At 70.1% G+C, this 55,378-nt stretch carries 52 protein-coding genes, 3 tRNA genes and 4 pseudogenes (1 of these 59 cut by a window edge); 32 read left to right on the plus strand and 27 right to left on the minus strand.

The genetic code is table 11. The annotated features are described in order from the left end of the window. The first annotated feature begins 1,827 nt into the window (after positions 1-1,827). Positions 1,828-2,966, plus strand: a pseudogene (locus tag ACGWYJ_RS14860) (IS30 family transposase). A gap of 61 nt (positions 2,967-3,027) precedes the next feature. On the opposite strand, the gene ACGWYJ_RS14865 reads toward ACGWYJ_RS14860, so the two are convergent. The 3 genes from ACGWYJ_RS14865 to rsmG all read right to left on the minus strand — a co-directional run bounded on the left by ACGWYJ_RS14865 (position 3,028) and on the right by rsmG (position 5,797). Next, positions 3,028-4,020 (minus strand): ParB/RepB/Spo0J family partition protein, encoded by a 993-nt coding sequence (locus ACGWYJ_RS14865; RefSeq protein ID WP_395106550.1) that lies wholly within the window; start codon positions 4,018-4,020, stop codon positions 3,028-3,030. After that, complete coding sequence (locus tag ACGWYJ_RS14870) at positions 4,017-4,841, minus strand: ParA family protein (RefSeq protein ID WP_395106552.1); 825 nt, start codon at positions 4,839-4,841, stop codon at positions 4,017-4,019. The genes ACGWYJ_RS14865 and ACGWYJ_RS14870 overlap by 4 nt, the downstream gene beginning before the upstream one ends. A gap of 302 nt (positions 4,842-5,143) precedes the next feature. After that, the gene (gene rsmG, locus ACGWYJ_RS14875; RefSeq protein WP_285701039.1) at positions 5,144-5,797 is read right to left on the minus strand and encodes a 16S rRNA (guanine(527)-N(7))-methyltransferase RsmG; all 654 of its coding nucleotides are present in this window, start codon (positions 5,795-5,797) and stop codon (positions 5,144-5,146) included. A gap of 183 nt (positions 5,798-5,980) precedes the next feature. On the opposite strand from rsmG, the gene ACGWYJ_RS14880 reads away from it, so the two are divergent. Further along, the gene (locus ACGWYJ_RS14880) at positions 5,981-6,451 is read left to right on the plus strand and encodes a DUF6458 family protein (protein WP_395106554.1); all 471 of its coding nucleotides are present in this window, start codon (positions 5,981-5,983) and stop codon (positions 6,449-6,451) included. Positions 6,452-7,766: 1,315 nt separating this feature from the next. Here the strand turns inward: ACGWYJ_RS14880 and ACGWYJ_RS14885 are convergent. The 5 genes from ACGWYJ_RS14885 to rpmH are packed head-to-tail and all read right to left on the minus strand — an operon-like array spanning position 7,767 to position 10,284. Beyond that, complete coding sequence (locus ACGWYJ_RS14885) at positions 7,767-8,252, minus strand: R3H domain-containing nucleic acid-binding protein (protein WP_285701037.1); 486 nt, start codon at positions 8,250-8,252, stop codon at positions 7,767-7,769. A gap of 36 nt (positions 8,253-8,288) precedes the next feature. After that, complete coding sequence (gene yidC, locus ACGWYJ_RS14890) at positions 8,289-9,275, minus strand: membrane protein insertase YidC (RefSeq protein ID WP_395106556.1); 987 nt, start codon at positions 9,273-9,275, stop codon at positions 8,289-8,291. Continuing rightward, a complete protein-coding gene (gene yidD, locus ACGWYJ_RS14895) occupies positions 9,268-9,708 on the minus strand; it encodes a membrane protein insertion efficiency factor YidD (protein WP_395106558.1) in 441 nt (146 codons plus the stop codon). The genes yidC and yidD overlap by 8 nt, the downstream gene beginning before the upstream one ends. Beyond that, positions 9,705-10,133 carry a ribonuclease P protein component gene (gene rnpA, locus ACGWYJ_RS14900; RefSeq protein ID WP_395106560.1) on the minus strand — a complete coding sequence of 143 codons (429 nt, stop codon included), beginning with the start codon at positions 10,131-10,133 and terminating at the stop codon, positions 9,705-9,707. The genes yidD and rnpA overlap by 4 nt, the downstream gene beginning before the upstream one ends. A gap of 13 nt (positions 10,134-10,146) precedes the next feature. After that, complete coding sequence (gene rpmH / locus ACGWYJ_RS14905; protein WP_285701033.1) at positions 10,147-10,284, minus strand: 50S ribosomal protein L34; 138 nt, start codon at positions 10,282-10,284, stop codon at positions 10,147-10,149. Positions 10,285-10,961: 677 nt separating this feature from the next. On the opposite strand from rpmH, the gene dnaA reads away from it, so the two are divergent. The 9 genes from dnaA to ACGWYJ_RS14950 all read left to right on the plus strand — a co-directional run bounded on the left by dnaA (position 10,962) and on the right by ACGWYJ_RS14950 (position 24,711). Continuing rightward, positions 10,962-13,226 (plus strand): chromosomal replication initiator protein DnaA, encoded by a 2,265-nt coding sequence (gene dnaA / locus ACGWYJ_RS14910; protein WP_395106562.1) that lies wholly within the window; start codon positions 10,962-10,964, stop codon positions 13,224-13,226. A gap of 699 nt (positions 13,227-13,925) precedes the next feature. Continuing rightward, a complete protein-coding gene (gene dnaN / locus ACGWYJ_RS14915) occupies positions 13,926-15,068 on the plus strand; it encodes a DNA polymerase III subunit beta (protein WP_395106564.1) in 1,143 nt (380 codons plus the stop codon). A 186-nt stretch (positions 15,069-15,254) separates the two neighbouring features. Continuing rightward, positions 15,255-16,262, plus strand: coding sequence for a phosphogluconate dehydrogenase (NAD(+)-dependent, decarboxylating) (gene gnd, locus ACGWYJ_RS14920; RefSeq protein WP_395106565.1), 1,008 nt, complete (start codon positions 15,255-15,257; stop codon positions 16,260-16,262). Positions 16,263-16,356: 94 nt separating this feature from the next. Next, positions 16,357-17,481 (plus strand): DNA replication/repair protein RecF, encoded by a 1,125-nt coding sequence (gene recF / locus ACGWYJ_RS14925; RefSeq protein WP_395106566.1) that lies wholly within the window; start codon positions 16,357-16,359, stop codon positions 17,479-17,481. Between the two features lie 289 nt (positions 17,482-17,770). Then, entirely contained in the window at positions 17,771-18,085 is a 315-nt protein-coding gene (locus ACGWYJ_RS14930) for a DUF721 domain-containing protein (protein WP_285701028.1), read from the plus strand. Between the two features lie 548 nt (positions 18,086-18,633). Next, positions 18,634-20,583 carry a DNA topoisomerase (ATP-hydrolyzing) subunit B gene (gene gyrB / locus ACGWYJ_RS14935; protein ID WP_395106567.1) on the plus strand — a complete coding sequence of 650 codons (1,950 nt, stop codon included), beginning with the start codon at positions 18,634-18,636 and terminating at the stop codon, positions 20,581-20,583. Positions 20,584-20,806: 223 nt separating this feature from the next. Next, on the plus strand, positions 20,807-23,320 hold the full coding sequence (gene gyrA, locus ACGWYJ_RS14940; RefSeq protein ID WP_395106568.1) for a DNA gyrase subunit A: 2,514 nt from the start codon (positions 20,807-20,809) through the stop codon (positions 23,318-23,320). Between the two features lie 57 nt (positions 23,321-23,377). Next, complete coding sequence (locus tag ACGWYJ_RS14945) at positions 23,378-24,547, plus strand: DUF3566 domain-containing protein (protein ID WP_395106569.1); 1,170 nt, start codon at positions 23,378-23,380, stop codon at positions 24,545-24,547. A 90-nt stretch (positions 24,548-24,637) separates the two neighbouring features. Next, positions 24,638-24,711, plus strand: a tRNA-Ile gene (locus tag ACGWYJ_RS14950). A 378-nt stretch (positions 24,712-25,089) separates the two neighbouring features. Here the strand turns inward: ACGWYJ_RS14950 and ACGWYJ_RS14955 are convergent. Both ACGWYJ_RS14955 and ACGWYJ_RS14960 read right to left on the minus strand, forming a co-directional pair. Next, positions 25,090-25,362 (minus strand): annotated as a pseudogene (locus tag ACGWYJ_RS14955) (SAM-dependent methyltransferase); the annotation flags it as partial. 185 nt (positions 25,363-25,547) lie between these two features. Continuing rightward, positions 25,548-25,649: pseudogene (locus tag ACGWYJ_RS14960) on the minus strand (excalibur calcium-binding domain-containing protein); the annotation flags it as partial. 112 nt (positions 25,650-25,761) lie between these two features. Between ACGWYJ_RS14960 and ACGWYJ_RS14965 the strand changes: the two are divergent. Both ACGWYJ_RS14965 and ACGWYJ_RS14970 read left to right on the plus strand, forming a co-directional pair. Beyond that, positions 25,762-25,998, plus strand: coding sequence for a hypothetical protein (locus ACGWYJ_RS14965; RefSeq protein WP_395106661.1), 237 nt, complete (start codon positions 25,762-25,764; stop codon positions 25,996-25,998). Positions 25,999-26,475: 477 nt separating this feature from the next. Then, positions 26,476-27,273 carry a DUF4253 domain-containing protein gene (locus tag ACGWYJ_RS14970; RefSeq protein WP_395106570.1) on the plus strand — a complete coding sequence of 266 codons (798 nt, stop codon included), beginning with the start codon at positions 26,476-26,478 and terminating at the stop codon, positions 27,271-27,273. A gap of 536 nt (positions 27,274-27,809) precedes the next feature. On the opposite strand, the gene ACGWYJ_RS14975 is transcribed toward ACGWYJ_RS14970, so the two are convergent. Next, positions 27,810-28,559: a methyltransferase domain-containing protein gene (locus ACGWYJ_RS14975; RefSeq protein WP_395106571.1), complete on the minus strand. Its 750-nt coding sequence runs from the start codon at positions 28,557-28,559 to the stop codon at positions 27,810-27,812. A gap of 211 nt (positions 28,560-28,770) precedes the next feature. On the opposite strand from ACGWYJ_RS14975, the gene ACGWYJ_RS14980 reads away from it, so the two are divergent. Genes ACGWYJ_RS14980 through ACGWYJ_RS14990 form a run of 3 tightly spaced genes read left to right on the plus strand, consistent with a single transcriptional unit; the run spans position 28,771 to position 30,909 of the window. Then, complete coding sequence (locus tag ACGWYJ_RS14980; RefSeq protein ID WP_395106572.1) at positions 28,771-29,004, plus strand: hypothetical protein; 234 nt, start codon at positions 28,771-28,773, stop codon at positions 29,002-29,004. Positions 29,005-29,056: 52 nt separating this feature from the next. Next, a complete protein-coding gene (locus ACGWYJ_RS14985) occupies positions 29,057-29,857 on the plus strand; it encodes an AraC family transcriptional regulator (protein ID WP_395106573.1) in 801 nt (266 codons plus the stop codon). Positions 29,858-29,901: 44 nt separating this feature from the next. Further along, complete coding sequence (locus tag ACGWYJ_RS14990; protein WP_395106574.1) at positions 29,902-30,909, plus strand: DMT family transporter; 1,008 nt, start codon at positions 29,902-29,904, stop codon at positions 30,907-30,909. Between the two features lie 439 nt (positions 30,910-31,348). Here the strand turns inward: ACGWYJ_RS14990 and ACGWYJ_RS14995 are convergent, their stop codons facing one another. The 3 genes from ACGWYJ_RS14995 to ACGWYJ_RS15005 all read right to left on the minus strand — a co-directional run bounded on the left by ACGWYJ_RS14995 (position 31,349) and on the right by ACGWYJ_RS15005 (position 33,417). Next, positions 31,349-32,221, minus strand: a complete 873-nt coding sequence (locus ACGWYJ_RS14995; protein WP_395106575.1) for an aldo/keto reductase — start codon at positions 32,219-32,221, stop codon at positions 31,349-31,351. Continuing rightward, a complete protein-coding gene (locus ACGWYJ_RS15000) occupies positions 32,218-33,108 on the minus strand; it encodes an SDR family NAD(P)-dependent oxidoreductase (RefSeq protein WP_395106576.1) in 891 nt (296 codons plus the stop codon). The genes ACGWYJ_RS14995 and ACGWYJ_RS15000 overlap by 4 nt, the downstream gene beginning before the upstream one ends. A gap of 96 nt (positions 33,109-33,204) precedes the next feature. Next, a complete protein-coding gene (locus tag ACGWYJ_RS15005; protein WP_395106577.1) occupies positions 33,205-33,417 on the minus strand; it encodes a hypothetical protein in 213 nt (70 codons plus the stop codon). Positions 33,418-33,652: 235 nt separating this feature from the next. Between ACGWYJ_RS15005 and ACGWYJ_RS15010 the strand changes: the two genes are divergently transcribed. From ACGWYJ_RS15010 to cutA, 3 genes and pseudogenes are all read left to right on the plus strand, one after another. Then, positions 33,653-33,772: a DLW-39 family protein gene (locus tag ACGWYJ_RS15010; protein ID WP_211245696.1), complete on the plus strand. Its 120-nt coding sequence runs from the start codon at positions 33,653-33,655 to the stop codon at positions 33,770-33,772. A 69-nt stretch (positions 33,773-33,841) separates the two neighbouring features. After that, positions 33,842-34,561 carry an HAD family hydrolase gene (locus ACGWYJ_RS15015; RefSeq protein ID WP_395106578.1) on the plus strand — a complete coding sequence of 240 codons (720 nt, stop codon included), beginning with the start codon at positions 33,842-33,844 and terminating at the stop codon, positions 34,559-34,561. Between the two features lie 21 nt (positions 34,562-34,582). Beyond that, a pseudogene (gene cutA / locus ACGWYJ_RS15020) lies at positions 34,583-34,735 on the plus strand (divalent cation tolerance protein CutA); the annotation flags it as partial. 244 nt (positions 34,736-34,979) lie between these two features. Here the strand turns inward: cutA and ACGWYJ_RS15025 are convergent. Further along, positions 34,980-36,092: a helix-turn-helix domain-containing protein gene (locus ACGWYJ_RS15025; RefSeq protein WP_395106579.1), complete on the minus strand. Its 1,113-nt coding sequence runs from the start codon at positions 36,090-36,092 to the stop codon at positions 34,980-34,982. Positions 36,093-36,288: 196 nt separating this feature from the next. Here ACGWYJ_RS15025 and ACGWYJ_RS15030 point away from each other — a divergent pair, with 196 nt between their 5' ends. The 4 genes from ACGWYJ_RS15030 to ACGWYJ_RS15045 all read left to right on the plus strand — a co-directional run bounded on the left by ACGWYJ_RS15030 (position 36,289) and on the right by ACGWYJ_RS15045 (position 38,295). Next, positions 36,289-36,591: a hypothetical protein gene (locus ACGWYJ_RS15030; protein ID WP_395106580.1), complete on the plus strand. Its 303-nt coding sequence runs from the start codon at positions 36,289-36,291 to the stop codon at positions 36,589-36,591. After that, positions 36,588-36,902, plus strand: coding sequence for a hypothetical protein (locus ACGWYJ_RS15035; RefSeq protein WP_395106581.1), 315 nt, complete (start codon positions 36,588-36,590; stop codon positions 36,900-36,902). The genes ACGWYJ_RS15030 and ACGWYJ_RS15035 overlap by 4 nt, the downstream gene beginning before the upstream one ends. 168 nt (positions 36,903-37,070) lie before the next feature. Continuing rightward, a complete protein-coding gene (hemC, locus tag ACGWYJ_RS15040) occupies positions 37,071-38,075 on the plus strand; it encodes a hydroxymethylbilane synthase (RefSeq protein ID WP_395106582.1) in 1,005 nt (334 codons plus the stop codon). A gap of 147 nt (positions 38,076-38,222) precedes the next feature. Beyond that, positions 38,223-38,295 (plus strand) — tRNA-Ala (locus ACGWYJ_RS15045). 152 nt (positions 38,296-38,447) lie between these two features. Here the strand turns inward: ACGWYJ_RS15045 and ACGWYJ_RS15050 are convergent. Beyond that, on the minus strand, positions 38,448-38,948 hold the full coding sequence (locus ACGWYJ_RS15050; RefSeq protein ID WP_395106583.1) for a hypothetical protein: 501 nt from the start codon (positions 38,946-38,948) through the stop codon (positions 38,448-38,450). On the opposite strand from ACGWYJ_RS15050, the gene ACGWYJ_RS15055 reads away from it, so the two are divergent. Then, positions 38,931-39,563, plus strand: a complete 633-nt coding sequence (locus ACGWYJ_RS15055; protein WP_395106584.1) for an NAD(P)-dependent alcohol dehydrogenase — start codon at positions 38,931-38,933, stop codon at positions 39,561-39,563. The two genes, ACGWYJ_RS15050 and ACGWYJ_RS15055, sit on opposite strands and share 18 nt — an antisense overlap. Here the strand turns inward: ACGWYJ_RS15055 and ACGWYJ_RS15060 are convergent. Continuing rightward, positions 39,556-40,776 carry an erythromycin esterase family protein gene (locus ACGWYJ_RS15060; protein WP_395106585.1) on the minus strand — a complete coding sequence of 407 codons (1,221 nt, stop codon included), beginning with the start codon at positions 40,774-40,776 and terminating at the stop codon, positions 39,556-39,558. The two genes, ACGWYJ_RS15055 and ACGWYJ_RS15060, sit on opposite strands and share 8 nt — an antisense overlap. A gap of 329 nt (positions 40,777-41,105) precedes the next feature. Beyond that, the gene (locus ACGWYJ_RS15065; protein ID WP_395106586.1) at positions 41,106-41,498 is read right to left on the minus strand and encodes a VOC family protein; all 393 of its coding nucleotides are present in this window, start codon (positions 41,496-41,498) and stop codon (positions 41,106-41,108) included. A gap of 73 nt (positions 41,499-41,571) precedes the next feature. Between ACGWYJ_RS15065 and ACGWYJ_RS15070 the strand changes: the two genes are divergently transcribed. The 4 genes from ACGWYJ_RS15070 to ACGWYJ_RS15085 are packed head-to-tail and all read left to right on the plus strand — an operon-like array spanning position 41,572 to position 45,631. Then, positions 41,572-42,363, plus strand: coding sequence for a carotenoid biosynthesis protein (locus ACGWYJ_RS15070; protein ID WP_395106587.1), 792 nt, complete (start codon positions 41,572-41,574; stop codon positions 42,361-42,363). Beyond that, entirely contained in the window at positions 42,351-43,802 is a 1,452-nt protein-coding gene (locus ACGWYJ_RS15075; protein ID WP_395106588.1) for a phytoene desaturase family protein, read from the plus strand. The genes ACGWYJ_RS15070 and ACGWYJ_RS15075 overlap by 13 nt, the downstream gene beginning before the upstream one ends. Next, positions 43,799-44,890 carry a glycosyltransferase gene (locus tag ACGWYJ_RS15080; RefSeq protein WP_395106589.1) on the plus strand — a complete coding sequence of 364 codons (1,092 nt, stop codon included), beginning with the start codon at positions 43,799-43,801 and terminating at the stop codon, positions 44,888-44,890. The genes ACGWYJ_RS15075 and ACGWYJ_RS15080 overlap by 4 nt, the downstream gene beginning before the upstream one ends. A 6-nt stretch (positions 44,891-44,896) precedes the next feature. Further along, positions 44,897-45,631 (plus strand): spheroidene monooxygenase, encoded by a 735-nt coding sequence (locus ACGWYJ_RS15085; RefSeq protein ID WP_395106590.1) that lies wholly within the window; start codon positions 44,897-44,899, stop codon positions 45,629-45,631. Between the two features lie 2 nt (positions 45,632-45,633). Here ACGWYJ_RS15085 and ACGWYJ_RS15090 read toward each other — a convergent pair whose 3' ends face one another. The 4 genes from ACGWYJ_RS15090 to ACGWYJ_RS15105 all read right to left on the minus strand — a co-directional run bounded on the left by ACGWYJ_RS15090 (position 45,634) and on the right by ACGWYJ_RS15105 (position 48,828). Then, complete coding sequence (locus ACGWYJ_RS15090; protein ID WP_395106591.1) at positions 45,634-46,548, minus strand: phytoene/squalene synthase family protein; 915 nt, start codon at positions 46,546-46,548, stop codon at positions 45,634-45,636. Then, entirely contained in the window at positions 46,545-48,014 is a 1,470-nt protein-coding gene (locus ACGWYJ_RS15095) for a phytoene desaturase family protein (protein ID WP_395106592.1), read from the minus strand. Before ACGWYJ_RS15095 ends, ACGWYJ_RS15090 begins: the two co-directional genes overlap by 4 nt. Before the next feature lie 49 nt (positions 48,015-48,063). Beyond that, on the minus strand, positions 48,064-48,357 hold the full coding sequence (locus ACGWYJ_RS15100; protein WP_395106593.1) for a hypothetical protein: 294 nt from the start codon (positions 48,355-48,357) through the stop codon (positions 48,064-48,066). Positions 48,358-48,465: 108 nt separating this feature from the next. Further along, complete coding sequence (locus tag ACGWYJ_RS15105; protein WP_395106594.1) at positions 48,466-48,828, minus strand: hypothetical protein; 363 nt, start codon at positions 48,826-48,828, stop codon at positions 48,466-48,468. A gap of 120 nt (positions 48,829-48,948) precedes the next feature. Here ACGWYJ_RS15105 and ACGWYJ_RS15110 point away from each other — a divergent pair, with 120 nt between their 5' ends. Then, a complete protein-coding gene (locus ACGWYJ_RS15110) occupies positions 48,949-49,179 on the plus strand; it encodes a DUF2945 domain-containing protein (RefSeq protein WP_395106595.1) in 231 nt (76 codons plus the stop codon). 12 nt (positions 49,180-49,191) lie between these two features. Here ACGWYJ_RS15110 and ACGWYJ_RS15115 read toward each other — a convergent pair whose 3' ends face one another. Continuing rightward, positions 49,192-50,487, minus strand: a complete 1,296-nt coding sequence (locus tag ACGWYJ_RS15115; RefSeq protein ID WP_395106596.1) for a cryptochrome/photolyase family protein — start codon at positions 50,485-50,487, stop codon at positions 49,192-49,194. A gap of 96 nt (positions 50,488-50,583) precedes the next feature. On the opposite strand from ACGWYJ_RS15115, the gene ACGWYJ_RS15120 reads away from it, so the two are divergent. Continuing rightward, a complete protein-coding gene (locus ACGWYJ_RS15120; RefSeq protein WP_395106597.1) occupies positions 50,584-51,081 on the plus strand; it encodes an RNA polymerase sigma factor in 498 nt (165 codons plus the stop codon). A 176-nt stretch (positions 51,082-51,257) separates the two neighbouring features. Here ACGWYJ_RS15120 and ACGWYJ_RS15125 read toward each other — a convergent pair whose 3' ends face one another. Continuing rightward, complete coding sequence (locus ACGWYJ_RS15125; protein ID WP_395106598.1) at positions 51,258-52,448, minus strand: helix-turn-helix domain-containing protein; 1,191 nt, start codon at positions 52,446-52,448, stop codon at positions 51,258-51,260. Positions 52,449-52,711: 263 nt separating this feature from the next. Here ACGWYJ_RS15125 and ACGWYJ_RS15130 point away from each other — a divergent pair, with 263 nt between their 5' ends. Continuing rightward, a complete protein-coding gene (locus tag ACGWYJ_RS15130; RefSeq protein ID WP_395106599.1) occupies positions 52,712-52,861 on the plus strand; it encodes a hypothetical protein in 150 nt (49 codons plus the stop codon). Between the two features lie 326 nt (positions 52,862-53,187). On the opposite strand, the gene ACGWYJ_RS15135 is transcribed toward ACGWYJ_RS15130, so the two are convergent. After that, positions 53,188-53,985, minus strand: a complete 798-nt coding sequence (locus tag ACGWYJ_RS15135; protein WP_395106600.1) for an N-acetylmuramoyl-L-alanine amidase — start codon at positions 53,983-53,985, stop codon at positions 53,188-53,190. Positions 53,986-54,402: 417 nt separating this feature from the next. Then, a tRNA-Ser gene (locus tag ACGWYJ_RS15140) sits at positions 54,403-54,495 on the minus strand. 134 nt (positions 54,496-54,629) lie between these two features. Between ACGWYJ_RS15140 and ACGWYJ_RS15145 the strand changes: the two genes are divergently transcribed. Beyond that, positions 54,630-54,800, plus strand: coding sequence for a hypothetical protein (locus ACGWYJ_RS15145; protein WP_395106601.1), 171 nt, complete (start codon positions 54,630-54,632; stop codon positions 54,798-54,800). A gap of 15 nt (positions 54,801-54,815) precedes the next feature. Here ACGWYJ_RS15145 and ACGWYJ_RS15150 read toward each other — a convergent pair whose 3' ends face one another. After that, positions 54,816-55,378: the 3' portion of a M15 family metallopeptidase gene (locus tag ACGWYJ_RS15150; protein WP_395106602.1), read on the minus strand. The gene runs 181 nt beyond the window's last position; 563 of the gene's 744 nt are visible here — the last part of the coding sequence; the start codon falls outside the window, past its right edge — the gene reads right to left on this strand; the stop codon is at positions 54,816-54,818.

Here is a 55,378-nt window from a genome sequence, read left to right on the forward strand (position 1 = left end):
GGGGCTGAGTGAGGTCTTCAGCAGAGAGATCAAAGCCGTGAAGACCATCTGCACCGAGACCTCGTAGCCAGCGGTGGCGGTCGGAGCACACAGGCATTGATCGACCGGCGGCGGCGGGAGTCGGAGCCGCTACTACCCGACCCAGACGATCAGGGCCGCCCCTCGCATGAAGGCGTCGGCGATGGCTGAACGGTGTGCAATGGCGGTCCAAGCACAAACTCGTGGGCGGGATGTGCCCGCATGGTATGGACACCGGTAGCCCTTCCATGGGCCTGCTGTGGTGCTGACACAGATGGGTGGCCCGCTATCTGAGCGCGGCCGATGATCTCGGGCGTGCGACGGGTCCACTGACGGATCTCGTGCGCCCCGCCATCCGCGGGACATCAGTGCCGCGGGTACCCGCCGCGTTGGCGACGCCCAAGGCTGGCCCACCTGGTGCGGGTCGTATGCGCAGACCCACCGAACAATGGGCAGGCCACGTTCCGGCGGGCCGACCACCAAGATCCGCATAGGCAACCAATAGGGCCAGGAGCCGATGGTGCCGTCGACCGGCGGAAGGCGCGGTGACAGGCCGCAGTTCACCCCAGCGCCGGAGCGGGCATGCGTCCCAGACTGCTTGAGCCCGTTATCTTCTTCGCGTCCCCGATGATCGAAGATCTTGGTCGCCAGGCCGGGCACGATTGATTGCCCCTGTCGTTGATGATCCGGGGGTGTTGTCACCCGGTCTGGTGGCGTCGGCCGACCGCGTGGTGTTCGCCCTTGCCGACATCCAGCCCCAAGAACACTGCGTACTGGTTGCCCATCCCCGTCCCATCACCTCGGGCCTACCTGGTCGCGGTCAACCCTGCTCGGACAGCAGTGCCGCTTCCAGCCCACCTGCAGCGACATGCGTCACTCCCCTCGTGAACCGATCACGACCGCCGGAAGGCGGGGATACGCGCCACCAGGCTCGAGCCGGCAGGGCACACCCGGTCGTACTGGCCCTGGCGGGCAAGGTGTGCTCCTCTCGTTGATCCATGACCAACTGCGGCGACGTGAAACTGGCCGCACGCACCACCCCACACCGATTACGACCGGCGGAAGGCGTGGCGACTGGCCGCAGTTCTTCGCGGCGCTGGAGGGGTACGCGTCGCGGCTCGGGCCGGGAAGGCGTGCACCTGGTCGGGTCCGGTCCTGGTCGATAAGGCGCGCGGCTCCCGCTCCGCCGGGCCTGCCTCCGGCACCGAGACATCCCGGTGACTGTCCCTATCAACAGCGATTCGTGGCCACACGGCGGAGCCAAGGGTCGTGGCGTTCGTTGAAGGGTGACATCTTGGACGACGGCTCCAGGGCACAGCGACCTCTCGCAGCGAGTGCCGCCACCCGGCGATGCCTAAGCAAGGCGATGCCGCATTCCACGACGTGGTGCTAGCAGCTGGGCGCCGGGTGGCGAGTCCTGACTGACGCCATCTTCTCGACGTGGCCTAGATCGCTGTGGACTCGGTGTGAGTGAGAGGGTTCGGGATTGCTTGCTACGGGCTGCCCGGTGCGCCGCTGCGTGTGCGGCGATTGGCTGTGCATTCGAGCATGGGCGATGTTTCCCGTGAAACATCGCGAGTGGATGTGTTGGGTGGGTGGGCGGGTCTAGGCGGGGATTCGTTGGGGAGCTGGACTTGGGTCTGGTGGGGTGGGGAGATGACAAGGCCCCGAGGTTCCAACTTGAGTTCTAGTGGTCGTTGCAACACCCCAGCCCAAGGGGTGCGATGGACGACTTCAAGATCCGCCAAGGACCGGTCAGCGCAGGGGCGCAAGAAGCTGACCCGTGAGCGGGCGGAATACTTCCGGCTCATGGATCAGGGGCTCAGCAGCCGAGAGGCGTGCCAGGTCGTCGGGATCAACTACCGGACCGGGAAGCGGTGGCCGAACGGCCGGAAACCCGTCGGGCGCGCACAAGGGGGCACCACCGATCAACACGGCGGTGCCCCCGCCCGGCCCGTCCCGCCACCTGCGCGAACACGACCGCATCCACATCGCCGACCGGCTGAGAGAAGGCGCCTGGCTGCGCACCATCGCAGCCGAACTGGGCCGCAGCCCCTCCACCATCAGCCGCGAGGTCCGCCGCAACCGCCACCCGACAGGCGGCCAGTACCGCCCGCACGCCGCCCAGGCCCGCGCCGGCGCCCGCCGGCCCCGTCCCAAGCCAGGCAAGATCGGGCAGAACCCCGGACTACGCGACTTCATCCAGCGCCATCTGCGCCTACGGTGAAGTCCAGAGCACATCTGTAACTCTGATCAGGTGTTTCCCCGATCGGCCGGAGATGCGGGTGACTCACGAGACCATCTACCAGGCCCTGTACGTCCAAGGCCGCGGGGAACTGAGCCGGGAACCGACCAAGGCATTGCGCTCGGGCCGCGCCCACCGTCGCCCGCACCGGCAAGCCGACCGGCGCCGGTTCCGCGCGATCCGGAACATGGTCATGATCAGCGAGCGTCCCGCCGAGGTCGCCGACCGGGCCGTGCCCGGCCACTGGGAGGGCGACCTGATCACCGGCAAGGACGGCAAGTCCGCGGCCGGCACCCTGGTGGAGCGCACCACCCGCTACGTGATGCTGCTCCACCTACCCCGCGGCCGCACCCCCGGCCTGGTCCGTGACGCCCTGATCGACACCGTCCAGACACTTCCACCCCACCTGGCGCGGTCCCTGACCTGGGACCAAGGCTCGGAGATGGCCGCCCACCGCGCGTTCACCATCGCCACCGACATCCCCGTCTACTTCCGCGACCCGGCAAGCCCGTGGCAGCGCGGCTCTCACGAGAACACCAGCGGCCTGCTGCGCCAGTACCTCCCCAAGGGCACCGACCTGAGCGTCCACACCCGTCAGCACCTGAACGCCGTCGCCGCCGAACTCAACTCCCGCCCACGCAAAACGCTCGGCTGGGAAACCCCAGCCGAGCGTCTCGCTAAGCTCCTGGCACCAGTCAACTGATCACCAGTATTGCAACGACCCCTCGAATCCGCCCAAGCCCCGGGGCCTTGTGGATGTGTGGTTATAGGCCGGTGTCTCTGGGGGGTGCCTCGTCGGGGGCCATGGCCTTGATGATGCGGTCCAGGTCTTCCATGGTGGCGAACTCGACGACGATCTTGCCCTTGTTCCGCCCCAGGTCGACGCGGACCTTGGTGTCGTATCGATCGGAGAGGCGGTCGGCCAGTTCCTGGAGGGCCGGGGCGACCGGCTTCTTGCGGCGGCCCTGGCGTGGGGGCGTTGGGCCGTCCTCGACCTGGCGCGTGGCGATGATCTCCTCGACGGCGCGGACGGACAGGCCCTCCTGAACGATGCGCAGGGCCAGGCTCTCCTGAGCCTCTTCGCTCTTGAGGCTTAGGAGAGCGCGGGCGTGACCGGCGGACAGGACGCCGGCGGCGACTCGGAGCTGGACCGCGGGCGGCAGGTTCAGTAGGCGCAGGGTGTTGGTGATGTGCGGACGGGAGCGGCCGATCCGGCTCGCCAGCTGTTCGTGGGTGGCGCCGAAGTCCTCCAGGAGCTGCTGGTACGCCGCCGCCTCCTCCAGCGGGTTGAGCTGCTCGCGGTGGAGGTTCTCCATGAGCGCGTCGCGCAGCATGTCGTTGTCGCTGGTGTCCCGGACGATCGCGGGGATGACGTTCAGGCCCGCCTTCTCCGCGGCGCGCTTGCGGCGCTCGCCCATGACCAACTCGTAGTCGTGGTCCTCGCCGACGAGCCTGCGGACCACGATGGGCTGGAGCAGTCCGACGATGCCGATGGACTCGGCCAGTTCGTCGAGGGCCGATTCGTCGAAGTTCTCGCGAGGCTGCCAGGGGTTCGCGCGGATCGAGTTCAGCGGGATCTCGGCGAAGTGGGCACCGGCGACCGGCTTGATGTCGTTGCCGGGCCTGCCGCCCTCGGAGCCGCCGGGCATACCGTTCCCAGTGCCGGATGCCTCGCCCGACCCTGGGGCGGGTGCGGGCGGGGCGGTTGGGATCAGGGCTCCAAGGCCCTTGCCCAGGCCACGTCGTTGCTGGCTCACTCCGGCGCTCCCCGGTGGGCCATTTCCGAGGCGGCTTCGCTGTAGGCGAGCGCACCGCTGGAGCCCGGGTCGTAGGTCATGACGGACTGTCCGTAGCTGGGGGCCTCGGAGACCCGGACGCTACGGGGGATCACTGTGTTGAGGACGACGTCGCCGAAGTGGTTCCGGACGTCCTCGGCGACCTGTGCCGCCAGGCGGGTCCGCGCGTCGTACATGGTGAGGAGGATCGTGGAGACGTTCAGCCCCGGGTTGAGGTGGGACTTGACGAGGTCCACGGTACGGATCAGCTGCCCGAGACCTTCGAGGGCGTAGTACTCGCACTGGATCGGGATGAGCAGCTCGTCCCCGCCCACGAGTGCGTTCACGGTCAGCAGGCCGAGCGACGGCGGGCAGTCGATCAGTACGTAGTCGAACTGGTCGGTGTCGTAGGAGTCCAGCGCGCGGCGCAGCCGGGACTCACGGGCCACCTTCGACACCAGCTCGATCTCGGCGCCGGCCAGGTTGAGGTTGGCCGGGGCGCAATGCAGGTTGGGGATCTCGGGTGCCGGGACGACGATGTCCGCCAGGGGAAGGTCCTCGATCAGCACCTCGTAGATGGACGGTACGTCGGCTCGATGCTCCACGCCGAGCGCCGTGGAGGCGTTGCCCTGAGGGTCGAGGTCGACGACCAGGACCTTGGCACCGTGCATCGCCAGCGAGGCGGCAAGGTTGACCGAGGTGGTGGTCTTGCCCACGCCGCCTTTTTGGTTGGCGATGGTGATCACCCGGCATGTGCTCGGCCGCGGCCATTCCTTGTCTCGCCGTTCGGGTCTCACCCGCACTGAGGTTTCACGTGAAACCTTGGCGTCCTTGAGTGCCTCGCGCACCAGCTCTGACTCCCCCTGAGTTGGTCCTCCACGCGGACCCGGTGGTGGCTGGACCCCGCCGTTCGCCGGCACGTAACCGACGGTCTCCGCCGTACCGGACGTCGTGTTACCCCACATCGCATGGCCGGAGGGCAGTGCGTCCCCCGCCTTGCCGGTCTTCGCCCCGGTGTCGGGGCCGGACGATTCGTCCTGGGGGGATTCGCTGGAGCGGTCAGGCCCGGAGGGCCAACTGGAGGAGCCCAGTCCTGGTCCCGTGCTCATGACGACCTCTTCTTCCTCGACCCTTTGGCGCGTCGGGGCGCGCGCTCGGCGACCACACGGACAAGCGTTGTCGGCGGATCGACCTTACCGCGCCCGACTTGCAGCAGCTCCGCGGTACGGACACCGAAGCGATCGAGAACCGGCTTCGCCTCGTCCAACTCGGCCGCCGCGCGCTCTCCCTTGAGCGCCAGCAGTTCCCCGCCGGGCCGCAAGAGCGGCAGGGCCCACTTTGCCAGGCGTTCGAGAGGGGCGACGGCGCGAGCGGTCGCCACGTCCATCGACATGTCCGCGGCCACCTCCTCGGCTCGGGCGCGGCGTACCTTGACGTTCGCCAGTTCGAGCAGCTCGACGCACTCGTTGAGGAAGGTGACACGGCGCAGCAACGGCTCCAGCAACGTGATCGACAGATCCGGCCGGATGATCGCCAGCACGATGCCGGGCAGCCCGGCGCCGGAGCCGATGTCCACGACTGTGGCGCCCTGGGGGACCGCCTCGGAGACAACGGCGCAGTTGATCAGATGACGTTCCCAGAGCCGGTCGACCTCACGCGGCCCGATCAGCCCGCGCTCGACCCCGTCCTCGGCGAGGAACTTCGCATAGCGTTCCGCGAGCGGCAGCGCATCCCCGAAAACCTCGCTCTCAATCCCCACCGTACGAATCGTTCCACAAAAACCAGCGAGGTCGCACAGTACACACTGGTCGGAGGGCCACAGGAACCTTACGGATCGGCTACGCCGTAAGGGCTCCCGCATACTCCGGGTCGATCGGGTACAGGGACGGGCAGTGCCGAACCCCCGGCTCATCGCACACCCCCGGAAGGAGGCTCCGAGACCATGGGTATCGGAGTCAGTCTCTCGTTCATCACCATCGGCGCGATCCTCGCGTTCGCGCTCCACGTCGATCTCAGCGGAGTCAACATCCAGTTGGTCGGCTGGATCTTCATCCTGGTGGGTCTGATCAGCATGGGATTCACGCTGAAGTACACCAGGCCGCGACGCCGCGCCACCATGATGGCCGGCACGGACCCCGGCTATGTGGAGGCGGAGGAGCCCACCGGCCCCGACACCTTGGTTCGCGAAGAACGGATCGTCGAACGCTCCGTGGACCGCCCCAGCGAGCATGTCGAACGTGTGATCGAACGCCCCGTTCCTCAACCTCCTGCCAACGGCCATTCGCAGCCCACCTCGACTCATCCGGCTCAAGACCCGGCACATGCGCAGGACCCTTCGTTCGCCCAGGACCCTGCGCAGGAGAATCTGACCGCCCGCCGTCGCCTCCGCCGCCGGAGCTCGTTCCGGCGCTGACCGATCAACCCCCCGACGGGGCACCTTGCCGGCCCGTGGGCGGTGGTCTGGCCAGGGCGCCGGTCGACACACTGTCGCCGACATGGTCAGCGTCTGGCTCTCGGTCACCTCGCCGAGCAGGTGCGGCGCGTGCGTGGTGACGGCCGTCCGGCTGATGCCCAGATGGCTCACCGCGTCAGCTTCGGTGGTTCTCCCCTCCTGGAGAGCCAGTAGCAGGCTCGATACCGATCCGGTCACCGGATTCGGGACCGTCGCTCGTCCACGTCCGGGGCGGCGCCGGATCCCCGGTGATCTCGGGAGGTGCCAGAGGGTGCCGCCTTGGCGATGGTGCTCGCCTTCGCCATCGGCGCGGACACGGGCGGAGGCGAGGAGGCCGCAGCCGGGCGGGCGTCCAGGTCGCCGCTCCGCAGGGATGGACGGCGCGGTCAGGGTCTCCGAGGGTCTTCAAAAACCGTGGCCTGGAGGTCCCCGAACTGGTCAAGCTCTGAGGAAAGCGTCCCAGCGGCGGGCTCGTCGGCTCATACCCTGGGCTCTCCTGGAGCGGTGGGGTCGGGAGATGGCCAGTCGGGCCAACTTGTGGAAACGTCGGCGGCGGTCGGATCACGTTTGCCCCTTGGGCAGGTGGGACGGGCTGACGATTCGATGGTGGCGGGTGGCTTCTGGGGGCGCCATACGTTCCACAGCCTGTGGATAACGCTGGTGGCGGAGTCCGGAGGGCTGCTTAGCGCGGGACTGCCGTGTGATCCGCGATCACAGCCGATCGATCTTGCCTCGGTCGACGGGAACCTGACCGCGCGTCACACCCCTGGATGTGCACAGGGCCACAGGGCTGGGCATCGTTGCCGCCACACCTGATGACTGCGCTTCGACCTGCTCGCCCGTTCGGTTCTGGAGGACGTGGGAATCAAGCAGTTATCCGGGAGCGTGTGCCAGCGCTGGTCGCGTTCATCACCGTAGGGCGCCTGGTGGTGGCTAGCGGATCAGGAGCGCCGAGACGTCGATGCGTCCGGAGCGGATTCGATCACGACCGCGCCGATGGCGCGGCTAGGTCGAGCGCCCATGGAGATTCGTCCTGCTTGAGAGCGTTTCTCGTGTGCGTGACGGGCGGGTGCGCACCGCTGGGGATTGTGTCGGTCGATCTTGTGGGGCGGTTGGTGCCGGACGAGTTGTTGCTGAGTGAAGCGCGCCCTCTGTTGCCGCGTTGTCCTCTACATGCCGCGAGGCGAGGTCCGTTGGGACGGGCCTCGCCTCGTTGGTGCTTGCCTAGAGATGATGTTGGGTGACGGCCGCAGGGCGGCTCCGGCCGGTTACCCGGTCAGGACGGGTAGACGACCACGTAGCGGTCGGGTTCCTCGCCCTCGGATTCGCTGCGGAGACCCGCGGCCGCCACCGCGTCGTGGACGATCTTGCGTTCGAACGGGGTCATGGGGGCCAGCGGCTTGGCCTGGCCGGACTGTTTGACCTCGGCGGACACGTCCTGTCCCAGCTTGGTCAGCTCGGCGCGGCGGCGCTCGCGGTAGCCGCCGATGTCCAGCATCAGGCGGGTGCGGTTGCCGGTCTGCCGGTGCACGGCCAGGCGGGTCAGCTCCTGCAGTGCCTCCAGCACCTCGCCGCGCTTGCCGACGAGTTCGTCCAGGGAGGCGCCGACCACGGCGACCAGCGCGCGCTCCCCCTCGACGTCCATGTCGATGTCGCCGTCATAGTCACCGATGTCCAGCAGGCCCTCGATGTAGTCGGCGGCGATCTCGCCCTCCTGCTCGAGCGCCTGGACGTCGACCTCGGTGGTGTCGGTCTGGCTCAACGGGGTCTCCTTCTCCGGCAAGGACAGGGGTCAAAACTAGCGCTTCTGGCTGCCGCTGCGCTTGCTGCGCGGCTTCCGCGTCGGCTGGTTCCGGACGACTTTGGGCTTCGGCTCCGGTTCCGTGGGCTGTTCGGGGCCCTTCTTGAGGCGTCCCTTGGTGCCGGTGGAGTTCGCCGACGCCTTGGCGCCGGCCTTGCCCTTGGCGGGACCCTTGGCGGGGCCCTTGCCGGTCGGTTGTGCCGAGGAGCCGTTCTCGGTCGCGCTCAGCGGCGGGTACTTGGAGTAGATGTAGTGCTGCTGCACCAGGGTCCAGCTGTTGGACGTGACCCAGTACATGAGCACGCCCAGGGGGAAGCCCAGGCCGAACAGGCCGAACAGCGGCGCGAGGAAGACCATCATCTTCTGCGCCTGCATCATCGGGTTCGCCTCATCGGTGACCGGCTGGCGCTGCATGCTGGCCCGTACCGTGAAGAAGGTCGTGCACGAGCTGATGACGACGGCGATGGCGGTGACGACGATGGCCGCCCAGGGCTTGGGGTCGGTGCTCCAGGCGTTCAGGAACGTGTCCGGGATGTGCGCGCCGAAGATGTCGGCCTTCTGGGCGCTCTGGACCAGCTCTGGGGTGACCGCGAAGACGCCCTCGCCGGGGTCGGCGTCGGAGATGCGGCGCAGTACCTGGAAGAGGCCGATGAAGACGGGCATCTGCACCAGGAGCGGCAGGCAGCCCGACAGGGGGTTGGCGCCGTTCTCCTGGTAGAGCTTCATGACCTCCTGGTTGAGGCGCTGCTTGTCGTTCTTGTACTTCTTGCGCAGCGCCTGGACCTTGGGGTTCAGCTCCTGCATCTTCCGGGACGCATGGATCTGCTTCACGAACAGCGGCACCATGGCCAGCCGCAGCAGCACCGTCAGCAGAATGATCGAACCGCCCCAGGCCCAGCCGCTGTCCTTGGGGACGAGGACGCTCAGGCCGGTATGGATCCAGACGATCAGTTGAGCGACGATCGAGTACAGCCAATCAAGCACCGGGAAGCTCCTTGGGCTCTGCTAGGGCGGGGCCGCTTTCGGCACGGCGGTCCTTGCCATGGCGGTCTCCGTCACGGCGATCCCTGCTAAGGCGGGGCCGCGAAGTACCGCTCTGGGCTTGGCGGTCTTCGCTAGGGGTCGTGGAGGGGGCGACGCCCTTGGCCGGCGGTACGGGGTCGTATCCACCACGGTTGAAGGGGTGGCACCGGCCGATCCGGCGGACGGTCAGCCAGCTGCCACGCAGCGCACCGTGCACCTGGAGGGCCTCCAGGCCGTAGGCGCTGCAGGTGGGCTGGAAGCGGCACTGCTGTCCGAGCAGGGGGCTCAAGAAGCGGCGGTAGGCGCGGACGAGCAGTATCAGGGCGCGCGCAGCGAGGCTCGGGCCCCGGGCCCCGCGCGGGGGCGTTGCGTGCCCCTCCGGATTGCTCGTCATCTCCGTCCCTTGGACGTTGGCCGCAGGAGCCGGTCGAGCGCCGACTCAAGGTCCGCGGCCAGTTCGTCGTAGCGCGCCGTTCCCGCAGCGGGGTTTGCACGCACTACGAGCAGGCTACCCTCCGGGAGCCGGTCCAGGTGCCCTCGGACCAGGTGCCTCAGCCGCCGGCGAACCCGATTGCGGACGACGGCGTTGCCGACCGTGCGGGACACGATGAACCCGACCCGGGGAGGGTCCGCCGCGGAGGCGGCCTCACGGCGATCCCCGCTTCCTGTGGATCCCGCGGGCGGGTCCGCGGCTCCGCCGGTGGTTTCGTCCCGGCGGAGCAGGTGCACGACGACGGTGGGCCGTCCAGCGCGGCGACCGCGCCGGACGGTCAGGGTGAACTCGTCCCGCCGCCGCATCCGGTGACCGGACGGCAGCATGCGAGGGGAAGGGTCAGACCGCGATGCGGGAGCGGCCCTTGGCGCGCCGCGCGGAGAGGATCGCGCGCCCGGCGCGGGTGCGCATCCGCAGCCGGAAGCCGTGCTTCTTGTGGCGGCGACGGTTGTTCGGCTGGAAAGTACGCTTGCTCACTCGAGGCTCCAGTGCTGCGGTCGGCTTGTCGTTAAGGCGTCTGTCTTCAGGCGTTGGGCTTGGCGCGATGTCTCGCATCGAGGGCCGCGTCCGGTCCCCCGCAGCGGGGGCCCACCCGTGCTCGCCCGGTCCGCACGGAACACACCCGTACGGGAAAAGAAGTGGGACGAGATGGCGGGCACACGGCTTCGCCGTCGATGCGACTCGACCTCAGAACGTTACGGGCTACCAGGCCATGCGGTCAAACGGAGCCCGCGGGTCAAAGCACTTGCTTACGGTAGCGGAGTTGCCTGTGGGCCGTGTGGCGATGGCCACGCGTCCGAGGGGCGTGCGGAGAGGATGTTGCGAGGCTCCGGCGCCGGGCGCTAAGGTCTCCGGGCGAGCCGACCAGAGTCCAGTCGTACGGTACGGCCGCGTCCTTCCCCGTCCCGCCTGATAGGCGGGTATCCGCTCCCCAGATAGCGCCATCCTGAGCCCGTCCGTCGCCGGTGGTGGTCCACCGACTTTTACACAGGGCTTCGATGCTCATACACAGCATGTGGACAACTCTGTGGACAACTCGTGAGAGAGTAAGTCTCCCGCGGCGCCGCTGAGGTCTCCGGGACCGGCCGCGCCCGTGGGAACGCTGGGCAGTGAAGGTGCTCCGGGGTCGGAGTGTTCGGGAGGGGACCTTGCGCATGGACGGACAGGATCTCGCATCGGTCTGGACCCGCACGCTCACGGCTCTCTCCGAAGGGGAACTTCCCGCGAGCTACCGCGCGTGGCTGCCGATGGTCCGGCCCCTGGCGCTGGTGGAGGGTACCGCCCTGCTGGCCGCGCCCAACGAGTTCGCCAAGGACGCCTTGGAGACGCGCCTGCGTGCGCTGATCACGCAGGCTCTTTCGCATGAGCTGGGACGGGAGATCCGTGTCGCGGTCACCGTCCAGCCTGAACCGCCGTCCGCGGCCGGTGCCTCGGCGGGGTCGCCGGGGTCGTCGTCATCCGGTGCGGCCGGCGAGCCGGGGCCGGGCCGGGGACAGCTCGAACGGCCACCCGATGCCTATGGGGAACGCCCGTACGCCGAGTACGAAGAGCGTCCCTACGATGACCGGTCGTACGAGGGGTACGAGGGCCGTTCGTATAGGGACCAGTCGTACGGTGACCGTTCCTACCCCGAGCAGGGGTATGGGGGCGCTCCGTCCGCAGGTTCTATCCACAGCCCCGGCGCGGGCGGTGGATATCTCTCAGAGGACGAGGACCGCGGGTGGCCTCAGCGTGAGGGCGAGCACGGCGGGCAGGGGCACGGCGGGGGTTTTCCGCCGCCGTCGTCCCGTCGTCCTGGATCGGGCCCTGGGCCGGAGCGATCGGCCGGAGGGCCGTCGCCGTTCGACGACGGACGTGGTTCCCAAGGGGGAGGTCCTCAGAACGGGCTGCCGGGGGCTTCCCACGGTGAGGGCTATTCAGGTACGGGCCGTCCCGGAATGGGCGGAGGAAACGGCGCGGACTCCTATGGCCATGGGGGAGAAGGCCAGGGACGACAGGGTCAACCGGGAGGACCCGGCGCCCCGCAGGGAGGGCGAGGGCACGCGCCCTCTCACCTGAACGACCGCACCCTGGGCGCGTCCAGGCAGGGCCCGGGTCGTGGTGAGCCGTCCCAGGGACGGAGCGGGGCAAGCGGCGAGCCCCAGAGTGGCCTCGGCACGGAAGGCGCCGCCTACGCGTCGGCGGACTCCTACAGAGGGGAGGAGTCCTACCGCGACGAGTCCTCCTACAGGGGTGAAGGCGCGGCGTTCCGGGACGAGGACCTTCCGAACGTGCCGAAGCCCCGAGGTGCCCACTCGCCTGGCCATCCGGGTGGCGGCCCCGGAATGGGTCCGCCCCCAGGGACCGGCCCGGCGGGCAGCGGTCCGGCGCCGGGGGCTGAGCACGCACGGCTCAACCCCAAGTACACCTTCGAGACCTTCGTCATCGGCTCCTCCAACCGCTTCGCACACGCCGCGGCAGTGGCGGTCGCCGAGCAACCGGCCAAGGCGTACAACCCGCTGTTCATCTACGGCGACTCGGGCCTGGGCAAGACGCACCTTCTGCACGCCATCGGCCACTACGCGCAAAGCCTCTTCAACGGGGCGCGCGTGCGGTACGTGAGCTCCGAGGAGTTCACCAACGACTTCATCAACTCGATCCGCGACGGCAAGGCGGACGGCTTCCGCCGGCGGTATCGGGACGTCGACATCCTCCTGGTCGACGACATCCAGTTCCTCGAAGGCAAGGAACAGACGCAGGAGGAGTTCTTCCACACCTTCAACACCCTGCACAACGCGAGCAAGCAGATCGTCATCTCCAGTGATCGGCCGCCCAAAGAACTGGTGACGCTGGAGGATCGGCTGCGCAACCGGTTCGAGTGGGGCCTCACCACCGACGTCCAGCCGCCGGAGCTGGAGACCCGGATCGCGATCCTGCAGAAGAAGGCGCGGCAGGAGGGCCTGGCCGCGCCCCCGGACGTGCTGGAGTTCATCGCGTCCCAGATCGCGACCAACATCCGCGAGCTGGAGGGCGCGCTGATCCGGGTGACGGCGTTCGCCAGCCTCAACCGGCAGTCGGTGGACATGAAGCTGGCGGAGATCGTCCTGAAGGACCTGATCCCCAACGACACCGGCCCGGAGATCACCGCCGCGATGATCATGGCGCAGACGGTGGAGTACTTCGGGACCACGATCGAGGATCTGTGCGGCCCGTCCCGGTCCCGGATGCTGGTGACCGCCAGGCAGATCGCGATGTACCTGTGCCGCGAGCTGACCGAGCTGTCGCTGCCGAAGATCGGCCAGCAGTTCGGCGGCCGCGACCACACCACCGTGATGCACGCCGAGCGGAAGATCAGATCCCTGATGGCCGAGCGCCGCGCGATCTACAACCAGGTGACCGAGCTGACCGGGCGCATCAAACACCAAGCGCGCAAGCGCTGACCCAAGCCCGTCCGCTCCCGCCTAGGGGTCCGGCGGGTCGGTGGGGCCCGGCTTGGACGCGAAGCACCTAGAGCTGTCCACACCGGAGCCAGGCGCAGAGGCCGGGCGCGTGTGCAGCGGCGAGAGCCAAGGCAAACCCCCGATACCCACAGGCTGGGGAAAACACTGGGGATCCAAGTGGAAAAGCCAGGGGACAACCTGCGGAGAACCTGAGGACAAGACGTGGATGGTTTGGGGACGGGCTGGGGACGCCGCCCGGCATCATGGGGACGGCTCCGTGGACAAGCTGAGGATTGCCTGGGGACGCGCTGGGGACGGAGCGCCCGGCGGCTCCGGCTCGGCGCGGTCTCCGGGGTGTCGGCCGGCGGATCCGCGGTGTCCGGCCGGAGAACCTGCGGAGAACCCGTGGATAACCGGGGGATGAGGTGAGGATGACGTGTGGGGACGGTTTCGCCATCCTCAGGCGGCGCCGCCGCGTCCACTCCGAACCCACAGCGCCGGTGGACAAAAACAGGTCATTCACCTGCGCGGACGTCGGATGTCCACACTGTCCACCGCCCCTATGACGAGTACTGCCTCTTGTCTCTACCCAAGAAAAGAACCATCTCAACTCAGGGCCTGGGGATCCCGTGTCCCGGGCGTCCCAAATGATCAGTTCCACCCAATCCGCGAACCGAAACCTTCAGGAGGCGGGTCCCCATGAAGTTCCGCATCGACAGAGACGCCCTCGCCGACGCCGTGGCGTGGACCGCCCGGACCCTTCCGGCCCGGCCGCCCGTGGCGGTGCTGGCCGGCATGCACATGGTGGCCGGGGGTGAGGGCAACGCGGACCGGCTGAAGCTGTCGGCGTTCGACTACGAGGTCTCCGCGCAGGTCGCCACGGAGATCGACGTGGAGGAGGCGGGAAGCGCCCTGGTGTCGGGACGGCTCCTGGCCGAGATCTCGCGCAGCCTGCCCCCACACCCTGTGGAGGTGACCACGGACGGCGCCAAGGTCATGCTCCGTTGTGGCAGCGCGAAGTTCACACTGCTCACCATGCCTGTGGAGGACTACCCGACACTCCCCCAGATGCCACCGGCCGCCGGTGCCGTGGGAAGCGACGAATTCGCGGCCGCGGTCAACCAGGTCGCCGTCGCGGCCGGTAAGGACGCGACCATCCCCATGCTCACCGGTGTGCGTGTGGAAATCGAGGGCGAGACGGTCACCCTGGCCGCGACCGACCGCTACCGGCTCGCCGTACGGGAGATGCACTGGAAGCCGGACCGTCCCGACTTCACCGCGGTGGCCCTGGTGCCCGCCAAGACCCTGGCCGACACCGCCAAGTCGCTGACCGCGGGCGCGGAGGTCTCCATCGCGCTGGGCGGCGCCGACGGCGCGGGCGAAGGGATGATCGGTTTCGAGGGCGGGGGGCACCGCACCACGTCCCGGCTGCTGGACGGCGACTTCGTGAAGTACCGCTCGCTGCTGCCCAGCGAGTACGCGGGCCTCGCCGAGGTCCAGACCGCGCCGTTCATCGAGGCGGTCAAGCGGGTGTCCCTGGTGGCCGAGCGGAACACCCCTGTACGGCTCTCGTTCAGCCAGGGAGAGGTCGTCCTGGAGGCGGGGACCGGGGATGAGGCCCAGGCCGTCGAGGCGCTTGAGGCGACGCTGGAGGGCGACGACATCGCGATCGCGTTCAACCCCGGGTTCCTGCTGGACGGGCTGGCGGCGATCGGCTCGGACGTGGCGCGGCTGTCGTTCACCACGCCCACCAAGCCCGCGGTGCTCACCGGCAAGCCTCCGCAGGAGGGTGAGAACCCCAGCTACCGTTACCTGATCATGCCGGTGCGGCTGTCGGGCTGACCCTTGGACCTGCACGGGTGCATGGTTCGCGCCGTAGGGGAGGATGTGGCGGACTATGCGGACACCCGTGCGGGTTGTCCACATTGGCTTCCGCTCCTGGGTTCGCACCGGACCCACACGGGACCACAAAGGCGGGCATTGCACGCGTAGGCGGCTGTTTGCGGGTACGCCTAGGCGCGATGCGGTGTGGGCCGCCCTGGGCGGGACGCCGACGATGTAGGGCACGCACGACGACGCGTACGGCGACGACGCCACGTACAGGGGAGAGAAGACATGGAGATGGGGATCATCGGCCTGGGCAGGATGGGCGGCAACATGGCCGATCGCCTTCGCCGGGGTGGTCACACGATCGTCGGTTACGACCATCATCCGGAGAACAGCGATGTCTCCTCGATGGAGGAACTGGTGGAGCGGCTGACTCCGCCCAGGACGGTGTGGCTGATGATCCCCGCGGGCCCGCCCACGCATAAGGCCATCCACAGGCTTGGGGAAATCCTCGAACCTGGGGATCTCGTCATCGACGGTGGCAACTCCCACTATGTGGACGACCAGAGGCACGGCGAGGAGCTGTCGGCCCGGGGGATCGGCTTCCTCGACTGCGGGGTCAGCGGCGGCGTATGGGGGAACAAGAACGGCTACGCCCTCATGGTCGGCGGCGACGAGGAAATGGTGAAGCGCGCCATGCCGATCTTCGAGACGCTCAAGCCCGAGGGCGAGTACGGCTTCGTGCACGCGGGGAAGGTCGGCGCCGGGCACTTCGTCAAGATGGTCCACAACGGCATCGAGTACGCGATGATGCAGGCGTACGGGGAGGGCTGGGAGCTGATCGAGGCCAGCGACCTGGTCACCAACGTGCCCGAGACGTTCCGCAGTTGGGAGCAGGGCACCGTCGTCCGTTCCTGGCTGCTCGACCTGATGAACCGCGCGCTGGCCGACGATCCCCACCTTGAGCGGCTGCGCGGCTACGCCAACGACTCCGGTGAAGGACGGTGGACCGTCCAAGCGGCGGTGGACCACGCCGTGCCGCTCCCCGCCATCACCGCCGCGCTGTACGCGCGTTTCGCCTCCCGCCAGAAGGACTCCCCCGCGATGAAGGTCGTCGCGGCCCTCCGCAACCAGTTCGGCGGCCACCCGGTCGAGGCCGCCAAGGGCGCCGACTCCCCCGGCGCCGACGTCAAGCCGCCCTCCCTGTAGTCCCTCGTAGTTCTCCGGGGGGCGCGCGGGTGGACTCTCGGTGGTCTTGGCCGTCAGGTACCGCGGGCCTGTAAAGGCTCTACCCTCGTGTCTCGTGCACGTCGCCCACCTTTCGCTGCAGGACTTCCGCTCGTACGCCTCCGCCGAGGTCGCGCTGGAGCCGGGAGCCACCGCGTTCGTGGGGCCGAACGGCCAGGGCAAGACGAACCTTGTGGAGGCCATCGGCTACGTGGCCTCGCACAGCAGCCATCGCGTGGCGACGGACGCCCCCTTGGTGCGCCAGGGGGCTCCCCGGGCGATCGTGCGGGCCGGGGTGGTGAAGGACGACCGCAAGGCCCTGATCGAGCTGGAGATCAACCCGGGCAAGGCCAACCGGGCGCGCCTCAACCGTTCGCCCGTCCCCAGGCCCCGCGAGATCCTGGGGATGCTGCGCACCGTCCTGTTCGCCCCGGAGGACCTGTCCCTGGTCAAGGGGGACCCTGGGGAGCGGCGCCGGTTCCTGGACGAGTTGCTGACGGCACGCGCGCCCAGGTTCGCGGGCGTCCGGTCCGACTACGACCGGGTTCTGAAGCAGCGCAACGCCCTGCTCAAGTCGGCGGCCGCGCACAGGCGATCCCCCGGACCAGAGGTGCTGGCCACCCTCGACGTATGGGACTCCCACTTGGCCCGTACGGGTGCGGAGTTGCTGTCAGCCCGGCTGGAGCTGGTGGCCGCGCTGCGCCCCCTGGTCGCCCGGTCCTATGCGGCGATCGCGCCTGGGAGCGACGTGGCGGGGCTTGTGTACAAGAGCTCCTTGGGTGAGACGAAGTTGTCCACAGACCGTGCACAACTCGCGGAGCAGATGCTCGCCGCCGTGGCGGAGACGCGGCGGCAGGAACTGGAGCGCGGGATCAGCCTCATCGGCCCGCACAGGGACGACCTCGTCCTTCGCCTGGGGGAGCTGCCCGCACGCGGCTATGCCAGCCATGGCGAGTCGTGGTCGTTCGCTCTGGGACTGCGGCTGGCGGCCTTCGATCTCCTGCGCGCGGACGGGGACGACCCAGTGCTGATCTTGGACGATGTGTTCGCCGAGCTGGACACGGGACGGCGCAGCAGGCTCGCGGAGATGGTGGCGCAGGCGGAGCAGGTCCTCATCACCGCGGCGGTGCCGGTGGACGTCCCGAAGGAACTGGCCGGCAACTCGTACACCGTTGCCGATGGGAAGGTGACCCGTGAGTGAGCGCACTCCCAGTCGGCCCTCGGACGACCCTTCGGGTGGCGATGATCCACAGGCTGTGTATAACTCCACCGATGCGGTGAATTACGCCGACGATGCGGCCGACTCCGGTAGGGACGACGGTAAGTCCGTCCCTTCGGGGAAATCGGGGATCGAGTTGGCTCGCGAAGCCCTGGCGCAGGCGAAGGCAGACGCCCGCAAGCGCGGCTCCGTACCGGGGCAAGGCGGAAAACGTAAGGGAGGCGGCCGACCCCTCGTGATACGGGAGCCCGGCCGTGGGGGCGATCCCAAAATGTTCGGGACGGCCATACGGGAGCTTCTGGCGTCCCGGGGCTGGGAGCAGCGCGCGGCCGTCGGAGGAGTCTTCGGCAACTGGCCCGGCATCGTGGGCCCTGAGCTGGCCGAGCACACCCGTCCCGAACGCTTCGAGGACGGCGAGCTGACGGTGGTCGCGGACTCCACCACGTGGGCGACGCAGCTCAGGTTGCTGGCGTCCACGCTGGTCAGGCGGCTGAACGAGGAGCTGGGGCACGGAACGGTCCGGAAGGTCAAGGTCGTCGGCCCGTCCTCGGGCCCCCGCCGCCCCGGAGGCTGGCGCGTCCGCTGATCGGCGCCCCGGGCCTCCGCGGCGACCCCGGAATCGCGGCCGGGCACGGCTCCGAAGCCACCGCCGGACACCCGGCGCCGGGCACCCTGCGTGATCGAATCGGCCCTCGGCGAACACGGAATGTCAGTGCCGTGTGACAGCGTTCATTCCGTACGACTGGACCACGCGCAGGAGGCGCTATGGACCGGCCACGCGGCGCGATCGGACGGCTGCGCGCGGCCATCGGGCGGCGCGGAACCGAGCCCGTCGGCCGACGGATGAACTTCGCGGACGAGCGCCCCGTAGGCCAGAGAACCCCCCCGGGCCTATGGGGGGTCACATCTCCTCGCCCGTCCGGCCGCCACACGCGCACACAGCGCTCGTCAGTGCCACTTTTTGGGCTACGAGCCGGTAGAATGAAATCGGGTTCAGGATGCTGTGCCGCCATGGGTCGCCCGGGTCTCTGGCCGACTGTCCAGAGCGAGAGGGGCGCCCATACGTGTGTTACGGGGCACACCGCGTTCTCCGACGAGCGCGGGCGACGGGCATCCCCGGCAGGAGGATCTCCTTTGGCGTACGACGCTAGTTCGATCACTGTCCTTGAAGGTCTGGAGGCGGTCCGCAAACGCCCGGGCATGTACATCGGCTCGACCGGCGAGCGGGGCCTGCACCACCTGGTATACGAGATCGTCGACAACTCCGTCGACGAGGCCCTGGCCGGGTATGCCGACGAGATCGTGGTGACGCTGCTGGCCGACGGCGGCGTCCGGGTGTACGACAACGGGCGCGGCATCCCCGTGGGCGAGCATCCGGTGGAGAAACGCCCCGCCATCGAGCTGGTGCTGACCACGCTGCACGCGGGCGGCAAGTTCGACGGAAAGTCCTACGCGGTGTCCGGCGGCCTGCACGGCGTCGGGTCGGCGGTGGTGAACGCGCTGTCGTCCCGGCTGGAGGCCGAGGTGCGGGTGGACGGCCACGTGTGGCGGCAGTCCTACACCTGGCGGGGCCCGGTGGCTCCGCTGGCCAAGGGCGAGCCGACGTCCGAGACCGGCACCACGATCACGTTCTGGCCGGACGGGACCATCTTCGAGACCCTTGAGTGGAACTTCGAGACCCTGTCCCGCCGCATGCAGGAGATGGCCTTCCTCAACCGCGGCCTGTCGATCTCCCTTGTGGACGAGCGTCCGGGCCACGGCGTGGGCGACGACGGCGAGCCGCGCGCCGTCCGCTACCACTACGAGGGCGGCATCGAGGACTTCGTCCGCTACCTCAACGGCAAGCGCGACGCCGTGCACGACTCGGTGATCTACTTCGGCGACGACACCGAGGGCATGTCCGTCGAGATCGCCATGCAGTGGAACTCCTCGTACGCCGAGTCGGTGCACACCTTCGCCAACACGATCAACACGGCCGAGGGCGGCAGCCACGAGGAGGGCTTCCGGGCGGCGCTGACGACGATCGTCAACCGCTACGCCAGGGAGCAGCGGCTGCTGCGGGAGGGCAAGGACGACAACCTCACCGGTGAGGACGTCCGCGAGGGCCTGACCGCGATCATCTCGATCAAGCTGGCCGACCCCCAGTTCGAGGGGCAGACCAAGACCAAGCTCGGCAACACCGAGGCCAAGTCGTTCGTCCAGAAGGCCTGCAACGAGCACCTGCGCGACTGGTTCGAGCGCAACCCCGGTGAGGCCAAGGAGATCGTCAACAAGGCGACGCAGGCGGCGCGGGCCCGGATCGCGGCCCGGCAGGCGCGCGACCTGACCCGCCGCAAGAGCCTGCTGGAGTCGACCTCGCTGCCCGGCAAGCTGTCGGACTGCCAGTCCACCGACCCCTCGGTGTCCGAACTCTACATCGTGGAGGGCGACTCGGCGGGCGGCTCGGCCAAGGGCGGACGCAACCCGCACTTCCAGGCGATCCTGCCGATCCGCGGCAAGATCCTCAACGTGGAGAAGGCGCGGATCGACCGCATCCTCAAGAACAACGAGGTGCAGGCGATCATCACCGCGCTGGGCACGGGCGTGCACGACGAGTTCGACATCAACCGGCTCCGCTACCACAAGATCATCCTGATGTCGGACGCCGACGTGGACGGCCACCACATCAACACGCTGCTGCTGACCTTGCTGTTCCGGTTCATGAAGCCGCTGATCGAGGCCGGCCACGTGTACCTGTCCCAGCCTCCGCTCTACAAGATCAAGTGGGACGCGCGGGGCCAGGACGCCGACTACGCCTACTCCGACCGCGAGCGCGACGCCATCATCGAGGCGGGCATCGCGGCAGGCAAGCGCGACCCGCGCCCCCGCGACCTGGTGCAGCGGTTCAAGGGTCTGGGCGAGATGAACGCCAGCGAGCTGTGGGACACCACCATGGACCCGGACAACCGGCTCCTGCTGCAGGTCACGCTGGACGACGCGGCCCAGGCCGACGAGCTGTTCAGCGTGCTCATGGGCGAAGAGGTGGAGCCGCGCCGCGAGTTCATCCAGCGCAACGCCAAGGACGTCCGATTCCTGGATATCTGAGGACCCGGCCGTTGAAGCTCCCAGGCATCGGAGTCCTCAGCCGACCGAAGGCGGCCGCGCCCTCCCGGGCACCCGAGCGCCTTCACCCGGGTGACGCGGCCGGCACGCCGGCCCGCATCCCGGCCGCCGTCCCGGGCGGTGCCCCGGGCGGGCGGCCCGAGCGGCGTCCCGGTCGGCACAGCCGGACTTCCTTTGCTTCCACTACTAGAAGAGGTCTTTGAGAGTGACGGACGTGACCACAGAGAGCGGGGGCCCGCCAGAGCGCATCGAGCCCGTCGACATCCAGGTCGAGATGCAGCGCAGCTACCTCGACTACGCGATGTCGGTCATCGTCTCGCGCGCGCTGCCCGATGTGCGCGACGGGCTCAAGCCGGTGCACCGCCGCGTGATGTACGCGATGTACGACGGCGGCTACAGGCCCGACCGCGGCTACTTCAAGTGCGCCCGCGTCGTCGGCGACGTCATGGGGAACTACCACCCCCACGGTGACTCGCCCATCTACGACGCCCTGGTGCGCCTCGCCCAGCCCTGGGCGATGCGGTACCCGCTCATCGACGGCAACGGCAACTTCGGCTCGCGCGGCAACGACCCCGCCGCGGCCATGCGGTACACCGAGTGCCGCATGGCGCCCCTGGCGATGGAGCTGCTGCGCGACATCGACAAGGAGACCGTCGACCTCTCCCCCAACTACGACGGCCGTTCCCAGGAGCCGGACGTCCTCCCGTCCCGCTACCCGAACCTGCTGGTCAACGGGTCGGCGGGCATCGCGGTCGGGATGGCGACCAACATCCCGCCGCACAACCTGCGCGAGGTCGCCGAGGGCGTCCAGTGGTACCTGGAGAACTACGGCGTCAGCGACGAGGAGCTGCTGGAGGCCCTGATCCAGCGGATCAAGGGCCCCGACTTCCCCACCCACGGCCTGATCGTCGGCCGTAAGGGCATCGAGGACGCCTACCGCACCGGCCGCGGCTCGATCACCATGCGCGCGGTCGTCGAGGTCGAGGAGATCCAGGGCCGCACCTGCCTGGTCGTCACCGAGCTGCCGTACCAGGTCAACCCCGACAACCTCGCGCTGAAGATCGCGGAAGGGGTCAAGGAGGGCAAGCTCGACGGGATCGCCGACGTCCGGGACGAGACCTCGGGCCGCACCGGCCAGCGGCTGGTGATCGTGCTGAAGCGGGACGCCGTCGCCAAGGTCGTCCTGAACAACCTCTACAAGCACACCCAGCTCCAGGAGACGTTCGGCGCGAACATGCTCGCGCTGGTGGACGGGGTGCCGCGCACGCTGCGCCTCGACCAGTTCGTCCGGCACTGGGTGGCGCACCAGATCGACGTCATCGTCCGCCGCACCCGGTTCCTGCTGCGCAAGGCCGAGGAGCGCGCGCACATCCTGCGCGCCCTGCTCAAGGCGCTGGACCGGATCGACGAGGTGATCGCGCTGATCCGCCGGTCGCCGTCGGCGTCGGAGGCGCAGAGCGGCCTGATGCGGCTGCTGGAGATCGACGAGATCCAGGCCCAGGCCATCCTGGACATGCAGCTGCGCAAGCTGGCCGCCCTGGAGCGCCAGCAGATCACCGACGAGTACGACAAGCTGATGGCGGAGATCGCCGACTACAACGAGATCCTGGCCTCGCCCGAGCGGCAGCGCACGATCGTCGGCGAGGAGCTGGCCCCGATCGTCGAGAAGTACGGCGACGAGCGGCGCACCCAGATCGTCCCGTTCGACGGCGACGTGTCGTACGAGGACCTGATCGCCGAAGAGGACGTCGTCGTCACCATCACCCGCGGCGGCTACGCCAAGCGCACCAAGACCGACCTGTACCGGGCGCAGCGGCGCGGCGGGAAGGGCGTGCGCGGCGCGCAGCTCAAGCAGGACGACATCGTCGACCAGTTCTTCGTCACCACGACGCACCACTGGATCCTGTTCTTCACCAACAAGGGCAGGGTGTACCGGGCGAAGGCGTACGAGCTGCCCGAGGGCGGCAGGGACTCGCGCGGCCAGCACGTCGCCAACCTGCTGGCCTTCCAGCCGGACGAGCACATCGCCCAGGTCATGGACCTGCGTGACTACGACGTCGCCCCGTACCTGGTGCTGGCCACCAAGAAGGGCCGGGTCAAGAAGACCGCCCTGGCCGACTTCGACTCCCCGCGCACCGGGGGGATCATCGCGATCAACCTGGTCGGCGACGACGAGGTGATCGCGGCCCGGCTGGTGTCCCCCGAGGACGACCTGCTGCTGGTCTCCACCGGCGCCCAGGCCATCAGGTTCCGCGCCGACGACGAGTCGCTGCGCCCGATGGGACGGGCCACCAGCGGTGTGATCGGGATGCGGTTCGACGGCGACCACGACGTCCTCAACATGCTCGTCGCCCAGCCGGACGGCGGGGCCGACGTCCTGGTGGCCACCGAGGGCGGCTACGCCAAGCGCACCCCGATCGATCAGTACCCTGTGCAGGGACGCGGGGGCAAGGGCGTGCTGACCGCTAAGATCGTGCAGACGCGCGGCCGGCTGGTCGGGGCGCTGATGGTGGGCCCGGACGACGAGGTGTTCGCGATGACCTCCAACGGCGGCGTCATCCGCACCACCGCCGCGGAGATCAAGCAGTCCGGCCGGCAGACCATGGGCGTCCGCCTGATGAACCTCGCCGAGGGAGACAGCGTGGTCGCCATCGCGAGGAACGTAGAGTCCATGGAGGAAGCGGACGCCGAGGTGCCCGGGGGGAGCGAGGGTGACTGACCACCCTGAGGCCGTCCCCGGGCAGCCTGGCGGCCATCCCTTAGGCCAGGAGGACACGTGAGCACCCAGCCCGGCAAGGACGAGGCCCGGCCTCCCGCCGGCCACACCGGTCAGGCGCCCGCCTCCGCCTCCGCCTCCGAACCGGCCCCGGGCTCCGCGCCCGGCTCGGCCACCGAGCCGGACCTGTCCTTGGCCGGGTCGGGGTCCGGCAAGGCCGTCGGCTCGTCCTCCGGTTCCGAGCCGGGCAGGACGGCCGGCGCGTCCGCCGCCACCTCCGAACGGGACGGGACGACCGTGGAGATCTCCGAGGCCGACGAGACCAAGGCCGACCTGCCCAAGATCGACGCCAACGCCGACAAGCCGGTGGTCTCGTCCGCGGCGGCGCCTTCGGCCGCTTCGGGCACCGGATCAGCGTCCGGCATCCCGCCGGTCAAGGACACGCCCTCGGCGCCGTCGTCCGATCCGTCCGCCGGGCGGCAGAGCTGGACGCCGTCGTTCCAGCCCGCCTCGTCGGCGTCCACCGATGGCGCCGAGGTGAAGGGCGCACCCGCGCCGCCTCGACCCGACGCTCACACTCCGGGATCGGGTGGTTACGGTTCCGGTAACTCCGGGCCGGGCATACAGGGTGCCATGAACGCCACCCCGGCCGGACCCGATCCCGCAGGTCAGAACCACGGCAATCCCGGCGCCCAGGCAGGCCAGATCCCGGGCACGGCCGCGCCCCAGCAGGCCGCGTCCGGCCCCGGCGGCGGGCAGTCCCGATTCGGGAGGGGCGGGCTCTCGGGCACCCTCCTGAAGAACAGGACGGCCAAGTTCGCGTCCGCCGCCAAGCCCACCGGCGGCGGCAAGACCGCGCGCAAGGCACAGCTGCAACTCGCCCGGCTGGAGCCCTGGTCGGTCATGAAGTTCAGCTTCGTGATGTCGCTGGTCTGCTTCATCGTGCTGCTCGTCGCCGTGACCGTCCTGTACGTGATCCTGTCCTGGCTGGGCGTGTTCTCGGCGATCACCGACACGGTGTCCGAACTGACCCGCCGCCAAGGCGAGACCACCGGCGGCCTCGACGCCGGAAGCTGGTTCTCCTTCGTCCGCGTCTTCAGCTACACGGTGCTGGTCGGGGCCCTCAACGTCCTGCTCATCACCGCCCTGTCCACGGTCGCGTCCGTCATCTACAACCTTGCCGCGGACCTGGTCGGAGGTGTCGAAGTCACCCTCAAGGAGGCCGAATGACCGGCCTCGTCCCCCTACCGACAATCGATTTCCGGTTGCCCCTCCCGATGGGGTAACCTCTCGTTGCGCCGCGAGACATCCGCGGCATCCGGGCCTGTAGCTCAGTCGGTTAGAGCGCATCGCTGATAACGATGAGGTCGGAGGTTCAAGTCCTCCCAGGCCCACCCGGATCGGACCCCTTTCCGAGGTCGAGATCGCAGAAGTGCCGTCCCCTTGTGTGGGAATGTCATAGGCGATCTTCGTCTCTCACCTTCCCTGTCACCCGTAGCCGGGACCTTAGCGGCGCGTCCAAAGACTTCTTTCACATTGCTGTCAGCGCGTCGAGGAGTTTCTGGCGCATCGCCGCAGCACGTGCAGGAGATACCGCCGACCCGTGCTGCGGATGTGGCCGAGCCGCTCGCGTCCACCGGGTGCCCGTACGGTCGATGTGTACGGACGCGTCGCCCCCAGCAGTGCTCGCGCATAAGTGTGCACCAAGGGACCGTTATCGACGCGGACGTGTGGGTTGGCGGCGTGCGCAAGGTCGAACCCTCGTCGGCGAGGCGGCGTACGGCGCGGATCAGGAACCGGCGGTTCTCCAACGCCGCAGTGGCCAGTTCCGGTGCGAGCGCCAAAACCTGCCTGGCCGCTTCCCGTCCGACCTGATAGTTGTCCTTGTTAGGCAGAGGGACGGTCGGGTGACGTCGAGGTCCCCTGGAGCCGGTCTCCGATGCCGACACGAAGTCGGGACCAGCGTCACGGCGTGTGCAAGACGCGTCGTGCCGGCACGCCAGGATGATCGCGCCCAGCCCGATCCGGCTGAGCAGCACGGTCACGTGCCTGCCCCAGGGGGCATGTGCGACGCGGCTTTTGGACTATCTCGGCGTCAGGACGTCACACGTGCGTCAGCTCTCACGTGACGCTCGGCTGATCCTCCGCCCTTGGGGTGGTCGTGACACTGGTTGATGGGGTTGGGGCGTGAAGGTGCTCCCGTCTTCGTTCGGGAGGGACGGCGGGTGGGTTATTCGCAGACCGTGCCGTCGCGGTCTCGGTCCTGGTACCACTCGTACTCAGGGTCGACGCCGTGGCGGTAGGGGCCCAGGCCCGCTCGCTTTGCGGCGGCGCAGGTGGGGTAGCGCGGGTCGAGGGCCGGTTTCGGCTTGGGGGCGCGTTTGGGTGTCCGGCGGGTTGTTGGGCGCTTGGTCTTTTTGGTGGGGGACGGGCTGGCTGTACGTGTGGGTGCCGGTTGGCTGGAGGTCTCGGTCGGCGACGGTGTCGATGGCGGCGACGAGGGGGTTGAGGGCGGTGCTGAGGGCGAGGCCGAGCTTGAGGCGGCGGCTCCGGTGCCTGCGGTCGTCGGGGTGGACGCCAACCCGATGCCGGTGATGCAGCCGCCCAGGCAGCCCAGCAGCAGGCAACCGGTGGCGATGGCCGCGACGGCGGGGCGGGAGACGCCCGGGTCACGTCGGTAGGGACGCGGGCCGGGCGGCGGTGGTCCGGGGGGTGGTCCGTACATGTTGTCGATCCCGTCTTGAGAGGCCGGTCCGGCGGGGGGCCCTGCCCTCTGGAGCGGGGGAGACGTTCGTGTGACGCTTGATGCCGGCGCGGCGGATTACACGTGGCGTGATGCGGCCAGTACGGGTCGCGGGGGGTGGGAGGATTCCGCTGAGGCTGGGGACAAGGTTGCGGATAGAAGGTGGACACCGCGCACGGGCTTCCCAGTGGATTGTGGAGGCGTGTTATCCACAGGCTGTGGATCGAGATCCACGCCAAGCCCCTTTGTGCAGGTCAGCCCGATGGGCATGGGGTGAGCTGCGGAGACGGTGGCGGGGACGGATCGGTGGACGAAGCGACGGGCGGGTTGTCCACCGTTGGGGATCGGCTTCATCCACAGGCGGTGCCGGCCGGATGGGCGGCGAGTGTCGGAGGGGAGCGCTAGATTGCGCGTCATGCCGATCGAGTCCCCCTTCTCCCGGTTGCCCGACGATCTTCCGGCGGGTGCGCCGGTGGAACCCGACCCCGTTTACCTCGATGAGGAGGAGTGGACGGGACCGGATTTCCTGTGGGTGTCGAACGAGCCCGCCGGTGACGCGGCCATGCACTGGATGCGGTTGTTCGAGCGCCGCGAGGAGACGGGGCTGTACCCGTTGCTGCTGAACACGCTCGACGGTGAGCCGGGTCGGCCGTGGCACGTCGGCGAGCTGTTCCCCAAACCGGTGGGGACGATCGACGTCCTGACCGCGAACGGGGTGCTGCGGCGCTTCTGGGACGCGGTCGCGCCCGAGCCCGAGGAGGACGGGGCCGATGACTTCCTCAGCGGTCCGTGGCCTGGGCTCGCGGCGGCCGGTGAGGGCGGCGAGGACCCGGACGTCGTGGCGCGGCGGATCGCCGAGACGTTGTCGATCGGCCGTGACTGGTTGCTCGGCCTGGTGCCGGCGGCCCGGGGCGCCGACACGCTGACCATCGTCGGATGGGACGGCCCCTGCAACCACACCAACCACACTCAGGAGATCTCGGCGGTGGTCCGGTCCTGGGAGGAGCGCTTCGGCGCCCGGGTGGTGGCGGTCGGGTTCGACGAGCTGAGCCTGTCGGTGGCGGCGCCTCCGGTGACGCCGGACCACGCGCTTCGGGTCGCGGCCGAGCACCTGGCGTTCTGCCCGGACAACATCTGGCAGGGGGTCGGCTCCCTTGAGGAGTACGCGAAGGGCCTGGTCGGCGCCGACCACTGGTCGTTCTGGTGGGATTGACGGCGAGCTTGTCCACAGGTTGTGGACAGGTGGGTGTGGTCCCATCTCACGGCGCACTCGGCTCGCGTTCCCGGCGGCTGTGGGTGCTTGATCGGTCGCACGGTGTTGATGTAGTTGGGGATGGGCGGTGGGTGACGGCGATCCACCGTTCCCGGGCGTTGTGGAGCGCGGTTGCCCACAGGGTGTGAACGAGGTGCGGCCGCACCCGAACAGCCACCGTGTTTCTGCTGGTCAGAGTCTTATCCACGGCGTGGATAACGGTGCGCGCCGGGTGAGGGAGAACTGTGGACGACTGTGGAGCCCGGTACCCACACGATGTGGGTCACGGTTATCCACAGGGTGTGGACGGCAAGGTTGCGGGAGGGACGGGAGCGAGGGCGCCCCGTGAAGGCACGGGACGCCCTTCCAGAGGGCCGATGGGACTGCCTTACTGGGGATTTCGCTGTGGAGACGTCCCCCGAACCGCCGTTCTGACGGGGCCTGAAAGGTGTGCGTCGCGTTACCCACAGCCTGTGGATGAAGCGGATCCCCGGCCGTCAGGGACGGGTTCCCGCGGCCATGAAGAACGGGACGGCGACGAAGAGCCGGTCGTTGCCGGCCCGGAGCCGCTGTTCGCCGAGCCACTCGTCGGCCTCCACGTCCGTGACGGCCTCCGCCTTCCGGCACGCCTCCACCGTGTCGGACACCAGCAGCATCGCCAGCTCACCCGTGAACACCGCCGTGTGGGCCTCGACCGTCACCTCCCGGAAACCGGCGTCGAGGAGCAGGCGGCGTTGCGCACGGGCCGCGCGCGGGTGCCGGACCTTTTCGGCACGGGCCTGGATGATGCGGCGCGTCAGCTCCGGCCTGTCCGAGTCGATCACGGTGGCCTCCCAGTCCTGGCCGAGCACGACGGCTCGCCCACCGGGGGCCAGGACGCGGTACGCCTCGGCGATCCCCTGGGCGGGGTCGGGAAGGGTGTGCAGCACCTTGTTGGCCCGGTAGCCCACAAGTTCCCCGTCCTTGAAGGGGAGCGCGCAGGCGTCCCCGACACGGACATCGAGATCCGGCCGGCGGCGGGCGGCCACTTCGATCATCTGCTCGCTGAGGTCGACGCCGATCGCGCGCACGCCTCGTTCGGACAGCTCGGCGACGGCGCGTCCGGCGCCGCAGCCCACGTCCGCCACGGGGCCGCCGGGACCGCCGGGAGGAAGAAGGAGATCGTACGATCGGGCTCGCAGCGCGGTGGCGTCGGGCCTGCCGTCGAACGCGTCGAGCATCTGTATCAGAACATCGGTCGCGGTCATGAGGGAATGCTGCGACTTCAAGTCGGCTTGAAGTCAACTCGTGGCGCGACGGTACGGTGAGGACACGCCACGCCGGGAGGTCCTGTGTTCCGACCGTCCGCCGGGCATACCGTAGGAGCCCGTGACCGAGGCGTTCCCGTCCGCCCGGGGAGCCGAAGAACCACCGACCGTTGCGAACACCAGTTCGAACAGGTGCTAGGGTCCTGGTCACATGGGGCACCTTCTCAACGAGCCGATCAGGGCCGAACACGATCCGGCGGGGCGGCTCACCGCGTACGAATGGCGGGGAGCGCGTTACGCCGTGGACGAGGTACTGAAGACCTACGGATCCTCTCCGGAGGCGCTCGTCTACCGGGTCAGGATCAACGGGGACGACGGGGTGGCGATCGCGGAGCTCAGCCGTGACGCCGATCGCTGGCGGATCCGGCACCTCTTCCCCGCCTGACCGAGCGGTCTGGACCCGGATCGGTGACGTCGGGGGCGTCCACCTGGATCTGATGACCGCGCGGATCGGCCGCCGGCACTTCGCGCCGCACGCGCACGAGGAGTACGCGATCGGCGTGTGCACCGACGGGCTCGAAACGATCCGTTACCGGGGCGAACGCCACCACTCCGGGCCAGGAAGCGTGGTCGTCCTGGAACCCGGCGAACCGCACACCGGCGGGCCCGCGGACGAACGCGGGTTCGCCTACCGCGTGCTGTATCCCGTTCCGGAGCTGCTGGCGGACGCGGTGCCGTCCCGTGAGGAGGGCGCGTTACCGCACTTCCGGGACGGGATCATCGACGACGGCCGGCTCGCGCGGCGGCTGTGGACGGCGCATCGCGTCCTGAGCCGTCCGGACGGGGACGCGCTCGCGGGCGAGTCGATGCTGCTCTCCGTGCTGGACGCGCTGGTGCGGCGGCATGCCGAACGGCCGTCCCGTCCGCACCGTGCGGCGATGCGCGAGAGCGAGGCCGTGTGGATCGCCCGTACGGTGTCGTCCCGGCTCGCGGACGAGCTGGTCGCGCCACCGGCGCTGGGCGAACTGGCCGCCGAGATGGGGGTGTCGCGTTACCGGGTGGTGCGTGGCTTCGGCGAGGTGATGGGGATGCCTCCGTACGCCTGGCTGGCGCAGCACCGGGTGACCCGTGCCCGTTCCCTTCTGGACGCGGGTCTGCGCCCGGCGGAGGTGGCGACACTCGTCGGGTTCGCCGACCAGGCGCACCTCACGCGGTGGTTCCGGCGCGTCATCGGTATCACGCCCGGCCAGTACCGCAACAGCGTTCAAGACGGGGCGCGGCCCGGCCCGCGAGACTGATCCCCATGCCGAGGCGGACGGTCTGGGCGTGAGAGGAGGACGGCGTGAGTCGGCGCGGCTGGGTGCTGTTCGCCCTGATGAGCGTGTTATGGGGCATCCCCTATCTGATGATCAAGGTGGCGGTGGAGGGCGGCATCTCGGTGCCCATGGTGGTGTTCGCGCGCACCGCGCTGGGCGCCGTCCTGCTGCTGCCGCCGGCCTTCTGGGGTGGAAGGGGACGCGGCACGCCGGCGGCGCTGCGGCGGCACTGGCGGATGATCCTCCTGTTGGCCACCCTGGAGATCCTCGGTCCGTGGGCGCTGGTGTCGGACGCCGAACGGCATCTGTCCAGCTCGATGACCGGGCTGCTGATCGCGGCCGTGCCGATCGTCGGTGTCGTCCTGGCGCGGGCGGCCGCCACCTGGAACGGACGGCGGCGCGGCGGATCGGGTCACGGCGAGGCGGACGCGGAGGTGGAGCGGCTCGGGGCCGGACGGTGGGCCGGGTTGCTGCTCGGTCTCGCCGGGGTCGCCGTGCTGGCCTGGCCGCATCTCGGCGGCAACGCCTGGTCGATCGGCGAGATCATGCTGGTGGTGCTCGGCTACTCGATCGCCCCGATGATCCTGGCGCGGCGGCTCGGGGACGTGCCGAGCCTGCCGCTGACCGCCGCCTGCCTGGCCCTGGCCGCGCTGATCTACGCCGGCCCGGCCGCCGCGACCTGGCCGGAGTCCGTTCCGGACGGAACGGTGCTGGCCGCGTTGGCCGGGCTCGGCGTGGTGTGCACCGCGCTCGCGTTCGTGATCTTCTTCGAGCTGATCCGTGAGGCCGGGACGTCCCGGGCGATGGTGTTCACCTACATCAACCCCGCGGTCGCGGTGCTGGCCGGGGTCCTGTTCCTGGACGAGCCGCTCACGGGCGGGATCGTGGGCGCGTTCGTCCTGATCCTGGGCGGTTCCGTGCTGGCGACCTCCCGCCGTGCCCAGGACCCGCCCGGCGGGACCGGCCGCCGGGACGAGCCCGGACCGGACGTCCAGGCGGACACCCTGGGGCGTGGAACCCCGGCGATCCAGTGACGGCCCGGATCATCGCCGTCCCGTTGTCGGTGAAGAGGAACGGCGCCGAGGAGTCGGTGGGCCGGTCGAAGTAGTTGTACCTGCCGTCCCCGTCCACCCTGAACTCGCCGACCACCGTGCCGGGACGGTCGTCGGCCGTGGTCAGGCGCATGGTGAACGAGCCGTCGAAGACGTACTCCGGTGGCCGTCCGGGGCGCCGCCGGGTTTCGGACGGCCGCGACACGGCAGAGGTCGCGGTGGGCCGCTGGGCGTCGATCGTCCATTCGCGGGTCTCGGCGCCCACGCGCGCGGTGACGCGGTGCGTGCTCTCACCCTGTACGTGACCATGTACGGGCCTCCCTTGTAGGGGCGCGGCCGTTGGACGGGGTCGGTCCGCCGGCCCGGATTATCGCGAACGGGACGCCGGATGTCGCCACCCCGTCCGCGGATCGACGCGCGCTCAGCCGGTGAGCTCCTCGAACTCGGTCATCTCCTCCGGGGAGAGGGAGATGGTCGCGGCGGCGACGTTGTCCTCAAGATGGGCGACCTTCGATGTGCCGGGGATCGGCAGCATCACCGGCGAACGGTGCAGCAGCCAGGCCAGCGCCACCTGCGCCGGGGTGGCGCCATGGCGGGACGCGACGTCGGCCACGGGCGAGCCCGGCTTGGCCAGGTCGCCGGTCGCCAGCGGGAACCACGGGATGAACGCGATGTCCTCCGCCTCGCAGTACTCCAGGACGTCCTGCGACTTGCGCTCCGTCAGGTTGTAGAGGTTCTGGACGGACGCGATGGGGGCGTGCTCGCGGGACGCCTTGATCTCGTCCACCGTGACCTCGGACAACCCGATGTGCCGGATCTTCCCCTCGTCCTGGAGGGCGCGGAGCTCACCGAGCTGGTCCGCCAGCGGCACCTTCGGATCGATCCGGTGAAGCTGGTAGAGGTCGATCCGTTCCAGCTTCAGGCGCCGCAGGCTCATCTCCACGCACTGCCGCAGGTACTCGGGACGTCCTACCGGCACCCACTTGCCCGGCGCGGTCCTGACGAACCCGCCCTTCGTGGCGATCACCAGCTCGTCCGGGTACGGGTGCAGCGCCTCGGCGATCAGGTCCTCGCTGACGTACGGGCCGTAGGCGTCGGCCGTGTCGATCAGGTCGATGCCCAGCTCGACCGCGCGCTTGAGCACCCGGATCGCCTCGCCGCGGTCCGCGGGCTCGCCCCACACGCCCGGCCCGGTGATCCGCATCGCCCCGAACCCGAGCCGGTGCACCGGCAGGTCGCCGCCGATGCGGTACACGCCGCTGTGGTGGGCGGGACGTTCGCCGGTCTCAGTCATCCGCTACCTCCAGTGTTGGCACGCGCACACCCTTCCCATTTGATCATCAAGGAAGGAGTGCCCGGACGCCGGGGGCGACGGCGGAGAAGGTCAGCGCTTGTGGCGCTGGCGGTCGGCGAGGTCCGGGTGACCCTGTCACCGCCGGCGCGTCGCTGGACGGCGGCCGCCATGGCCGGTGCGGCACCGGCGAGGAGCGCGCCCACGCGCATCGTCAGGGGCGCGACGTCGACCTCGGCGATGTTCTTCTCGACGGCCCGCACCGTCGCGCGCGCCACGTCCCGCGGAGAACGGGTGCCGACGCCTCGCGGAAGGGTCACCTGGGCCTCGGCGAACATGCCCGCGTCCCGGATGAAGCCGGGGAAGACGGTCGACACGCCGACGTTGTGCTCGCGCATGTCCTCACGCATCGCCAGCGCGAAACCGCGCATGCCGAACTTGGTCGCGTTGTAGAGCGCGGCGCGTCCCGACGCGGCCTTGCCGGAGAGGGACGAGATGAAGACGAGGTGCCCTCGGCGGCGGGCGGCCATCCGTTCACCGGCGGCCTTGGCCATGACGATGGGCGCGCGGAGGTTGACGTCCAGGGCCCGGTCGATCTCGGCGACGGAATAGTCGGCGAGCAGCCCGGACGCGGGAAGCGCCGCGTTCGCCACCAGGACGTCGATGTCGCCCGCCTCCTCCACGAGCCGCAGGGGCGCCTCCCGGTCGGTGAGGTCGGCGGTCAGCGTGGTCGCCTTTGCGCCGATCCCGTCCGCGAGCTCCTTCAGCACGTCGGCGCGGCGGCCCGTGAGCACCACGTCCGCGCCGCGCGCCGCGAACGCCGTCGCCAGCGCCTGGCCGATGCCGCCGGTCGCACCCGTGAGCAGAACCCTGGCGCCGCGAAGTTCCATGCCGGTGATGATGACACGGCAACCGCCCGAGATGTCGGGATCGTGCGACGCCCGTCCCGTGACCGGAAGCGGCCGGGAACGCTCGCGGGCGGCCGTTCAGAGCCCGGCGCGCCAGAGAAGCAGGACGATCGACGCGATGATCAGCCCCGCGGTGCCCAGCGGCACCTGGTCGAGGATGATCAGCGCGGCGCAGCCGACCGCGGTCAGGGCGGCCATGAGCACCAGCGCCTTGACGCCCGTGCCGGTCTCGACCGGGGGATCCTCCAGCTCCCGTTCCCAGAGCCGGAAGTCGTCCTCTGCGCCGCCCATGGTCCGGATTATGCGGCCGGCCCGGGCGCGACGGGAGTCGGCACGCGGGCCACATGATCGGTACCGTGCGCGTCATCGATCCCCCGGATCCGCGCGTGTGGACGTTCGTCCAATGACTCGGACAGGGTGCGGGTGGTCCGGCGCGGGTTGCTAGGCTGCGGAGAGCCTGGGGGCACCGTCGCGAAAGAACGCGCCCGGGCATGACTGGACAGTCGATGTTGAAGGGGATCCCACCGTGAAGAAGCTGCTCGTTCTCGCTGTCGTCGCGCTCGGTGGCTTCGTCGTGTGGCGCAGGCTCCAGCAGGACCGTGCCGAGCTCGATCTGTGGACCGAGGCCACGTCCACCGACAGCTGACAAGGCGCCGCCATGACCCGTCGGCGCGCCCGGCCGCGGACGGGATGACGGCTTCGAGGGAGGCCCGGCGTGAACGGTGCGGAGCGGATCACGATCGCCTGCCTCGATCTCGCCGGCACCACGCTCGTCGATGGGGACGCCGTCGAGACGGCGTTCGCCGAGGCGATCGCGACCGTCGGCGTCGTCCCCGGGACGGGCGCGCACGCGCGCGCGATGTCCCGGGTCCGCGAAAGCCGTGGCCGCCAGAAGATCGACATCTTCCGGGCGCTGTTCGACGGGGACGAGGCCCGCGCGCAGGCCGCGAACCTGTCCTTTGTACGCTCCTACGACCTGGTCGTCGATCGCCGTGGCCTGACCCCCGTGCCCGGGGCCGAATCCGCGCTCGAACGGCTGGGCCGCGCCGGCGTCCGCATCTGCCTGACGACCGGTTTCAGCCGCCGCACCCTCGGCCGGATCCTGGACGCCCTCGACTGGTGGACCAGGGTCGACCTGGCGCTGTCCCCCGAAGACGGCATCGGCGTCGGCCGCGGCCGCCCGTACCCCGACCTGATCCTCACCGCGGCGCTCCGGCTGGGCGCCGACGACGTCCGGCACATCGCGGTGTGCGGCGACACCGAGAACGACATCCTGTCCGGCCGCCGCGCCGGCGCCTCGATCGTCGCGGGTGTCCTGACCGGAGCGCACGACCAGGACCGCCTCCGCGACGCGGGCGCCACCCACATCCTGGGCAGCGTGAAGGAGTTCCCCGACCTCTTCCTCCCCCTCCCAGCCACCACCGACTCCCCGTAGCCGTCCCCCACGTACGGGCGGCGGGGTGAGGTCCAAGTGGACGAGGAGTACCTGCTGCTGATCAAGGTTTCCGCCGCGCGGTACGCTGGGCTGGAGGCGCACGTGTATCGGATGCACGCCTACGGCGTCGCCGAGATCATTTCCGTGCCGATCAACGCTGGTCTGGTGTCGTACCTATGGATCAGAAGACGCAAGCTCCAGGCGCGTAGCGATGATCACCTGCCGCAACTCTCGCGCCCTCGGCTCGGCATGCAGCGCACGGCCCAGCTCGGCCAGCCGGTTCATCGCGTAGGTGGTGACGATGCCGCGTCTCGTCGGTCGCTGGTCCCGGCGAATTGGCGCGTGACTCGTCAGGATCCACCGCCTGGAGCGAAGATGCGTACAAGCGAGACCGTCATTTGCCCGATCGCCTGCAAGCTCAGCGGAGCGAGGCGGCACGGCACGCGATGCGATCCGAGCCGAGACGGTCGGCGAGCTCCGCCAATTCGTCGGCCAGCGTGGCGGCGTGGTCGTGTTCCCCGGCCTGCATATACGCGCGGGCGAGCTGGAACACGAAGTCACCAGCCCACTCCGAGTGGCGCATCTCGGCGGGAAGGTTGTTCAGCCCCTTGGTCAGCAGCTCGACAGCGTCGGCGTTGCGGTCGGGGTCGGCCCGCCCCAGGATGCGGTACGCCGTGCCGTGCTCCAGGGTGAAGAACCCGGGGGCGTAGTAGTAGTACTCCCATGGGCGGCCGTCCTCGGCGCGCTGATTCTGGGCCTCCTCTGCGGCGATGGCGGTGAGCCGGTCGACCTCGGTGGCCTGTCCAAGCAGCGCGCGGGCACGTGCCTCCTGGTATAGGTCGTAGACGCGGCCGACGGTGTCGCGCATCCGCTGCCCCGCCTGCGACAGCCCGATCATGGGGCCGATGTGCCCGCGGTGTTCGGCGACATACCCGCGCCACGACATCACCGACCCGACCATGGCCTGGTCCCCGATCTCGGTGGCCCACTCCTGCGTGGTGTTCAGGTGAGCGAGGGCTTTGCCGGTGGCGCCGACACTGGCATGCAGCCATCCGGCGAACTGCGACCACTGGGCGGCGACATCGAGCAGCGGGCGGCGGACGGGGTCGCGTGCTTCGATCACCATCTGCTCGATCGTGTTGAGCTGGGTGACGACGGCGGGGATCAGCGGCGCCGAGCCGATGCTGTCCTCTATGCGCCGCTGCGCGGCCAGGACGATCCCTAGCGACTCGACCACGGCCAAGTCCGCACCACCCGGTCTCTGGGCGGCGCGTAGGAGGCGTTCCTCGTCGTCGGGGGTCAGGTCACCGCTCGCTGCGCGCCGGAGCGGTGCGGGGTCCCGCATGCGCGCCAGGTGCCCACCGGCGTCCAAGAGATCGTCGAGCCGCTCGGCCATCTCGGGGGAAGGGACTTGCAGGTTGCGGGCGACGCGTGACAGGTAGCCGTCGTTGCAGGGGACGAGACGGGCCAAGCGTCTCTGGCTGATCCCCCGCTCAGCCATGAGCTGACGGAGTCTCCCGCCGAACGTCATCGCATCGCCCCGTTTCGCCCCGGTGCGTCCGCTGCCTGGTGCTGCCTGAGCCGGCAGGCAGCAGGCAGCGTCTTCCACGGTAACCGCCGGTGCGCTGGTGTGGGGGTGTAAGCGTGACGCCAGACGCAGGAGGCGGCCCCGGCTGGCGGGCGAACGATGGGGATCCGGGGCCTTGGCCGGAAGGTGGTTCCGACTCGTGGCGAATCCCACGAACCCCGAGAGCGCGCTTGCCGCGCTCGCCGCGCACCTGGGCACCCGACGTTTCGTGACCGACCTGCGCGCGGACGGGCTCCATGTGAAGAACCCCGAGGTGCAGGGGTGTTGTGACGGTGTCCGCCGCGCCTCGGACACCATCACCTGCCGTCCGCGTGAGGCCGACGGCGGACGACTGTGGTTCTGGACGTCCTGGGGCGAGCCGATCGCCGAGGCCGACCAGGTCATCAACGCCAGCGTGACCGTTCTGGGCAACCTGGCTCACCGGCACGGGTTGTCCCAGTGAGCCCTGAGAAGGCACGGGCGGCGGCCGAGGTGGAGCACAGGATCCCGGGGACACGCGCGTGGTTCGGCGAGCACACGGGCGCGTGGTGGGCGATGACGATCGACCGGTACGGCACAGACCGGTTGATCGAAGCCGCGGACCCGGTGGATCTCCTGCGGCGCCTGGAGGCGATCGGCGCGCACCCGGCGACACGGCCGATCCAGACCGGCACGGCGGCACGGTCGGCGCTCACACCGCCCCATGAGCGACGTGGCGTGCCTCCCCACCATCGCAGGCACGAGCGTGGATGGTTCCTCGGTGTCCGCCACTAGGAAGACGGCTACGCGAGCGCGTGTGCAGCGTCCGGCGAGCTGGCCATGCTGGTGCTGGTCCGCGCGGTCGGCCGCCGCGACACCGGCCGACGTGGGCGCTCCGCAGGGCGCCGATAGCCTCGCCAGTGGCGGTCCACCACCTTCACCTGCGACGATCAAGGACCTTCGATGACGATCATGCCGAGCGTGCCGACCGGTTCACCCGCCGAGCGGTACTTCGCGGCCCGGCTCCCGGACCGTCCGCTGAGGCTTGGCTGTCGCCGTTCTCACCTGGCCCGCGCCTACGCCCAGCGCGTCATCGACGCGCTGCACCGGGTCGCGCCCGGCCTGCCGGTGGAGCTGGTGGAGATCATCACCTCCGGAGACCGGCACAAGGGGGACCTGTCCACGCTGGGCGGCAAGGGCGCGTTCATGAAAGAGATCGACCGGGCGCTCATGCTCGGTGAGATCGACATGGCCATGCACGCCATGAAGGACGTGCCCGGCGACGTCCCGCTGCCCGAGGGTCTGGTGTTCGCCGCCTACCTGGAGCGTGAGGACGTCCGCGACTGCGTGATCTGGCGGGAGGGGTCCAAGTACGCCGGCATCGACGACCTTCCCCCGGGCGCGTCGATCGGCACCAGCGCGGTACGGCGCAAGGCCCAGATCCTCCGGCACCGCCCTGACCTCCAGGTGGAACGGTTCCGCGGCAACGTCGTCACACGCATCGCCAAGCTCGACGAAAGCGACCACCTGGAGGGGATCGTGCTGTCGCGTACCGGCGTGGTGAACGTCGGGATGGACCATCGGATCGGGCAGGTCTTCTCCATGGACGAGATGTGCCCGGCGGTCGGCGCCGGGGTGGTGGGTGTGCAGTGCCGAAGGGCGGATGAGGGCATGGTGGAGCTGCTCGGGCTCATCGACCACGCCGAGACCCGTGTCCACGTCACCGCCGAGCGCACGATGCTGCACGGCCTGCAAGGGCACTGCAACTCCCCGATCGCAGGGCACTGCCGCACCACCGAGGACGGGCAGTTGTCCCTGATCGGGATGGTGTTCACGCGGGAGGGTGCGCATTTCGCGTACGCGCAGGAGTGGGACACTAGGGACCGTGCGTTCGAGCTGGGCGCGTACGTGGCCGGGGTGCTCAACCGCAAGGGCGCCCGCGACATCATCGCCGGGATCCCGCACTAGGCATGCCGAACGGGCCTCCGAGGGGGCGGATGGGCGCCGTGCTCCACCCGGCGGCCCGCTCGGGAAATCCTGTGCTGTCCCAACGGTGTACGATCGGACCCGATTACGCCGATCCGGCGTACCCGCAGGTCAAACATCTACAGACCAGGGGCCATAGCTCAGTTGGTAGAGCACCGGCTTTGCAAGCCGGGTGTCAGGGGTTCGAATCCCCTTGGCTCCACCCACCCAACAGCCCAGGCAGAAGTACGTTGCTTCCGCCCGGCCTTCGGTCTCTCAGGACGCCTTCCCCGCGCCTTCGTGCCCGTAGCGTGCCCGATTCGCTCCTGCTGATCTTCTTGCGCCCCCTGCGGGGGCTGTGCCGGGTGGGGTCGGTCACCGCTTGGCGAGTTCGGTGAGTAGGGCGCTGGTCGTTGCGTCGGCCGGTAGGAACGCCTCAAGTCGTAGTTCGGCGATGGTGACGTCGGTGGCGGTGCCGAAGTGGGTGAGGGTGGTGAAGAGCGTCAGCTCGCGGTCGTCGTCCGGATCTTCTGCGCGGAGGCGCAGCGGTACGGCGAAGCCGAGGTGGTCCGGTGAATCCCGCGGACGCGGTGGCGCCAGGTGGATGAGCTCCGACGCCAGGTTTCCGAGTTGGTCGTCCGGGTTTCGCGCGCTCTCGGCCTGGATGCTGTCGATGATGTGCCATGCCCACTCGTCGAGGTTGACGATGCGTGGCGGGTGCGTCCGGGCGACCGCGTCACCGCCGCACTGTTCCCGGAATGGCTGGACGGCCCCCTGGACCGGGCATACCTGCCGCAGTTGGGCGGCTCGCTCGACGGAATGCTGACCGAGGTGGCCATCCTGCCGGAGCAGTCTCTCGTGCCCATCCCCGACCATCTCTCCTACGCCGAGGCGGCGACTCTTCCCTGCGCCGCCGTCACCGCGTGGAACGCCCTGACCGGAGACGGCCGCGGGGTCCAGCCCGGACAGACCGTGCTGGCCACCGGTTCCGGTGGCGTGTCACTGTTCGCCCTCCAGTTCGCCAAGCTCCTGGGCGCGAAGGTGATCGTCACAACGGGCCGCCAGGACAAGGAACAGCGCCTTCGCGATCTGGGTGCCGACGAGGTCGTCAACTACCGCGATACCCCGCAATGGCACAGCGCCGTCCGCGAACTCACCGCCGGGCGAGGGGCCGACCGCGTCGTCGACACCGCCGGGACGCTGGAGCGGTCGCTGAAGTCGGTCGCCGTCGACGGGCACATCGCCTTCGTCGGGTCCGTCTCCGGCGACTGGCCACCGATCGACCCCCGTCTGCTGTTCGGCGCCGCCGCTACGGTCCGGGCGCTGGCCGTCGGCAGCCGCGCCCAGTTCACCCGCATGAACGAGGCCATCACCGCGTCCAGGCTTCGACCGGTCATCAACCGGGAGTTCGCCTTCGAGGAAGCCGCCGAGGCCTTCCGGTACTACGAGTCGGCCGGCCCGTTCGGCAAGGTGATCATCAGAATCAGGTAGTCCCCGGCCGACTGTCCTGGGGCGGATCCGCGGCCTGTTGATCGGGGGTGACCGGGTCCAGCTTGGTGGCGTGTTTGAGGAAGAGGATGCCGTCGATGGTGTCGAGGGCGGCCGGGTCCAGTGGGATGTAGGCGAAATCGCGGGAGACGCGCTGGGTGGGCTCGGTGACGGCCTTGGCCAGGTGGCGGGCGTCGACGAGGGCGTGGTCCCACGGGAGTGCGGACAGGATGCCTTCGACGGTGTCCGCGGCCGGGGTGTCGTCGCCGACCCTGCCTAGGGCGGAGGCGAGGAACGTGTAGGCGTCGCCCAAGTGCGCCTTGGTGATGGCTCCTGCGCTCCACCATTCCAGTCGCCGGTCGCCGAACTCCATGGAGCTCGGTTTCGGCTGGAGGTGGAGGTTGTGGGCGGAGATCAGGGCCGGGCCCTGCTCGGCGATGGCGCGCAGGTTGGCGGCCATCATCGCGTCTCGCAGGGCCGACAGGTGGTTCCAGCGTGCCGGGGACGTGTCGGCCATCCGGGAGTGGTAGCGGAGCAGCCCGACCGCCGTGCGTGCGTACAGTGCGGCCCGCTCCCTGTCCCTCGCGTTGAGCCGTGGCGCCTGGGTTTCGAGCAGTGCCACCAGGTCGTCGGCGATCAGCCGGAGCCGCCGGGCGTCGGGGGAACGGCCGATCGACCGGGACGGGTCCATGACCGTGGCCTCGTCCTTCCAACGGTCGTCCGGGCCGAGCAGCGCGTCGAGGGTTTCCCTGGTGCAGGGGAGCGGGCCGTCGAGGAGGTCGTAGAGGGCGGTGAGCGCCTGGCGCGGGCTCTCGGCCCAGTACTCCAGGGGTCCGTCGAAGCCGTAGAAGCGGAGCTTGGTCTCGTGCTCCCGGTTGTAGGCGCGCATCCAGCGGACGAGGTCGCGGTTGGCCGGGATCGTGCCGAAGCGGTGGCTGAAGCCGCGTTCCATGACGTCATCGAGCGAGCCCGCGCCCGTCGCGATGTGGTCGTCCACGACGAGGGCTCTCAGGCAGTCGCTCTCGATGGCGAACGACCGGTAGCCCTCGTGCTCGACCAGATGCCGGAAGATCTCGTTGCGCAGTTCGCCCAGGTCTCCGACGAAGTGCCTGGCCTCGCCCAGGCCGAGCAGCAGCGGCCTGGCGGGCAGCGATCGCAGGAACGCCGAGACGCCCGCACCGCCGTCGAGGGGCCGGGCGGTGTCCGTGATGTCCATACCTTGAACGGTATCGTTGAACTACCGGCGTAAACTTCGCCGCGAAAATAGCTGCTCAGAGCGTGGAAACCTTCAATCGGGGATGCGTCTCTGCACGCGCAGGCCCCGCGCGCGTTCCTCGCCCTCGCCTCCGGGCACGGTCACCGGACGGCCGCGTCGATCATGCAGGCGGTCAACCGGGGCGCCGTCGAGGACGCGCTGCGGCTGGTCGACGAGAGCCACGGCGATCGAGCAGGTCCGTTCCGCCGGAGGCGTCGCCCCGCTGGAGTCGGCCCTGCGTGACTGGCATGCCCGCCTGTCCGCCCGCGCACGATGAGGCCGGGCACACGTCACGCGGGACCGAGAAGATCCCAACGATTACCGGCGATGTCCAGGAACACGGCGACGCGGCCGTATTCTTCCGTGCGGGGCGAAGTGGCGAATTCGACCCCGGCGGCCGTCATGCGTTCATAGGCGGCGTCGAAGTCGTCCACTTCGAGAAAGAACCCGACACGGCCCGCGACCTGGTTGCCGACGGCGCCGGCCTGGCGTTCACCGTCCGCCCGCGCGAGCAGGACGCCGGTCTCCGCCCCTGGCGGTCGCACGACGACCCATCGTTTCGGACGGCCGTCGTTGGTCAGTGACGGCGAGTCCTCGACCAGCTCGAACCCGAGCGCCCCGACGAAGAACCCGATCGCCTCGTCATAGTCGTCCACCACGATCGTGACCAGTCCAATCCGCACCGCCTGACGGTAACCGACCGGAGCACGCCGGAAGGGGTGCATCCGTGACGACGGCTTGGTGCGAAGGCCGTGTATGGGGCAGGTGCGAGGGCGCTGGGCCGCGCGGCGTGTGGGCGGCGCCGGTCGGCGGGCAGGGGCCTGGGTGCTCGCGGGGGCCGGTTTCCTGGGCGCGATGGTGGTGGCCCAGGTCGTGTCGGGTCTGCGACCTGAGCCGATCCGGTTGACGAGCGTCGTCGTGGTGCTGCTGGCGGCGAGCGCCGTAGCGTTCGCCGTGGGACGGGACGGGTCCCGCGCGGTCGGAGCCTTCTGTGCGGCGGTGGGCATCGGGTACGCGGCCGAATGGATCGGTGTCCGTACGGGTGTTCCGTTCGGGACGTACTCCTATACATCGCTGTTGCGGCCTCAGCCGGGCGGTGTGCCGGTGATCGTTGCGGTGGCGTGGGGCGGCATGGGGCTGGCCGCGCACGCCGTCGCCACCGCGATCGTCCCGGAGAGCGGGCCCAGGCGGTGGGCGGCGGGGGCGCTGGCGTTGACGGCGTGGGATCTGTTCCTGGATCCGCAGATGCTCCGGCTGGGCCTGTGGACATGGGCGGACGGCGGGCCGTACCGAGGCGTCCCGATCAGCAACTTCGCGGGATGGCTGGCGGTGTCGCTGCTGGTCATGGCGGCGATCGACATGATCGTGGGGCGGGCGGAGAGGATCCCGTCCGGGGGGCTCGTCGCGATCTACGGGGTGATGGCGGTGATGGAGACGGTGGCGTTCTCGGCGGTGTTCGAGCCGCCGGACCGGGTGGTGGCCGCGTTCGGCGGGACGGCCATGGGGGCGTTCGCCGTCCTGGCGTGGAGGCGCCGATGGCCGAGGTGATCGTCGTCGGTGGCGGCGGCGGTGGGATGGTCGCCGCGCTGCTGCTGGCACGGCGCGGCCACCGGGTCAGGCTGTACGAACGGCTGGACCGGCTCGGCGGGAAGCTCGCCGAGCGCCGGCGTGACGGGTTCACCTTTTCGCTGGGGCCGTCGCTGCTGACCCTCCCGGAGATCTTCCGGGAGCTGGGCGTCGCACGCGAGTTTGTGGAGTTGGACGAGCTGTGCCGCTACCGCTTCGCCGACGGGTCCGAGCTGCGCGCCTACAGCGATCCGGATCGGATGGCGGTGGAGGTCGAGCGGCTGGCCCCTGGTGAGGGGGCGGCCTGGCGCGCCTTCTACCGGTGGGCGGTGCACTGCCTGGAGGCGTCCCGGCGGACGTTCTTCACCGCGCCACGGGGCCACCGGCCCGAGCAGGCGCGGATCGGCGACCTCCTCGCGATCGCGCCGGGCCGGACGCTGGACGGCCTGGCGCGCCGGTTCTTCCGCGACCCGAGGCTGCGGCAGTACGTCGGCCGGTACGCCACCTACGCGGGGTCGAGCCCGTATCGGGCACCGGCCGCGCTCGGCTGTATCCCGGCGATCGAGCACGGCGACGGTGGCTGGTACGTGCCGGGCGGCCTCCGCCGGCTCGCCGACGACCTGACCCGCCTGCTGGCCGAGGCCGGGGTCGACGTCCACACCGGCGTGGAGGTGGCGGAGGTGATCGCCGACCGGTCGGCGGTGTCCGGCGTGGCGCTGGCGTCCGGGGAACGGGTGAGCGCGGACGCGGTGGTGGTGAACGCCGACGCCGCCGCCCTGTACGGCAGGCTGCTGCCGGATCGGCGCAGGATGCGCCGGATCGCCAGGCTGGGCCCGTCCACGTCGGCGTTCCTGCTGCTCGCGGGTGTGGAGGGACGCACGGAGGGGCTGCCGCACCATTCCATCGCCTTCTCAGCCGACTACCGGCGGGAGTTCCGCGACCTCTTCGAGCGCGGGGTGCCGCCGGAGGACCCGACGATCTCCATCGGCTGCTCCGCGGTGGACGACCCATCCCAGGCACCGGCCGGGGCGGAGAACTGGGTGCTGCTGGTGAACGTCCCGGCGGGTGATCCGGGCCGCTGGCCGATCCCTCCGGACGCGTACCGCGATCTGGTGCTGGAACGGCTGGCACGCCACGGGCACGACCTGTCGGGGCGGCTGCGGTTCGTGGAGTCGTTCACCCCCGCCGACCTGCGCGACCGGTACGGCGCGTGGGGCGGCGCGGTCTACGGGACGGCCTACCGGGGCGTGCTCGCGCCGTTCCGCAGGCCGGGCAACCGGGGTCCGCGGCGCGGGCTGTACCTGGTGGGCGGGTCGGCGCATCCGGGCGGCGGCCTGCCGCTGGTCGCGATGGGCGGCCGGATCGTCGCCTCGCTCGTCGAGAGGGACTTCCCGGTGCGGACGGGCGTGCGGTCCCCATGAGGTGGCTGACGCCGTTCCAGGCGGTGGCGGCCGGGGTGGTCGCGGCCCGGCTGGCGCGTGGCCGGGACCGTCCCGCTCCTCTCGTTCCCGGGGTCTCCGCCCCGCCGCCGGAGCCGGTCTCGGTGGTCGTCCCGGCCCGTGACGAGGAGCCGAGGATCGAGGGCTGCCTGCGGCCGCTGCTCGCGGACCCCGAGGTGTCCGAGGTGATCATCGTGGACGACGAGTCGCGGGACGGCACGGCACGGCTGGCGGCACGGCTGGGCGCCCGGGTCGTCCACGGGACGCCGCCGCCGGACGGCTGGGTCGGCAAGCAGTGGGCCCTCCAGCAGGGAGTGCGCGCCGCCGAGGGACCGATCGTGGTGCTGCTGGACGCCGACACGCGCCCGAAGCCGGGCCTGTGCGCGGAACTCGTGGCGCTGCTCGACGATTTCGACCTGGTGTCGGCCGGGCCTCGATTCGTGTGCGACGGGGTGGCCGAGCAGGCGTTGCACGCCTCGCTGCTAGCCGGTCTGGTCTACCGGTTCGGGCCGATCGGCGTGGACACCGGGCGGTCTCGTCGGCTCCTGGTGAACGGCCAGTGCATGGCGTTCCGGAAGGCCCCGATGTTGGAGGCGGACGGGTTCGCGCGGGCCCGCGGCCACTTCGCCGACGATGTCGCTCTCGGCCGCCTGCTGGCGGGGGACGGCTGGCGGGTCGCCTTCCGTGACGCCGGTGCCCTGCTGGAAGTGGACATGCACGAGTCGGTCGCCGATGTGTGGCGCGAGTGGGGCCGGACGATCTCCCTGCGGGAGGTCACCGGGAACGGTGCGATGGCGGCCGATCTCGCGGTCGTCTGGCTGACCCTCGCCCTGCCCGTGCTGCGGTTGGCGGCGGGCCGCCCGACACCGCTGGACCTCGTCCTGCTCGTCCAGCGGCTTCTCGTGTCGGCGGCCCTGCGCGGCAGTTACGCGCGTCCGGGCGTGGGCCTGGCGATCTCGCCGTTGTCCGACGTGCCTGCGGCGGTGCGGCTGACATGGTCGGTGCTGCGTCCGGCGCGCACCTGGCGTGCGCGCACGTACGGCCGTCCGATGACGGCGTCGCGCGGGTAGCCGCCGATGGCCGCGCCGGGTAGGGAAGCCGCCGATAACAGGGTCATCGCCTCGTTCCATCTCATCCGGTACGCGGGTGTGGGCGCCATGCGGCACATGGCGTTCGACCGGCCGCTGCTGCGCGGCACCGCTGGGCTGTCGTTCTGGCGCCTGCTGGGCACGGGCCGCGGCCGGTCGATGACCCTGGGCGCCGACCTGCGGCGCTGGGCGCTGTTCGCCGTGTGGGACGGGGAGCCCGCGCTGGAGGAGTTCCTTGCGCGCTCGCCGGTGGCCGGACGGTGGCGCGAGGAGGCCGAAGAGTCGTGGCATGTCCGGCTCGTACCGCTCGGCTCGCGTGGCCGGTGGGGCGGACGGGATCCCTTCGCGGCGGCCGAACCCGTCAGGTCGTCCGGGAACGGGCCTGTGGCCGTGCTGACCAGGGCGTCCATCCGTCCCGGCAGGCTGATGGCCTTCTACCGGTCGGTTCCCGGCGTGAACCGGCGGTTGCACCGTCAGGAGGGCTGCCTGGCCTCGATCGGGATCGGGGAATGGCCACTGGCCCGGCAGGCGACCTTCTCGCTGTGGGAGGACGAGGCCGCCGTCACACGGTTCGCCTACCGCACGGACGAGCACCTCACCGTCATCGGACGGGTGCGCGGCGAGGACTGGTACGCCGAGGAGCTGTTCGCTCGTTTCGTCCCGTACGCGAGCCAGGGGACCTGGGACGGGCAGGACCCGCTGCACACCCCCATCGCGGAGTGATCCTACGGAAGCGCGGCGGCGGGCCGCCGCCGCTCGGCGTGGCCCGCGGCCCAGGCGGCCACCAGATGCCGTGTGAAGATCGCGGCCCGGCGGCGGCGTGGCACCCGCGCCCGCCCGGTCAGCACATCGTGACCCGCCAGGGCGATCTCGTCCAGGATGCCGCCGTACAGCTCGTACGCGGCGCGGATGCAGGGACGGGAGGACGGTGCCAGCAGCTCGATGCCATCGAGGGCGCGGCGGTAGTGGTCGCGGGCGCGTTCGGCCTCGAACGCCACCAGGTCGCGCAGTGCCGGTGCCGGGGTGCCCCGGCGCAGGTCGTCCTCGGTGACCCCGAACTTGGCGAGGTCCTCCTGCGGCAGGTAGACGCGGCCACGGGCCAGGTCCTCGGTGACGTCCCGCAGGAAGTTGGTCAGCTGGAACGCCCGTCCCAGTTCGCGGGCGGGCTTGCGGGCCGGCCGTCCAGCACCGGGCATCGTCTCCAGGATGGGCAGCATCATCAGCCCGATCGCGGCGGCCGAACCCTCCATGTACACCATCAGGTCGCCGTACGTGCCGTACCGGGTGACGGTGAGGTCGGCGCGCATGGACCGCAGGAAGGCGTCGAGGTCGGTCCGCTCGATGCCGAAGGAGCGGACGGTGTGCACGAAGGCGGGCAGCACCGGGTCCCTGACCGTCTCGCCTGCCAGGCCCGCGTTCAGCCGCCCGGTCACCTCGTCGAGCGCGCAGGCCCGCCCGTCGGCGTCGGCGGCCGACTCGCCGCAGGCGTCGACGATGTCGTCCACATGACGGGTGAACCCGTACAGGGCGTGCACATGCCTGCGCTTCCAGGCCGGCAGCAGCAGGGTGGCCAGGTAGAACGAGCGTCCGTGGCGGGCGTTGATGCGGCGGCAGTGCTCATAGCTCGCGGTCAGCGTCATCGGCTGCCTTCCAGGATGCGGGTGGCGGCGAGTCGTCCGGAGATCAGAGCCGGTGGGACGCCCACACCGGGCGCGGTGTACATCCCGGCGAAGTGCAGGCCGGGGACGCGGCGGCTGCGACCGGTCGGCCGGAACCAGGCCGTCTGGGAGAACCGGTGGTCGAGCGCGAACGGCGTACCGGCGGAATGGCCCAGGCGGGACCAGACCCGCGGGTCGAAGGTCCGCCGGGGTGCCTCCGACAGGTCGCCGTACCCCAGATCCGCCAGGCGGCCGAGCAGGCGCCGCTCCAGTCGCGGCGCGAGACGGTCCCAGTCGGCTCCGCTCTCCAGGTTCGGGGCGGGTTCCAGGACGCTCAACGTGCAATGGCCGGGCGGCGCCATGATGCCGTCCGGCTCGGGGCAGGTGACCAGCAGGCTCGGGTCGGGCTGCGGGCGTCCGGCGGTCAGCGCCGAGAAGGTGCCGGCCCACTCCCGGCCGAAGTGCAGCGTGTGGTGCGCCTGACCGGGCGGCCGGTGGTCGAGCCCGAAGTGCATGACCAGGCAGGACGGCGAGTAGCGCGGACGGCGCAGCCGCCAGTCGCCCGCCGCGCCGGGCAGCAGCCCCTGGTGGGCCCGCGCCAGGTCGCAGGCGACCACGACCGCCCCGGCCGCGAGCCGTTCGCCGCCGTCCAGCCGTACCGCCGTCACCCCGGAGGAGTCCGTCTCGACCTGCTCGGCGCGCACGCCGTACCTGAACGCGGCGCCCGCCTTCTCGGCGACGGTGGCCAGGGTCCGCGGGACGGCGTGCATGCCGCCGGACGCCGGGAAGTACACCCCGCCGACGGTGTCCATGTGCGCGACGACCGCGTAGATGGCCAGCGCCTTGCCGGGAGGAAGCCCGACATACAGCGACTGGAACGTGTGCGCCCTGATGAGCCGCTCGTCGGTCAGCCGGCCCGCCACGAACCGGTCCAGACGCCGGAACCCGCCCGCCGCCGCCAGCCTGAGCAGCGCGAACGGGCGGGCCATGCTCCGCAGACGGGTCATGTCCGCGTCGATGAACGACGACCACTCGGCCTCGAACATCGCCTCCAGCCGGCGCCGGAACCGCAGGTAGCGGGCCGCCTCGTCCGGCCCGCACAGCGCGCGCACGTTCTCGGCCATCCGCTGCGCGCCCGCCACCACGTCCAGCCGTGAACCGTCGTGGAACGACAACCGGTAGAAGGGGTCGAGGCGCCGCAGCGGCAGCAGGTTCTCCAGATCCTCGCCCGCCGCGCCGCACGTGTCCGCCAGCACCTCCGGCATGGTCAGCACCGAAGGGCCGGTATCGAACCGGTAGCGCCCGGTCTGCGCGGATCCGCAGCATCCCCCTGGCTCGTCGCGTGCCTCGACCACCACGACCTCGCGGCCGCGCGCCGCCAGGTGGATCGCCGCCGACAGCCCGGCCAGACCCGCCCCGATCACGACGACCGGACCGTTCCCCGCCATCAGCGCCCGCCGGCATGTCGGGGGCGCGTCCCGGCCGTGGTCCGGGCGATCACCGCATGGCGGCGGATGGCTGCGCGGCGCCCCTTTCCTGGACCGGGGTGTACCGCTCGGACGTCTGATCCGCCTCGTCCCGCATCTCCTCCGCGCGGAGGGCGAGACCCATGGCGAAGAACGTCGGGGCCCATTCGCCGATGAAGATGCCCCATCGGTCGGCGCGGTCCAGGCCCGCCTCCTCAAGGCGCTTGGACGCCAGCCAGGAGGCGAACGCCAGACCGACGGAGACGGTGCCCGCCGTGTACATGATGTTGGATTTGATACCCATCTTGTGCAGTGAGCTGATCATTGTTCCCCCCTTGGTCGGTCCGGCCCCTACCCTCCTCTGACCTGCACAAAAGCGCTTCTGAAGCGATTTTGCCTGCCATGCACCATTTCGATGGCGCAGGCCCGGCGGCTATCGCGCGACCGCCGACACCTCCCGCAACCGGAGCGCGGCCAGGTCCGGGTCTGCGAGGGTGAGGGTCAACCCGGGATGGCGTATCCGGCCGGCCGGCTCGATGCCCGCGACCGGCTCATGGAAGCGGATGCAGACGCCCCGTGCGGCGTTCGTGCCGAACGTGAGCCCGCGGTCGGCCATCGACAAGCGTGGGCCGATCGCCTTCCAGAAGCTGTACGGCCCGGTGAGCTCGGCACCGGCCACGTTGTCCAGAGTCGTCCGTACCGTCCACGGGCCGAAATGGACCTCCAGCCGGGACGGGCCCAGCATGAGCCGGCAGTTGTCCGGCCGGATGCCCAGCAGCGCCAGCGGGCGGGCCATGCGGCGGTCGAAGGCGAACTCAAAACATTCGGCAGCGGATTCCGAAGGCACCCCAATCCCCCCTTTGACCGGGTATTTCATGGTGACTACCCATGCCTGCGGGCGGGTACCGCGACGTACATGGGAAACCAGGAGGAACCCGCCGTGGGCGACAAGGTCACCTGGCGCAGCCACGGCTCCACGGTCGAGGGCCGGGTGGAGAAGAAGATCACCGACCGGCGCCGGGAGGCGGGCCGCACCGTCGCGGCCTCGCCCGAGGAACCCCAGTACCTCGTCCGCAGCGACAAGAGCGGCAGGACGGCCGTCCACAAGGGCTCGGCGCTGCGCAGGCTGCCGGACGACTCGGCGTGACCCCGGATCCGCTCACTTGGCGTCCGCCGGAGGATCGAGCTCGATGATCGGCGGCGGATAGTCGAGGCGGGCGTCGTCCAGCCTCCAGGGGCGGTGGACGCGGCCGCCCTCGACGGCGGCGAGTTCGGGGACGTACTTGCGGACGTACTCGCCGCGCGGGTCGAAACGGGACGCCTGACGGAGCACGTTCATGGTCTGGTTGGGCCGAGGGCTGTTGCCGGTGCCCGCCACCCACTGCCAGTTCCCCGCGTTGTCGGCGATGTCCCCGTCGGTGAGCCAGTGGTTGTAGTGCCCCAGCCCCTCCCGCCAGTCGATGCCCAGGTCACGGGTGAGGAACGAGGCGGTGATCAGCCGCGCCCGGTTGTGGATGTAGCCCTCGGCGCGGAGCTGCCGCATACCGGCGTCGACGATCGGGATGCCGGTCATGCCCTCCTGCCAGGCGGAGAGGGCGTCCTGCTGCCCGCCCCAGCGTTGCCCGCGCGACCGGTAGTCGCTCCTGGGCAGCGCGGGGAACGCGGCGGCGACCTGGTGGTGGAAGTCACGCCACGCGAGCTGGCGGCGGAAGGCTTCCGGTGCCTCGTCCGCGATCGCCCTGGGCGAGACGCAGCCGAACTTGATGTAGGGGCTCAGCCGGGACGTGCGGTCCGCCGCGAGATCGTCGCGGACGCGCTCGTAGGCGGCGGCGTCCTCGCCCAGCCACGCCGCCAGCCGGGCACGTCCCGCCGTCTCGCCGCCGGGCGCGCGTTCCGGAGACGACGCGCCCGATGCCAGGTCGTCCGGCAGCGCGCCGGGGTCGACACCGGAGGGCAGGCGAACCCGGCGGGGCGTCGGCGCCACCGGGCGCCACTTCGCCGCGTCCCACGCCCGCCAGTACGGGGTGAACATCCGGTAGTGATCGCCGCTCGCCGGGGTCAGGTCCCCGGGCGTGACGACCGTGATGCCGGGCAGCGCCGACACCTCCAGGTCCAGCTCGCGGAGGCGGGCGAGGCGCCGCGCCCCGTAGGCCGACCGTTCGTCGGCGAGGAAGAGCGCATCGGCGCCGGTGTCCTTGGCCAGGCGCGCGACCTCGGCGACCGGATCGCCCCGCCGCACCACCAGGTCGCCGCCCAGCCCGCGCAGGGACTCCCGCAGATCGGCAAGGCTCTCCAGGAGGAACCGGACGCGGTTGGGCACGGCGAACGAACCGCCCAGGATCGCGTCATCGAAGACGAACACCGGAACGACCTGCCCGGCCTCGCACGCGGCGGCCAGAGCGGGATTGTCGCGCACCCTCAGGTCACGGGTGAACAGCATGATCGAAGTTCTCATCACTAGGGACTTCGGTGCGGCCCCCGCCACCGGTTGCGCCTCCTGACCTGCTATCGCGGCACGTGATGAAGCGTTTTTCGTGGGCATCGGGACTGCATGACCCTGGAACAGCGGCTCGCCCAAGGCGACGAGGAGGCGCTGAGCGAGTGCTACGCCGTGCTAGGTCCCCTCGTACGCCACCACGCGGGAAGGCTGGTGCCCGCCCACGTCGTGGACGACGTCGTCCAGATGGTCTTCCTGGAGGTCTGGCGATCGCGCGGCCGCTTCGACTCGGCCCGCGGCCTGGAGCCGTGGGTCGTGGCCATCGCCCGGAAACGGGCCATCGACCAGCTACGGGCCGAGGCGCGGCACTCCCGGCGGTCGGTGCCTCTGGACGACACCGTCGGCGTGCCCGACGCCACCTGCGCCGTGGACGCCGCCTGCGACGTCCGCAACGCCCTGGCCGGACTGCCCGTACCCCAAAGGCAGGCGATCGTCCTCGCCCACTTCGGCCAGCTGACCCAACGCGAGATAGCCGACCGCCTGGCGATCCCGCTGGGCACGGTCAAAGCCCGCACCACCCGCGGCCTGCGACGCCTGAAAGACCTGCTCTGACCGGGCGATTCAAGGACACTCGCCGCCACCATCGCCACCGTCACCGGCCTGTTCCTGATCTGGCTCTCAACAGCAGCCCAAGCGGGCATCACCGTAACCGGCCTCGAATAACAACCACCCACCCCGGCGAGGCCGCAGCGCTGTGTGCGAGGTGACCGCCTCTCTGCGAGGAAGCCTTATCCGGCGCCAGGAGGAAGTGCGCGGCGTTCCTCGCGCAGTTGGTCGGCGAACTCGGTCACCCGCTTCTCCCGTGGGTAGTGCTCTTCCAAGCGGCTACGCAACTCGTTGGCGCGCGGCAGGAGATCCCCGGACCGCCGCTTGGGCTTCAGCGCGGCGCGGCCGTGCTGGACGGCGCTCTCCAGGTCCCCCCGCCGCGCCGTGATCAGTCCAAGGTCCAGGTTCGCCATGGCGTACCGCATCGGCCAGCGCGTCGGGTCGTCGGGCCGCCGACACCGCGCGATGACCTCGCGGGCGTGCTCCTCGGCGGCGTCGTCCTGCCCGAGCATCGTGTAGATCGTCGAACAGTAGAACTCGTACTTGTCGTGATCGAACACGAAGTGGTGCTCCGGGTGCGCCGGGCGTGGCAACTGGTCGAGGATCTTCCTGCCGACTCTCAGGGCCTCGCGTGCGCGGGAGTCTCTCATGCGCGCGTACCCGCGGCCGGCCTGGAGGGTGAGCTGCACCGCCGCGTTCGTGGCGCCCGCGTGCCGGATCCCGGCCTCGCTGTAGGCCACCACGTCCTCGTAACGACGTTCGACCAGGGCGAACCATGCGGCGATCTCCCACGACCAGGCGATGATCTCGCCGTGCCCGGCCTGCTCGCCGAGCCGGTGCGCGGTGCGGCGCAGGACCTCCGCGCCAGTCGTCTCCCCGCAGTCGTACAAGGTGCACGCGAGCAGAACGGCCAACCAGCCGGAGCGGACAAGCAACTCGCGGTGCTCGGCGAGGGTGACCCGGCCGTCCAGCATCCGCAGCACTGATTTCAGGTGCGCCTTGCCGCGCTCGCTCAGCTCATTCGGCGCGACGGTCGGATAGTCCCGGCACAGCCGATCCACGACGACGTCAAGAAGGTCCAGCGCGCCGGGGGCGAGGTCGCTGGAGTCGGCGCTCGCCGCGAGGTTCAGCAGCTCGGCCTCATCGGCGCTGAGCCGGGCGGGACGTGCCGGAGCGGCATCGAAGTGCGCGATCAAAGCGCCATCGGCTTCGAGCGTGGCATCCATCCGTTCGGCGAGCTCGCGGGACGGCCGTTTGTGACCGTTCAGGATCTTCGACACGTGGCCCTGGTCGCACGGCACCAGCCGGGCCAGCTCGCGGACTCCGATGCCGCGCTCGGCCATGAGCGCGCGGAGTTTGTCGCCGAAGGTCATCGCCTCACCCGTTCGCCCCGGGTTGACCTGTTGCTCGCGTTGCCCGTGCCCTGCGGACAGCGGCCAACGTCTTTTACCGTAACCGCCGGTGCGCTGGTCTTGGGGGCGTACACGTCACGTCAGACACACAGGCGGCCCCGGACGGTGGGCGAACACCGCTCCCCGGGGCCTCGGCCGGAAGGTGGCTCCGACCTATGCGAGATCCTACGACCCCTGCCGCTTGCCCCACCGCCACTGTCGCCAACCCTGGCGCGGTCGCCCGGATGTTCCGTGAGCAGTACGGCGTGCTCGCCTGGTACGGCCCGTTCACCGGCCACTGGTGGGCGATGGTCAGCCCGGCCCGGCTGGTGGAGGCCGAGGGACCGTACGAGCTGGAGCACGCGATCCGCCGCGCCTGGGGATGGGAGCGGTGAACGTCCTGATCGGTCCGCTTGGGGCGCGCCTGGTCGACTGGGCGGCGGCCAGCCGCGGCGCCAGTGCATGGCGGGACGCCGATCCCCCCTTGAGCACAACAACGACCGCCCCCGCACCTCCTGGAGGAGGGCGGGGGCGGCGCGTGCCAGGCGGGCTACTCGGTCTTGTTCCGAACCCGCCACACGCCCAGAGCGATCAGGAGCGCCACGCCGATCGTGGGCTGTCGCCGATGTCCAGCGCGCCGTCCTCGGCCACGGACTGGACGGTGGCCATGGACGCGATGACGGTCTTCCAGTAGGGGCTGAGCTTGACCATTGCGACCTCCTCAGGTCACAGGGGCGGTCCACGCGGCCGCCCACGTCTTGGGGCCCACGACGCCATCCACCTGGAGGCGCTTCTCCTTCTGGAAGGCGCGGCAGACCGCTTCCGAGCCGGGGCCGTACACGCCGTCGACGGCGATGTTCCACCCGCGTGCACGCATCCGGGCCTGCCAGGTGCGGGCGGCGGCGTGCCGCATCATCGGGGGCTGGGTCAGGTACACGCCCGGCCACTTGGGCGCCTTCGCGGTGGGCGGCTTCGACGGCGGCGGGGCCGGCGAGGAGGAGCCGCCGGGGGCGGGCATGCCCTTCTTGACCCAGGCGTACAGTTCGGCGCCGGGGCACGCGGTCGAGCCCACGTCCCGGTGCCCGCGTTTGGCCAGGGTGCGGCCTGCCCGGCGGCATGCCTCGTCGTACAGCCACCGGATCGCGCGCTTCGCGGCGTCGGTGGCGTCGCCGTCCCGGCCGATCATGCACACGCCGATCCCGGAGGTGTTGTGCCCGGTGGCGTGCGCGCCGATCACCAGCCAGCCGCGGCCCTCGTAGATACGGCCCTTGGTGTCGACGAGGAAGTTGTATCCGATGTCCGACCAGCCGCGGCTGTCCATGTGGAAGTTCTGGATCTGCCGGGGTGTCTGCGACGGCGGGCCTTCGCTGTAGTGGACGACGACCTCCGTGCGCTTGCTCCAGCTTGTCGACGTCTTCGACTTCGGGGAGCGGGCGCCCCATTCCTTGCGGGTGATGATGTCCAAGCTGATCTCCCATCTCGCGGTGACGCCGATCACGACGCCGACTGCCGGGATCATCCCGAAAACGCCGGTGACGATGAGGCCCAAGCCAAACCCTGCCAGGGACAAGCGGACCCGACCGCGACATCCGCGGGTGAGCGGGTGGTGTCCATCGAGCGCGGTCGCGGACGACGCGGCGGACAAGCTCGTCGAGCTGCACGCCACAAGGGCGACTTCCGCGCGCGTTCCGGCTGGTGAGTCGCGAACAGGCGGATTGACGGTGCTTTGGCTACCTGATCCGGTCTACGCTGAAGGGGTCCCGCTCATCCCGGGACCCCTTCGCGCGTGTGGGCTGAACTGCGAAAACGTCGCGGATTTCATCCCGCATATATCCCGTGAGCAGCGGCTTACGGCGGCTCTCGGTGGCGTCCGGCTGCATAGGTTGATCATGGCGTCTTCGCAGCGGTCAGGGGGTTGGGCTGGGAAGATGCCGGTTGGCGGAGGCTGTGGGATTCGAACCCACGGAGCCGGGGATACCGACTCAGCGGTTTTCAAGACCGCCGCACTCGTCCACTATGCGAAGCCTCCCGAGGCAGCCACCACGATAGCGGGTCGGGCGAGGCGGGTTCACCGGGCTTTTCCGGGGGCGAGGAGGGGGTTACCGGGACCAAGGTTGCCTTTGGGCCTTAGGGGACGGGTGGGCATCCGTTACGCTCGTCCGCATGTCTGAGACATCGAACGACCCGGCCGGGACGACGCATCAGTTTCAGAACTTCGCGGCTCAGGCGCCGGCCGAGCAGTCCAGCAAGGTGAACGTCGGGCTTGTCGTGGGGATCGCCGCGCTGGTGGCCTTGCTGGTCGTCGTGGCGGTGGCGGTCTGGATGCTTCTCTGAGCCCGTTCCAGGGTGTCAGCGGCCGGACGCCGAGAAGTGCTGGTAGTCCTTGACGCCGCTCCAGTTGCCGCCCCAGCCCCAGCCGATGGAGGCGAACGCCCTCACCACCCGGTCGTTGGCGTGGATGACGCCGGGGGCGTCGAGGTTGCGGTTCTTGAACTTGACGCAGTGCCTGTGGGCGACCGTCCCGTCGGAGCTGACATAGGGGTTCTCGCACGGGTTGAGGTCGACGGCCAGGCCGTAGGCGTGCTGTGAGAAGCTCGTCGACCCGGTGGCCCTGCGGCAGTTGAACGCCGAGGTGTTGTCGGCCTCGATGGAGTCGAAGTCGGATCCCCTGAACCTGTCCACCGGCTCCATGCGCCTGATGGGGTAGCGCATGGCGAACAGCCTCCTGAAGACCGTGACCAGGTCCTCCGCCGCTTCGGCGTTGACGACCAGCCGCCCGCCGGCGTGCGCGCGGTCGTCCATGCCCCAGTACGTCATCTCGATCATGCGCAGGCCGGACGGGGACACCGGGCAGCCGCGGCGCCACGAGTGCGGAAGGTCGGCGGCGGTCACTCGCCTGATCGTGGACTGGA

The sequence above is a fragment of the Actinomadura sp. SCN-SB genome (assembly GCF_043906805.1).
Taxonomy (GTDB): domain Bacteria; phylum Actinomycetota; class Actinomycetes; order Streptosporangiales; family Streptosporangiaceae; genus Spirillospora.

What these genes read in the sequence shown, in the direction of transcription:
- ACGWYJ_RS15130 (WP_395106599.1), top strand. Translation starts at nt 52,712, where the DNA reads ATGTTCCGTGAGCAGTACGGCGTGCTCGCCTGGTACGGCCCGTTCACC.
- ACGWYJ_RS14880 (WP_395106554.1), top strand. Translation starts at nt 5,981, where the DNA reads ATGGGTATCGGAGTCAGTCTCTCGTTCATCACCATCGGCGCGATCCTC.
- ACGWYJ_RS14985 (WP_395106573.1), top strand. Translation starts at nt 29,057, where the DNA reads ATGACCGCGCGGATCGGCCGCCGGCACTTCGCGCCGCACGCGCACGAG.
- ACGWYJ_RS15110 (WP_395106595.1), top strand. Translation starts at nt 48,949, where the DNA reads ATGGGAAACCAGGAGGAACCCGCCGTGGGCGACAAGGTCACCTGGCGC.
- ACGWYJ_RS15090 (WP_395106591.1), bottom strand. Translation starts at nt 46,548, where the DNA reads ATGACGCTGACCGCGAGCTATGAGCACTGCCGCCGCATCAACGCCCGC.
- ACGWYJ_RS15000 (WP_395106576.1), bottom strand. Translation starts at nt 33,108, where the DNA reads ATGGAACTTCGCGGCGCCAGGGTTCTGCTCACGGGTGCGACCGGCGGC.
- dnaN (WP_395106564.1), top strand. Translation starts at nt 13,926, where the DNA reads ATGAAGTTCCGCATCGACAGAGACGCCCTCGCCGACGCCGTGGCGTGG.
- ACGWYJ_RS15085 (WP_395106590.1), top strand. Translation starts at nt 44,897, where the DNA reads ATGGCCGCGCCGGGTAGGGAAGCCGCCGATAACAGGGTCATCGCCTCG.
- hemC (WP_395106582.1), top strand. Translation starts at nt 37,071, where the DNA reads ATGACGATCATGCCGAGCGTGCCGACCGGTTCACCCGCCGAGCGGTAC.
- ACGWYJ_RS15075 (WP_395106588.1), top strand. Translation starts at nt 42,351, where the DNA reads ATGGCCGAGGTGATCGTCGTCGGTGGCGGCGGCGGTGGGATGGTCGCC.
- ACGWYJ_RS15115 (WP_395106596.1), bottom strand. Translation starts at nt 50,487, where the DNA reads ATGAGAACTTCGATCATGCTGTTCACCCGTGACCTGAGGGTGCGCGAC.
- ACGWYJ_RS15095 (WP_395106592.1), bottom strand. Translation starts at nt 48,014, where the DNA reads ATGGCGGGGAACGGTCCGGTCGTCGTGATCGGGGCGGGTCTGGCCGGG.
- ACGWYJ_RS15145 (WP_395106601.1), top strand. Translation starts at nt 54,630, where the DNA reads ATGTCTGAGACATCGAACGACCCGGCCGGGACGACGCATCAGTTTCAG.
- ACGWYJ_RS14930 (WP_285701028.1), top strand. Translation starts at nt 17,771, where the DNA reads ATGTTCGGGACGGCCATACGGGAGCTTCTGGCGTCCCGGGGCTGGGAG.
- dnaA (WP_395106562.1), top strand. Translation starts at nt 10,962, where the DNA reads ATGGACGGACAGGATCTCGCATCGGTCTGGACCCGCACGCTCACGGCT.
- ACGWYJ_RS15025 (WP_395106579.1), bottom strand. Translation starts at nt 36,092, where the DNA reads ATGACGTTCGGCGGGAGACTCCGTCAGCTCATGGCTGAGCGGGGGATC.
- ACGWYJ_RS14970 (WP_395106570.1), top strand. Translation starts at nt 26,476, where the DNA reads ATGCCGATCGAGTCCCCCTTCTCCCGGTTGCCCGACGATCTTCCGGCG.
- ACGWYJ_RS14980 (WP_395106572.1), top strand. Translation starts at nt 28,771, where the DNA reads ATGGGGCACCTTCTCAACGAGCCGATCAGGGCCGAACACGATCCGGCG.
- ACGWYJ_RS15100 (WP_395106593.1), bottom strand. Translation starts at nt 48,357, where the DNA reads ATGATCAGCTCACTGCACAAGATGGGTATCAAATCCAACATCATGTAC.
- rnpA (WP_395106560.1), bottom strand. Translation starts at nt 10,133, where the DNA reads ATGCTGCCGTCCGGTCACCGGATGCGGCGGCGGGACGAGTTCACCCTG.
- ACGWYJ_RS15060 (WP_395106585.1), bottom strand. Translation starts at nt 40,776, where the DNA reads ATGGACATCACGGACACCGCCCGGCCCCTCGACGGCGGTGCGGGCGTC.
- ACGWYJ_RS15080 (WP_395106589.1), top strand. Translation starts at nt 43,799, where the DNA reads ATGAGGTGGCTGACGCCGTTCCAGGCGGTGGCGGCCGGGGTGGTCGCG.
- ACGWYJ_RS14995 (WP_395106575.1), bottom strand. Translation starts at nt 32,221, where the DNA reads ATGACTGAGACCGGCGAACGTCCCGCCCACCACAGCGGCGTGTACCGC.
- yidD (WP_395106558.1), bottom strand. Translation starts at nt 9,708, where the DNA reads ATGACGAGCAATCCGGAGGGGCACGCAACGCCCCCGCGCGGGGCCCGG.
- ACGWYJ_RS15050 (WP_395106583.1), bottom strand. Translation starts at nt 38,948, where the DNA reads ATGGTCGGGGATGGGCACGAGAGACTGCTCCGGCAGGATGGCCACCTC.
- ACGWYJ_RS14975 (WP_395106571.1), bottom strand. Translation starts at nt 28,559, where the DNA reads ATGACCGCGACCGATGTTCTGATACAGATGCTCGACGCGTTCGACGGC.
- ACGWYJ_RS15070 (WP_395106587.1), top strand. Translation starts at nt 41,572, where the DNA reads ATGGGGCAGGTGCGAGGGCGCTGGGCCGCGCGGCGTGTGGGCGGCGCC.
- ACGWYJ_RS15105 (WP_395106594.1), bottom strand. Translation starts at nt 48,828, where the DNA reads ATGGCCCGCCCGCTGGCGCTGCTGGGCATCCGGCCGGACAACTGCCGG.
- ACGWYJ_RS15135 (WP_395106600.1), bottom strand. Translation starts at nt 53,985, where the DNA reads ATGATCCCGGCAGTCGGCGTCGTGATCGGCGTCACCGCGAGATGGGAG.
- ACGWYJ_RS15125 (WP_395106598.1), bottom strand. Translation starts at nt 52,448, where the DNA reads ATGACCTTCGGCGACAAACTCCGCGCGCTCATGGCCGAGCGCGGCATC.
- ACGWYJ_RS15120 (WP_395106597.1), top strand. Translation starts at nt 50,584, where the DNA reads ATGACCCTGGAACAGCGGCTCGCCCAAGGCGACGAGGAGGCGCTGAGC.
- ACGWYJ_RS15005 (WP_395106577.1), bottom strand. Translation starts at nt 33,417, where the DNA reads ATGGGCGGCGCAGAGGACGACTTCCGGCTCTGGGAACGGGAGCTGGAG.